Annotated in this window: 43 protein-coding genes (2 of these 43 only partly in view); 28 read left to right on the forward strand and 15 right to left on the reverse strand. The window is 68.3% G+C overall.

Going from position 1 to position 57,671, the window contains the following annotated elements:
- Positions 1-879, reverse strand: partial view of an aconitate hydratase AcnA gene (gene acnA / locus SBI80_RS15525; protein ID WP_318975667.1) — the beginning only. 1,923 nt of this gene lie to the left of the window's left edge; the window shows 879 of its 2,802 coding nt (coding positions 1-879); it begins with the start codon at positions 877-879; its stop codon lies off the left edge, out of view.
- A gap of 162 nt (positions 880-1,041) precedes the next feature.
- On the opposite strand from acnA, the gene SBI80_RS15530 reads away from it, so the two are divergent.
- The 9 genes from SBI80_RS15530 to SBI80_RS15570 all read left to right on the forward strand — a co-directional run bounded on the left by SBI80_RS15530 (position 1,042) and on the right by SBI80_RS15570 (position 9,988).
- The gene (locus tag SBI80_RS15530) at positions 1,042-1,611 is read left to right on the forward strand and encodes an Rv1476 family membrane protein (protein ID WP_318975668.1); all 570 of its coding nucleotides are present in this window, start codon (positions 1,042-1,044) and stop codon (positions 1,609-1,611) included.
- Between the two features lie 218 nt (positions 1,612-1,829).
- Positions 1,830-3,236: an NlpC/P60 family peptidoglycan endopeptidase RipA gene (gene ripA, locus SBI80_RS15535; RefSeq protein ID WP_318975669.1), complete on the forward strand. Its 1,407-nt coding sequence runs from the start codon at positions 1,830-1,832 to the stop codon at positions 3,234-3,236.
- Positions 3,237-3,252: 16 nt separating this feature from the next.
- A complete protein-coding gene (gene ripB, locus SBI80_RS15540; protein ID WP_413232727.1) occupies positions 3,253-3,945 on the forward strand; it encodes an NlpC/P60 family peptidoglycan endopeptidase RipB in 693 nt (230 codons plus the stop codon).
- A gap of 159 nt (positions 3,946-4,104) precedes the next feature.
- Positions 4,105-5,256, forward strand: coding sequence for a chaperone MoxR1 (gene moxR1 / locus SBI80_RS15545; protein WP_318975670.1), 1,152 nt, complete (start codon positions 4,105-4,107; stop codon positions 5,254-5,256).
- Positions 5,257-5,285: 29 nt separating this feature from the next.
- Complete coding sequence (locus tag SBI80_RS15550; protein WP_318975671.1) at positions 5,286-6,209, forward strand: DUF58 domain-containing protein; 924 nt, start codon at positions 5,286-5,288, stop codon at positions 6,207-6,209.
- A 54-nt stretch (positions 6,210-6,263) separates the two neighbouring features.
- A complete protein-coding gene (locus SBI80_RS15555; RefSeq protein WP_318975672.1) occupies positions 6,264-7,271 on the forward strand; it encodes a VWA domain-containing protein in 1,008 nt (335 codons plus the stop codon).
- A gap of 76 nt (positions 7,272-7,347) precedes the next feature.
- A complete protein-coding gene (fabG1, locus tag SBI80_RS15560) occupies positions 7,348-8,064 on the forward strand; it encodes a 3-oxoacyl-ACP reductase FabG1 (protein WP_318975673.1) in 717 nt (238 codons plus the stop codon).
- Between the two features lie 42 nt (positions 8,065-8,106).
- Positions 8,107-8,916 (forward strand): NADH-dependent enoyl-ACP reductase InhA, encoded by an 810-nt coding sequence (inhA, locus tag SBI80_RS15565; protein WP_318975674.1) that lies wholly within the window; start codon positions 8,107-8,109, stop codon positions 8,914-8,916.
- 13 nt (positions 8,917-8,929) lie between these two features.
- Positions 8,930-9,988: a ferrochelatase gene (locus SBI80_RS15570; RefSeq protein ID WP_318975780.1), complete on the forward strand. Its 1,059-nt coding sequence runs from the start codon at positions 8,930-8,932 to the stop codon at positions 9,986-9,988.
- Here SBI80_RS15570 and SBI80_RS15575 read toward each other — a convergent pair.
- Positions 9,954-10,829 (reverse strand): Rv1486c family protein, encoded by an 876-nt coding sequence (locus SBI80_RS15575; protein ID WP_318975675.1) that lies wholly within the window; start codon positions 10,827-10,829, stop codon positions 9,954-9,956. The two genes, SBI80_RS15570 and SBI80_RS15575, sit on opposite strands and share 35 nt — an antisense overlap.
- 59 nt (positions 10,830-10,888) lie before the next feature.
- Here SBI80_RS15575 and SBI80_RS15580 point away from each other — a divergent pair, with 59 nt between their 5' ends.
- Both SBI80_RS15580 and SBI80_RS15585 read left to right on the forward strand, forming a co-directional pair.
- A complete protein-coding gene (locus SBI80_RS15580; RefSeq protein WP_318975676.1) occupies positions 10,889-11,320 on the forward strand; it encodes an NfeD family protein in 432 nt (143 codons plus the stop codon).
- A 17-nt stretch (positions 11,321-11,337) separates the two neighbouring features.
- Positions 11,338-12,540 carry an SPFH domain-containing protein gene (locus SBI80_RS15585; RefSeq protein ID WP_318975677.1) on the forward strand — a complete coding sequence of 401 codons (1,203 nt, stop codon included), beginning with the start codon at positions 11,338-11,340 and terminating at the stop codon, positions 12,538-12,540.
- A gap of 25 nt (positions 12,541-12,565) precedes the next feature.
- Here SBI80_RS15585 and SBI80_RS15590 read toward each other — a convergent pair whose 3' ends face one another.
- Positions 12,566-13,336 (reverse strand): TVP38/TMEM64 family protein, encoded by a 771-nt coding sequence (locus tag SBI80_RS15590; RefSeq protein ID WP_318975678.1) that lies wholly within the window; start codon positions 13,334-13,336, stop codon positions 12,566-12,568.
- A 138-nt stretch (positions 13,337-13,474) separates the two neighbouring features.
- Between SBI80_RS15590 and mutA the strand changes: the two genes are divergently transcribed.
- From mutA to SBI80_RS15630, 8 genes are all read left to right on the forward strand, one after another.
- Complete coding sequence (gene mutA / locus SBI80_RS15595; RefSeq protein ID WP_318975679.1) at positions 13,475-15,343, forward strand: methylmalonyl-CoA mutase small subunit; 1,869 nt, start codon at positions 13,475-13,477, stop codon at positions 15,341-15,343.
- Position 15,344: 1 nt separating this feature from the next.
- Positions 15,345-17,606 carry a methylmalonyl-CoA mutase gene (gene scpA, locus SBI80_RS15600; RefSeq protein ID WP_318975680.1) on the forward strand — a complete coding sequence of 754 codons (2,262 nt, stop codon included), beginning with the start codon at positions 15,345-15,347 and terminating at the stop codon, positions 17,604-17,606.
- A complete protein-coding gene (meaB, locus tag SBI80_RS15605; protein WP_318975681.1) occupies positions 17,607-18,638 on the forward strand; it encodes a methylmalonyl Co-A mutase-associated GTPase MeaB in 1,032 nt (343 codons plus the stop codon).
- Between the two features lie 81 nt (positions 18,639-18,719).
- Positions 18,720-20,015, forward strand: coding sequence for an esterase/beta-lactamase LipL (gene lipL, locus SBI80_RS15610; protein ID WP_318975682.1), 1,296 nt, complete (start codon positions 18,720-18,722; stop codon positions 20,013-20,015).
- An 846-nt stretch (positions 20,016-20,861) separates the two neighbouring features.
- Positions 20,862-27,128 (forward strand): sulfolipid-1 biosynthesis phthioceranic/hydroxyphthioceranic acid synthase, encoded by a 6,267-nt coding sequence (gene pks2 / locus SBI80_RS15615; RefSeq protein WP_413232733.1) that lies wholly within the window; start codon positions 20,862-20,864, stop codon positions 27,126-27,128.
- Positions 27,129-27,187: 59 nt separating this feature from the next.
- Positions 27,188-28,678, forward strand: a complete 1,491-nt coding sequence (locus tag SBI80_RS15620) for a condensation domain-containing protein (RefSeq protein WP_318975684.1) — start codon at positions 27,188-27,190, stop codon at positions 28,676-28,678.
- A gap of 6 nt (positions 28,679-28,684) precedes the next feature.
- On the forward strand, positions 28,685-30,100 hold the full coding sequence (locus tag SBI80_RS15625; RefSeq protein ID WP_318975685.1) for a hypothetical protein: 1,416 nt from the start codon (positions 28,685-28,687) through the stop codon (positions 30,098-30,100).
- Entirely contained in the window at positions 30,097-31,431 is a 1,335-nt protein-coding gene (locus SBI80_RS15630; protein ID WP_318975686.1) for a hypothetical protein, read from the forward strand. Before SBI80_RS15625 ends, SBI80_RS15630 begins: the two co-directional genes overlap by 4 nt.
- On the opposite strand, the gene SBI80_RS15635 is transcribed toward SBI80_RS15630, so the two are convergent.
- Positions 31,424-32,680, reverse strand: coding sequence for a glycosyltransferase (locus tag SBI80_RS15635; RefSeq protein WP_318975687.1), 1,257 nt, complete (start codon positions 32,678-32,680; stop codon positions 31,424-31,426). The two genes, SBI80_RS15630 and SBI80_RS15635, sit on opposite strands and share 8 nt — an antisense overlap.
- A 205-nt stretch (positions 32,681-32,885) precedes the next feature.
- On the opposite strand from SBI80_RS15635, the gene SBI80_RS15640 reads away from it, so the two are divergent.
- Positions 32,886-36,062, forward strand: a complete 3,177-nt coding sequence (locus tag SBI80_RS15640; protein ID WP_318975688.1) for an MMPL/RND family transporter — start codon at positions 32,886-32,888, stop codon at positions 36,060-36,062.
- A 12-nt stretch (positions 36,063-36,074) separates the two neighbouring features.
- Here SBI80_RS15640 and SBI80_RS15645 read toward each other — a convergent pair whose 3' ends face one another.
- The 6 genes from SBI80_RS15645 to SBI80_RS15670 form a co-directional block, all read right to left on the reverse strand.
- A complete protein-coding gene (locus SBI80_RS15645) occupies positions 36,075-36,866 on the reverse strand; it encodes an ABC transporter permease (RefSeq protein ID WP_318975689.1) in 792 nt (263 codons plus the stop codon).
- A complete protein-coding gene (locus SBI80_RS15650) occupies positions 36,863-37,606 on the reverse strand; it encodes an ABC transporter permease (RefSeq protein WP_318975690.1) in 744 nt (247 codons plus the stop codon). Before SBI80_RS15650 ends, SBI80_RS15645 begins: the two co-directional genes overlap by 4 nt.
- On the reverse strand, positions 37,603-38,532 hold the full coding sequence (locus tag SBI80_RS15655) for an efflux ABC transporter ATPase subunit, DrrA-related (RefSeq protein WP_318975691.1): 930 nt from the start codon (positions 38,530-38,532) through the stop codon (positions 37,603-37,605). Before SBI80_RS15655 ends, SBI80_RS15650 begins: the two co-directional genes overlap by 4 nt.
- Before the next feature lie 77 nt (positions 38,533-38,609).
- Complete coding sequence (locus SBI80_RS15660) at positions 38,610-40,340, reverse strand: AMP-binding protein (protein ID WP_318975692.1); 1,731 nt, start codon at positions 40,338-40,340, stop codon at positions 38,610-38,612.
- Between the two features lie 351 nt (positions 40,341-40,691).
- Complete coding sequence (locus tag SBI80_RS15665; RefSeq protein WP_318975693.1) at positions 40,692-41,426, reverse strand: hypothetical protein; 735 nt, start codon at positions 41,424-41,426, stop codon at positions 40,692-40,694.
- A gap of 42 nt (positions 41,427-41,468) precedes the next feature.
- Positions 41,469-41,834, reverse strand: coding sequence for an XRE family transcriptional regulator (locus SBI80_RS15670; protein WP_318975694.1), 366 nt, complete (start codon positions 41,832-41,834; stop codon positions 41,469-41,471).
- A gap of 136 nt (positions 41,835-41,970) precedes the next feature.
- On the opposite strand from SBI80_RS15670, the gene SBI80_RS15675 reads away from it, so the two are divergent.
- Positions 41,971-42,594, forward strand: coding sequence for a hypothetical protein (locus SBI80_RS15675; protein WP_318975695.1), 624 nt, complete (start codon positions 41,971-41,973; stop codon positions 42,592-42,594).
- A 230-nt stretch (positions 42,595-42,824) separates the two neighbouring features.
- Positions 42,825-45,938 (forward strand): isoleucine--tRNA ligase, encoded by a 3,114-nt coding sequence (gene ileS, locus SBI80_RS15680; RefSeq protein WP_318975696.1) that lies wholly within the window; start codon positions 42,825-42,827, stop codon positions 45,936-45,938.
- A gap of 9 nt (positions 45,939-45,947) precedes the next feature.
- Here ileS and SBI80_RS15685 read toward each other — a convergent pair whose 3' ends face one another.
- Genes SBI80_RS15685 through SBI80_RS15700 form a run of 4 tightly spaced genes read right to left on the reverse strand, consistent with a single transcriptional unit; the run spans position 45,948 to position 48,485 of the window.
- The gene (locus tag SBI80_RS15685; RefSeq protein WP_318975697.1) at positions 45,948-46,172 is read right to left on the reverse strand and encodes an RNA-binding S4 domain-containing protein; all 225 of its coding nucleotides are present in this window, start codon (positions 46,170-46,172) and stop codon (positions 45,948-45,950) included.
- A gap of 21 nt (positions 46,173-46,193) precedes the next feature.
- Entirely contained in the window at positions 46,194-47,522 is a 1,329-nt protein-coding gene (locus SBI80_RS15690) for a hypothetical protein (protein WP_318975698.1), read from the reverse strand.
- A 37-nt stretch (positions 47,523-47,559) separates the two neighbouring features.
- A complete protein-coding gene (locus tag SBI80_RS15695; RefSeq protein ID WP_318975781.1) occupies positions 47,560-48,054 on the reverse strand; it encodes a DUF2505 domain-containing protein in 495 nt (164 codons plus the stop codon).
- A gap of 11 nt (positions 48,055-48,065) precedes the next feature.
- Entirely contained in the window at positions 48,066-48,485 is a 420-nt protein-coding gene (locus SBI80_RS15700; RefSeq protein ID WP_318975788.1) for a hypothetical protein, read from the reverse strand.
- Between the two features lie 183 nt (positions 48,486-48,668).
- Here SBI80_RS15700 and SBI80_RS15705 point away from each other — a divergent pair, with 183 nt between their 5' ends.
- Positions 48,669-50,033, forward strand: a complete 1,365-nt coding sequence (locus SBI80_RS15705) for a DNA polymerase IV (RefSeq protein ID WP_318975699.1) — start codon at positions 48,669-48,671, stop codon at positions 50,031-50,033.
- Here SBI80_RS15705 and SBI80_RS15710 read toward each other — a convergent pair.
- Positions 50,015-50,926: an asparaginase gene (locus SBI80_RS15710; RefSeq protein WP_318975700.1), complete on the reverse strand. Its 912-nt coding sequence runs from the start codon at positions 50,924-50,926 to the stop codon at positions 50,015-50,017. The two genes, SBI80_RS15705 and SBI80_RS15710, sit on opposite strands and share 19 nt — an antisense overlap.
- A gap of 73 nt (positions 50,927-50,999) precedes the next feature.
- Here SBI80_RS15710 and lspA point away from each other — a divergent pair, with 73 nt between their 5' ends.
- From lspA to dnaE, 5 genes are all read left to right on the forward strand, one after another.
- Positions 51,000-51,623, forward strand: coding sequence for a signal peptidase II (lspA, locus tag SBI80_RS15715; protein ID WP_318975701.1), 624 nt, complete (start codon positions 51,000-51,002; stop codon positions 51,621-51,623).
- Entirely contained in the window at positions 51,623-52,552 is a 930-nt protein-coding gene (locus SBI80_RS15720) for an RluA family pseudouridine synthase (protein WP_318975702.1), read from the forward strand. The genes lspA and SBI80_RS15720 overlap by 1 nt, the downstream gene beginning before the upstream one ends.
- A gap of 50 nt (positions 52,553-52,602) precedes the next feature.
- Positions 52,603-53,502 (forward strand): EamA family transporter RarD, encoded by a 900-nt coding sequence (rarD, locus tag SBI80_RS15725; RefSeq protein WP_318975782.1) that lies wholly within the window; start codon positions 52,603-52,605, stop codon positions 53,500-53,502.
- A gap of 126 nt (positions 53,503-53,628) precedes the next feature.
- Entirely contained in the window at positions 53,629-54,321 is a 693-nt protein-coding gene (locus tag SBI80_RS15730; protein ID WP_318975703.1) for a TetR/AcrR family transcriptional regulator, read from the forward strand.
- A gap of 12 nt (positions 54,322-54,333) precedes the next feature.
- Positions 54,334-57,671: the 5' portion of a DNA polymerase III subunit alpha gene (dnaE, locus tag SBI80_RS15735; RefSeq protein WP_318975704.1), read on the forward strand. It continues 205 nt past the right edge of the window; 3,338 of the gene's 3,543 nt are visible here — the first part of the coding sequence; the start codon lies at positions 54,334-54,336; the stop codon falls past the right edge of the window.

Consider the following 57,671-nt stretch of genomic DNA (forward strand, 5'->3'; position numbering starts at 1 on the left):
GGCGCGGTTGGCCAACGGCACCTCGGCCACGCCCTTGCCGTAGAACTCGACGAACTTGCCGACCACGCCGTGCTTGCGCAGCATGTCGGTCACGGTGAGCACGACGTCGGTCGCGGTGACGCCCGGCTTGATCTCGCCGGACAGCTTGAATCCGACCACGCGGGGGATGAGCATCGAGACCGGCTGGCCCAGCATGGCCGCCTCGGCCTCGATGCCACCGACGCCCCAGCCGAGCACGCCGAGGCCGTTGACCATCGTGGTGTGGCTGTCGGTGCCCACACAGGTGTCCGGGTAGGCGACCCCGTCGCGCACCATCACGGTGCGGGCGAGGTACTCGATGTTGACCTGGTGCACGATGCCGGTGCCCGGGGGGACGACCTTGAAGTCGTCGAACGCGCCCTGGCCCCAGCGCAGGAACTGGTAGCGCTCGCCATTGCGGCCGTACTCGATCTCGACATTGCGTTCGAAGGCGCCGGCGTTGCCGAAGACGTCGACGATGACGGAGTGGTCGATGACCAGTTCGGCGGGAGCCAGCGGGTTGACCTTCTCGGCGTCACCGCCCAGATCGCCGACGGCCTCGCGCATGGTGGCCAGGTCGACGATGCAGGGCACGCCGGTGAAGTCCTGCATGATCACTCGGGCCGGGGTGAACTGGATCTCGATGCTCGGGTCGGCGGACGGATCCCAGTTCGCGATGGCCTCGATGTGATCCTTGGTGATGTTGGCGCCGTCTTCGGTGCGGAGCAGGTTCTCGGCCAGGACCTTCAAGCTATAGGGCAGCTTCTCGGTCCCGGGTACCGCGTCCAAGCGGTAGATCTCGTACGCCTCGTCGCCGACCTTCAACGTGTCGTGGGCTCCGAACGAATTAACGCTGGTCACATCAACTCCCAGTTCGATCTTCGCTACGACGGGCTGTGTCGCAGCGGTAACGATTCCAACAGTACGCTTGTCCTGTATGCGATCGCGGTGCGGGGCCCATCCTTCCCCTAACCCGGGCGTGCTGCCACCAGATCGACCGTTCGTCGCGGTACCGTCTGCCACGTGACGACTCCGCAGGTGCCGCTGTTCATCCCGTCGCAGGTGTGCGAGGCAGTCGGTCGGGATCCCGGCACGACGCCGCCCGATGCGTGCCTGGACCTCGTCAAGGCGGACCTGCGCCAAGACGGCGTCAGCGCCCCTGCCTCGCCCGCCAACGCCGGGCTGGCCCAGGTCGTCTCCGACGCCAAGCAGCAGGGCATCGATCTCAAGATCGTGGTGCTCGATCAGAACCCGCCCATCGAGACGCCGCTGCGCGACATCGCGACCGACGTGGGTCAGGCCTACCCGGGCTCGACGGTGCTGGTGCTGAGTCCGTCCTTCGCCGGTACCTACAGCCCGTCATTCGATCGGGTGACGCTCGAAGCCGGGCAGGACATTGCAAAAGTCAGCGGTAGTCCCGTCGTGGCGTCACAGAATTTCCTGAAGGAATTGACGACGCCACATTTCCCGTGGACGCCTTTCACGATCGTGCTAGTCGTCGGTGTCGCCCTGGCGGCGGTGGCGACTCGTTTCTTGCAGGTCCGGGCCAAGAACCGCAATGCCGCGGAATTGCCTGCGCGGGTGCACGACTGACGCCGTCGGCGGCGTTTGGGAATTCCAAGATCACCTTTCGATAACTTCGGATCAATTACAAACATGTAATTTTCTGCTGGCGTTTCCTTGGCGTCCGTTGTGACGTACGGTGCAGAAGGCGCCTGCTGTTGCAGTTGTGATTTGTGTGACATTTGTGACTGCAGGGGCCGGACGAACGTGCCATCACGTTCGCGTGGAGCCATAGGAGACGGAGTCCAATGAGACGCACCATTCGCGCCTCGATTGCGGGTTCACTCGCATGCGGTGTCCTCGTGACGTCCGTGTTCACCTACGGCGTGGCAGTCGCGACCGCCGAGCCCACGAGCCCGGGCGCGATCGCCGGGCTGGTGGCAGCCGTCGCGAACGCAGACCAGAAGCTGCAGGAACTCGGCGCGAACATCCAGGCGGAACAGGAGAGCGTCAACAAGTCCATCGTCGACGTCCAGAGCGCGCGGGACGCCGCCGCGGCAGCCCAGCGCGAGGTCGACGCCAGTAAGGCCGCGCTCGAGGACGCCAATGCGGCCATCGACGCCGCACAGCGGCACTTCGACGCCTTCGCGGCGTCGACCTACGTCAACGGACCCTCGGCGTCCTACGTCACCGCCAAGGACCCCGCCGACATCCTCGACACGACCGCGGTCGGCCACACGCTCAGCGTCAGCACCGAACAGGCGATCTCGGATCTTCAGCGCGCCCGCACCGAGCAGGTCAACCGGGAGTCCGCCGCCCGGCTGTCCAAGCAGAAGGCCGACCAGGCCGTCGTGGACGCCCAAGCCAGCCAGGACGCGGCCGTCACCTCCCTGACCCAGGCGCAGCAGACGTTCAAGGACCAACAGGCGGAGTTGGACCGCCTCGTCGCCGAGCGGTCCGACGCCCAGGCCAAGCTCGCCGCGGCCCGCGAGTGGTCGGCACCGATCACCAAGGCGGCCGCCCCCGTCGCGGCCCCCGCGACAGCGGCCGCTCCGTCGACCAACTGGGACCGCGACCCCTCCGCCGCGGCGCCCGGCCAGGCCGCGGCGGACACGGGCTGGGACACCACCCTGCCGGCGATCCCCAGCGCGTTCGTCAGCGGTGACCCCATCGCGATCATCAACACCATCCTCGGCATCGCCACCACCTCGGCGCAGGCCACCCAGGAGATGGGCCGGTCGTTCCTGCAGAAGCTCGGGATCCTGCCCACCCCAGCGGGTTACACCAACGGGGCGATTCCCCGGGTCTACGGCAGGCAAGCCGCCGAATACGTCATCCAGCGGGCGGGTTCGCAGCTAGGCGTGCCGTACTCGTGGGGTGGCGGAAACGCCGTCGGTCCCAGCCGCGGCATCGACTCCGGTGCGGGTACGACCGGCTTCGACTGCTCGGGCCTGATCCTGTACGCATTCGCCGGCGTGGGCATCAAGTTGCCGCACTACTCCGGTGCGCAGTACGAGCTGGGCCGCAAGATCCCCTCGTCGCAGATGCGTCGCGGCGACGTCATCTTCTACGGCCCCGGCGGCAGTCAGCACGTCACCCTGTACCTCGGCAACGGTCAGATGCTGGAGGCGCCGTACACCGGCTCGACCGTGAAGGTGTCACCCGTCCGCACCAGCGGCATGACGCCCTACGTCGTGCGCTACATCGAATACTGATGGTGGTCTCTTGTTCGTGATCAAGCCCATTCGCCTCCTCATCGCCCTGGCCATTGCGTCATGCGCGGTCCTGCTCACCTTCGGGGCGACGGCTCCGGCGTGGGCCGACCCGGACCCGGGGTGGGACCCGACCCTGCCGCAGCGGCCGAGCTCCGGAGCACCCGGTGACCCCGTCGCCATCGCCAATGCGTCGTTCCAGGCCAGCCAGATCGCGCTGCAGACCACCCAGAGCCTGGGCCACCAGTTCCTCGCGAGCCTGGGTCTGGCCAGCAGCCCGACGGCCGCCGTCGGCGGCCGGGTCCGCGGACCCCAGGCCATCGAGTACGTCATCCGCCGGGCCGGCTCGCAGATGGGGGTGCCGTATTCCTGGGGCGGTGGTTCACTGACCGGGCCCAGCGAGGGCGTCGACTACGACACCGGCAAGATCGGCTTCGACTGCTCGGGCCTGACCCGGTACGCATTCGCCGGCGTCGGCGTGCCGATCCCGAAGTACTCCGGTGACCAGTACGACTCCGGCCGGCCGATCCCGCCGTCGCAGGCCAAGCGCGGCGATCTCATCTTCTACGGCCCCGGCGGCAGCCAGCACGTCGCGATCTTCCTCGGCGGCGGCAAGATGCTCGAGGCATCCGGCAGCGCCGAGAAGGTCACCGTCAGCCCGGTGCGCACTGCGGGCATGTCACCGCACCTGGTCCGGTTCATCGAGTCCTGATCAGGACCGCCCCGGGGCGGGGCACGTCGACGGATCCCGAAGTGCCTGGAATAGTTGACCGAGAAGCGTCCGCCGAGTGGCTCTGGCGCCACGCGCAGCAACACGAGACCGGCGGTCCCCGATGATCGCCGGACCAGAAACATGTGGGAGGAAACGCCAATGACGTCACCGAGTGGGCCGCCGCAGGGTGCAGGAGGCTTCCCCGGGCAAGCTCCCACGCAGGGGTTCAGCGCCGGCGGACCCCAGCAGCCCCCGTCCACGAACGGCGGCCTGCAGCAAGAGGTGCACACGCTGGAGCGGGCCATCTTCGAGGTCAAGCGCATCATCGTCGGCCAGGACCAGCTCGTCGAGCGGATGCTCGTCGGTCTGCTCGCCAAGGGCCACGTACTCCTCGAGGGCGTGCCCGGTGTGGCCAAGACCCTCGCGGTGGAGACCTTCGCCAAGGTCGTCGGCGGCACGTTCGCGCGCATCCAGTTCACCCCCGACCTGGTGCCCACCGACATCGTCGGTACCCGCATCTACCGGGTCGGCAAGGAGGAGTTCGACATCGAACTCGGCCCCGTCATGGTCAACTTCCTGCTCGCCGACGAGATCAACCGCGCCCCGGCCAAGGTGCAGTCCGCCCTGCTTGAGGTCATGGCCGAGCGCAAGGTGTCCCTCGGTGGCAAGACCTTCCCGCTTCCGAGCCCCTTCCTGGTGATGGCCACGCAGAACCCGATCGAGCAGGAGGGCGTCTACTCGCTGCCCGAGGCTCAGCGGGACCGCTTCCTGTTCAAGCTCAACGTCGACTACCCGACGCCGGAGGAAGAACGCGAGATCATCTACCGGATGGGTGTCACCCCGCCGCAGCCCAAGCAGATCCTTAACACCGGTGACCTGTTGCGGCTGCAGGACATCGCGTCGGGCATCTTCGTGCACCACGCACTCGTCGACTACGTCGTGCGGATCGTCACCGCCACCCGTGAACCCGAGAAGTTCGGCATGCCCGACGCCAAGTCGTGGATCGCCTACGGCGCCTCGCCGCGTGCCTCGCTCGGGATCATCGCCGCGTCGCGCGCGCTGGCCCTGGTGCGCGGCCGCGACTATGTCATCCCGCAGGACGTCGTCGAGGTCATCCCCGACGTGCTGCGGCATCGCCTCGTGTTGACCTACGACGCGCTTGCCGACGAGGTCTCCGCCGAAACCGTGATCAACCGGATCATGCAGACCGTGGCGCTGCCGCAGGTCAACGCCATTCCGCAACAGGGTCCGGCGGCCGGACACTCGGCGCCGCCCGCGATGCCCACCCCGGCGGCGGCCGGCGGTCGGTGACCCGGTCATCTGGGGGGCCGTCGTCCCGGGTGGATCTGCCGTCGCTGCAACGCGGTCAGATCCGGGACCCGGAACTCTCGGCCGCCCTGCGCAAGCTGGAGCTGACCGTGCGCCGCAAGCTCGACGGCGTCCTGCACGGCGATCACCAGGGACTGGTGCCGGGACCGGGTTCTGAACCGGGGGACTCCCGGGTCTACCAGCCCGGTGACGACGTACGCCGGATGGACTGGTCGGTGACTGCGCGTACCACCACGCCCCATGTGCGCCAGATGATCGCCGACCGCGAGCTGGAGACCTGGCTCGTGGTCGACGTGTCGGCCAGCCTGGACTTCGGCACCGCCGGGTGCGAGAAGCGTGATCTGGCGGTCGCGGCTGCAGCGGCCATCGCGTTCCTCAACAGCGGCGGCGGCAACCGCCTCGGCGCGGTGATCACCAACGGTGAGTCCACCCGGCGGGTGCCCGCGCTGAGCGGGCGGATCCACGAACACGAGCTACTGAGGGCCATCGCCACCATGCCGCGCGCGCCGCTCGGCGTGCGCGGCGATCTGGCCACCGCCATCGACGCCCTGCGCCGGCCCGAGCGGCGGCGGGGGATGGCCGTGATCATCAGCGACTTCCTCGGCCCGATCAACTGGATGCGGCCGCTGCGGGCCATCGCCGGGCGCCACGAGGTGCTCGGGATCGAGGTGATCGATCCGCGGGACGTCGAACTGCCCGACGTCGGCGACGTGGTGCTGCAGGACACCGAGAGTGGCATCACGCGGGAGTTCACCATCGACGCCCAGTTGCGCGCCGACTTCGCCAAGGCGGCGTCCGCACACCGCGACGACGTCGCCCGCACCCTGCGCCGCTGTGACGCGCCCCTGCTGACCCTGCGCACCGACCGCGACTGGATCGCCGACGTCGTCCGGTTCGTTGCCGACCGCCGCCGTGGGGCGCTCGCCTCCCGATGACCGGAGCGATCCGATGAGCGCTTGCCGACCGATCAATGAAATGACAAGTAGCACATGACATTACCGATCCTCGGCCCGATGAGCCTGTCGGGCTTCAAGAACCCGTGGTTCTTCCTGTTCCTCCTCGTCGTGCTCGGGCTGGTGGCCCTGTACGTGATCGTGCAGGTGGCCCGCCAGAAGCGGATGCTGCGCTTCGCCAACATGGAGCTGCTCGAGAGCGTGGCCCCCAAGCGCCCGGCCCGGTGGCGGCATTTGTCCGCGGTGCTGCTGGTGCTCTCGCTGGTGCTGTTCACGATCGCGATGGCAGGCCCCACCAACGACGTGCGGATCCCGCGCAACCGCGCCGTGGTGATGCTGGTGATCGACGTGTCGCAGTCGATGCGCGCCACCGACGTGGCGCCGAGCCGGCTCGCCGCCGCGCAGGAAGCCGCCAAGCAGTTCGCCGACCAGTTGACCCCGGGCATCAACCTCGGGCTGATCGCCTACGCGGGCACCGCGACCGTGCTGGTCTCGCCGACCACCAACCGCGAGGCCAGCAAGGCCGCCATCGACAAGCTCCAGCTGGCCGACCGGACCGCGACGGGCGAGGGCATCTTTACGGCCCTGCAGGCCATCGCGACGGTCGGCGCGGTGATCGGTGGTGGCGACGCTCCGCCGCCCGCGCGCATCGTGCTGATGTCCGACGGCAAGGAGACGGTGCCGTCGAACCCGGACAACCCGAAGGGTGCCTACACCGCGGCCCGCACCGCGCAGGACCAGGGCGTGCCGATCTCCACGGTGTCCTTCGGCACCAAGTACGGCTACGTCGAGATCCAGGACCAGCGGCAACCCGTGCCGGTCGACGACGAGATGCTGCAGAAGATCGCACAGCTGTCGGGCGGCAACGCCTACACCGCGTCGAGCCTGGAACAGCTCAAGGCAGTCTTCACCTCGCTGCAGGAACAGATCGGCTACGAGACCGTCAAGGGTGACGCCAGCGTGGGATGGCTGCGGCTGGGCTCCCTGGTGCTCGCGCTCGCGGCGCTGGCGGCCCTGCTGATCAACCGGCGTCTGCCGGGATGACTCGCACGGCCGATTTTAGCGGGGGCCAGGCGAGACGATAGGTTGGCGTGCATGTTGCGCACGCGAGGAGCAATGCATGGGTGAGTTCGTTTCGCGCTCCGTTCTGGTCACCGGCGGCAATCGCGGCATCGGTCTGGCGATCGCACAGCGGCTCGCCGCGGACGGCCATCGGGTCGCCGTCACCCATCGCGGATCCGGTGCCCCCGAGGGCCTCTTCGGCGTCGAATGCGACGTCACCGACAGCGCCGCGGTCGACCGGGCGTTCACCGAGGTCGAGGAGCATCAGGGTCCGGTCGAGGTCCTGGTGTCCAACGCCGGCATCTCCAAGGACGCGTTCCTAATGCGGATGACCGAAGAGCGGTTCACCGAGGTGATCGACGCCAACCTGACCGGGGCGTTCCGGGTGACGCAGCGGGCGTCGCGCAGCATGCAGCGCAAGCGATTCGGCCGGATCATCTACATCGGGTCGGTATCCGGCATGTGGGGCATCGGCAATCAGGCGAACTACGCGGCGGCCAAGGCCGGGCTGATCGGCATGGCCCGTTCGATCTCCCGCGAGCTGTCGAAGGCCGGCGTCACCGCCAATGTCGTCGCTCCCGGCTACATCGACACCGAGATGACCCGCTCCCTGGACGAGCGAATCCAGGCGGGCGCACTGGATTTCATCCCCGCCAAGCGGGTCGGCACGGCCGAGGAGGTCGCCGGTGCGGTCAGCTTCCTGGCCTCCGAGGACGCCGGCTACATCGCCGGGGCGGTCATCCCCGTCGACGGCGGCATGGGCATGGGTCACTGAGACCGACCGCGACATTCTCTTCAACGGACGCAAAGGACTGACATGGCAGGGTTTCTCGAAGGCAAGCGCATCCTGGTCACGGGCATCATCACGGACTCGTCGATCGCCTTTCACGTCGCGAAGGTGGCCCAGGAGGCCGGCGCCGAGCTGGTGCTGACCGGCTTCGACCGGATGAAGCTCATCCAGCGGATCGCCGACCGGCTGCCGAACCCGGCGCCACTGCTCGAGCTGGACGTGCAGAACGACGATCACCTGGCCAGCCTTGCCGGCCGCGTCACCGAGGTCATCGGGGAGGGCAACAAGCTCGACGGCGTCGTGCACTCGATCGGCTTCATGCCGCAGACCGGCATGGGCATCAACCCGTTCTTCGACGCCCCCTACGCCGACGTCGCCAAGGGCATCCACATCTCGGCTTACTCCTACGCCTCGCTGGCCAAGGCGACGCTGCCGATCATGAATCGCGGCGGTGGCATCGTCGGCATGGACTTCGACCCGACCCGCGCCATGCCCGGCTACAACTGGATGACCGTGGCCAAGAGTGCGCTGGAGTCCGTCAACCGCTTCGTCGCCCGTGAAGCGGGTGCGTACGGCGTGCGCTCGAATCTGGTTGCCGCAGGCCCGATCCGGACGCTGGCGATGAGCGCCATCGTCGGCGGCGCCCTCGGTGCCGAGGCGGGCGACCAGATGAAGCTCCTCGAGGAGGGCTGGGATCAGCGCGCTCCGATCGGCTGGAACATGAAGGATCCGACGCCGGTGGCGAAGACGGTCTGCGCCCTGCTGTCCGACTGGTTGCCCGCCACCACCGGCACGGTCGTCTACGCCGACGGTGGCGCCCACACCCAGCTGCTGTGACGGCTTGACGCCCATGGACTTCGACGCCATCTTGGTGCTGTCCTTCGGTGGACCCGAGGGACCCGAACAGGTCCGGCCGTTCCTGGAGAACGTGACTCGCGGCAGGAACATCCCGCCCGAGCGGCTCGACGGCGTCGCCGAGCACTACTACCACTTCGGTGGGGTGTCACCGATCAACGGCATCAACCGTGCCCTGATCGAGCAGCTGCGGACCGAGTTGGACGCCCGCGGCGAGGTGCTGCCGATCTACTTCGGCAACCGCAACTGGGATCCGTTCGTCGAGGACACCGTCGCCAGGATGCGTGACGACGGGATCCGGCGCGCCGCGGTCTTCGTGACGTCGGCCTGGGGTGGCTACTCCGGGTGCACGCAGTACAACGAGGACGTGGCGCGGGCCCGTGCGGTGGTCGGGGAGGGCGCACCAGAGCTGGTGAAGCTGCGCCACTACTTCGACCATCCGCTGCTCGTCGAGATGTTCGCCGACGGCATCACGGCCGCTCGGGCGTCGCTGCCCGACGAGCTGCGCGACGACGCCAGGACGGTGTTCACCGCTCACTCGGTGCCGATCGCCGCCGACGAGCGTCAGGGCCCACGGCTCTACAGCCGTCAGGTGGCCTACGCGAGCCGGCTCGTCGCCGACGCGGTGGGGTGCACCGACTACGACCAGGTGTGGCAGTCGCGGTCTGGCCCCCCGCAGGTGCCGTGGCTGGAACCCGATGTCGGCGATCACCTCTCGGCGCTCGCCGACGCGGGCACGAAGGCCGTCGTGGTGTGCCCGATCGGCTTCGTCGCCGATCACATCGAAGTGGTCTGGGATCTGGACAACGAGCTGCGCGAGCAGGCAGACGCGGCCGGCATCGCGCTGGCGCGCGCGACGACGCCCAACGCGGACCCGCGCTACGCCAGGCTGATCCTCGACCTGATCGACGAGATGCGCACGGGCCGGACGCCGTCGCGGGTGCCGGGACCCGACGCGGTGGCGGGCTGCGGTTTCAACGTCGACGGCACGCCGTGCCCGTCCTCGCCGCGGTGCGTCGCTACCTTCGCCACGCCGACTGCAGGATCGCGCTGACGGCAGCCAGCCGGGCCGACCGCACCACCCCTGCCAGGGGGCGCAGCGCGTCGTTGGCGATCTGCATCTCCGAGGACGACTGCAAGCCGATCGGCATCAATCCCGAACTGACGGTGATGATCGCGTCGACGTGAGCGGCGTTCTCCAGCACTCGCAGCGCCCGTTCCGGGGCGTGGTCGGGGGCCCGGTGCAGCCGTGCCGACTCCAGCACCTGCTCGACCAGGCCGCGCGGATCGGCGACGTCCAAGGACGTCATCCCGGCCCGCAGCGTGCCGAGCGCATCGGCGGCCGAACGCACCGCGGCACGCAGTTCGTACTCGGCGTGCCCGAGGTCGAAGTGCTCACCGAACGGGACCGTCGGCAGCGAGTAGACCGTCCACGCCAGCGCGACCGGCTCGGCGAAGTGCTCGCTCGACTCGTCATCGGTCTGGTCGTAGTCGGGGTCGCTCTCGTCGTAGGCGAACTCGGGGACCAGTCCCACCGCGCCGCCTCCCGGGTGGCTCACGGTGATGGCCTCACCGGCCGAGATGGCGTCGGCCGTGAACTGCGTGCCCGCCGGCAGCCCGCGCACGTCGCCCGGGATCGGCAACGCCACGGCCAGCACCGGTTCGCCGGCCGGTGAACCTGCCGCGGTCCGCAGCGTCTGCAGCAGCGAGACCACTCCGGCGTCGGTGAGATCCGGCCACGGCAGACCCGTCCGGCCAGCCGCCACCGAATCGTAGGCCGTGACGGAATGTCTTGGCGCCCAAAGGGATAACGCATCGAGAACGTCGTCGGGCGCAGCGGCGCCGGCGAGCCAGGCGTTGGCCCAAACCGAGAGGGAGACACTGGGGCACCACATGATGCACGCAGTGTAGTTGTTGACGGCTTGGCAAGCGGGATTCACAGTAGGCTGGCGCCATGGCAGCACTGATCTGGCTGGTCGCGGCGCTGGCGCTGGCCGGCGCGGAGGCGCTGACCGGTGATTTGTTCCTGTTGATGCTCAGCGGTGGGGCGCTCTCGGCCGCGGGCGCCGCCGCCCTGTTCGGCGGACCGGTCTGGGTCGACGGCGCGGTGTTCGCAGCGGTGTCGATCCTGCTGTTGGTGTTGGTGCGGCCCACCCTGCGCCGCCGGTTCACCGCCGGTACCGGACTTCCCGAGCCGATGCGGGCGCTCGAGGGCAAGAACGCCCTGGTGCTCGACCGGGTCGCCCGACACGAGGGCCAGGTCAAGCTCGAGGGGGAGGTGTGGACCGCGCGGCCCCTGTACGACGACGACGTCTACGAACCGGGGGACCACGTGACCGTCATGCGCATCGATGGCGCTACCGCCGTCGTATTCAAGACCATCTGAGTGAGGGAGGAACTGTCATGGAGGGTGCCGTCTTCGGACTGGTGCTGGCCGCGGTACTGGTGATCTTCGCGATCATCGTGGTCGCCAAGTCGGTCAAGGTGATTCCACAGGCCGAGGCCGCGGTGATCGAGCGACTCGGCCGCTACAGCAAGACCGTCTCGGGGCAGCTGACGCTGCTGCTGCCGTTCATCGACAAGATCAGGGCCAGGGTGGACCTGCGGGAGCGGGTGGTGTCATTCCCGCCGCAACCGGTCATCACCGAGGACAACCTCACGGTGAACATCGACACCGTCGTCTACTTCCAGGTCACCAACCCGCAGGCAGCCGTCTACCAGATCAGCAACTACATCGTCGGTGTAGAGCAGCTCACCACGACGACCCTGCGAAACGTGGTCGGCGGCATGACCCTCGAGCAGGCACTGACCTCGCGCGACCAGATCAACGGCCAGCTGCGCGGCGTGCTCGACGAGGCCACCGGCCGGTGGGGGCTACGGGTGGCCCGTGTCGAACTTCGGTCGATCGACCCGCCGCCCTCCATCCAGGATTCGATGGAGAAGCAGATGCGCGCCGACCGCGAGAAGCGCGCCATGATCCTGACGGCCGAGGGCAATCGCGAGGCGTCGATCAAGCAGGCGGAGGGGCAGAAGCAGGCCCAGATCCTGTCCGCCGAGGGCGCCAAGCAGGCAGCAATCCTGGCGGCCGAAGCCGACCGCCAGTCCCGCATGCTGCGCGCGCAGGGTGAACGCGCCGCGTCCTACCTGCAGGCCCAGGGGCAGGCCAAGGCCATCGAGAAGACGTTCGCGGCCATCAAGGCGGGCCGTCCGACCCCCGAGATGCTCGCCTACCAGTACCTGCAGACGTTGCCCCTGATGGCCAAGGGCGAGGCGAACAAGGTGTGGCTGGTGCCCAGCGACTTCGGCACCGCGCTGCAGGGGTTCACCAAGATGCTCGGCGCGCCTGGCGAGGACGGCGTGTTCCGCTATCAGCCGTCTCCGGTCGAGGAGGATCTGCCCAAGCCCGAGGACGACTCCGCCGAGGTCGCCGAGTGGTTCAACACCAAGACCGATCCCGAGATCGCCCAGGCGGTAGCGCAGGCGGTGGCCGAGGCGCGCACGCCCGTCGCGGGCGCGATCGACCCGTCACCGCAGTACGCCCCGCTGTCGCAGCAGACACAGCCGCCGGTCACGGATTACTCGCAGGCGCCCCGGCACGGTCAGTAGCGGTCGCGGCCGGAGGGTCCCGCGGTCAGGGCGCGACCGCGGGGCTCTCGCTGTCGGCGTCCTCGGTCCGCGACTCAGGCGGTTCGGGACACGGATTGCCGCCGTGGTGACGTCGGTGGCTACGAACCTCGTAGGCCAGTCCGACGATCCCGAGAGCCGCCGTGCTTGCCGACACCAGGAACATCAGCGGGCTGACGTTGCCCGTCAGCGCGTCCCCGAAGATCACGATGGCAGCGGTGCCGGGAAGCAGCCCGACGATGGTGGCCAGCGTGTACGGAAGAAGGCGGATCGCGGACGCTCCCGCGGCGTAGTTCAGCACCGAGAACGGCACCGCCGGGATCATCCGCATCGACAGCACCGTCAGCCAGCCCCGTCGCTCGAGTCGCCCGTTCAGCGCATCCACCCTGGGATGGCGGACCAGCCGGTCGAGCTGCCAACCGGCGGCGCGGACCAGCAGCAGGGCAATCACGGCACTCACCGTGCTGGCGACTAACGCGATGCCGACGCCGAGCAGGGGACCGAACATCAGTCCCGCCGAGAGGGTGAACGCCGTCCTGGGGAAGGGGAGCACCGTCACCACGATGTGGGCGGCAAGGAAGGCCAGCGGGAACCACGGCCCGACCGACGTCGCCCAGTCCCGTAGCTGCAGCGCGCTGGGCAGGGGCACCACCAGCACGAATGCGACCAGGATCACACTGACGGCCAGAAGGGCCACGACGCGTCGCCGCGGCATCTGCCTGGCGGTCGCGACGACCGCCGCGCTGACCCCGCGCAATGTTCTGACGACGGGCTTCACGTCTGTCAAGGGTACGGGGCCGCTGTGACCGATTCGCGATGACGATGCCGGAAGCACTCCTGCCCACGGCGTCGGGGAGTGAGCACCATCATTTAGCCTGATGATCGGGTGGTCCGTCACACGTGCGACGACAGGGAGATGCCGGTGTCCGTACAGGAGTCCAGTGCCAGCGTGGGCACCGTGGAATCCGACCGAGAAGCGTGGCGGGTGGCCGTCGCCGGGGTCCTCGCCAAGAGCAGCCGCAAGGACCCCGCCGACCTCGGCGCCGAACCCGAACGACTGCTCGACTCACCGACCTACGAGGGCTTCCCGGTCCGTCCGCTCTACACCAGCCTCGATGGGTTGCCCGAACCGCCGCTGCCCGGTCGGTGGCCCTACGTCCGCGGCGGTGACGCCCTGCGCGACGTGAAGTCCGGCTGGAAGGTCGCCGAGTCGTTCCCCGCCCCGGGACGAAACGCGGTGTCCGACGGCAACGAGGCGGTGCTGGCCGCCCTGGCCGACGGCGTCAGCGCGCTGGTGCTTCGCGTCGGACCGGACGCCGTGGCGGCGGCCGACCTCGACCGCCTGCTCGAGGGCGTGTTCCTGGATCTGGTGCCGGTGATCGTCGACGCCGGTGCCGACGTCGTCGCGGCCGCCGACGCGCTGCTGACGTTGATCGCGGACTTCGACGACGACGCGCGCGGCCGGTTGTCGATCGACCTGGGCGCCGACCCCCTGATCTCGGCCGTGGTGGGGCGCCCGGCGCCCGCGATCGAAGAGGTCGTGACGACGGCCGCCAAGCTTGCCGAACATCGAGGTGGCGCCCGCACGGTGACCGTCGACGGAGCTCTTCTGCACGACCTGGGCGCCAATGCCTCCTGGGAGCTCGCCGGTGCCGTCGCGGCGGGCGTGGCCTACCTACGCGTGCTCGGTGACGGCGGGATCACCGCGCCCGACGCACTGCGGCAGATCGCGTTCCGCTTCGCCGCGGACGACGACCAGTTCATGACCATCGCGAAACTGCGTGCGGCACGCCAGCTCTGGGCCAGGGTGGCCGAGGTGCTCGGGCATCCCGAGGCCGGCGCCGCGACTGTTCACGTCGTCACGTCGCGGCCCATGATGGCCCAGCGGGACCCCTGGGTGAACATGTTGCGCACCACGCTCGCGGCCTTCGCGGCGGGAGTCGGGGGTGCGGACACCGTGCAGGTGCTCGAGTTCGACAGTTCGATCCCGGGCGGTCTGCCCGGGGTGGCGAGGACGTTCGCGCGCCGGATGGCCCGCAACACCCAACTCCTGCTGCTGGAGGAGTCCCACGTGGGGCGGGTGCTGGACCCCGCAGGCGGGTCGTGGTTCGTCGAGGACCTCACCCGCAGGCTCGCCGAGGAGGCATGGAGCCATTTCCAGCAGATCGAGGCCAGGGGAGGGTTCGAGGCGGCGCGCGATCACGTCGTCACCGAGATCGCCGGAGTTCGGACGCGACGAGCCGACGACATCGCTCACCGTCGGACGGCCATCACGGGGGTCAACGAGTACCCGAATCTCACCGAGGCGCCCCTGCCGCAACTGACTTCGGACTCTGCCGTGCAGCGGTACGCCGCCGCGTTCGAAGACCTTCGGGACAGATCCGATGCCTACCTCGCCGCCAACGGCTCCCGTCCACGAGCGCTCCTACTGCCGGTGGGTCCACTCGCCGAACACAACGTCCGCGCCACGTTCGCCGCGAATCTGCTGGCCTCCGGCGGGGTGGAGACGGTCAACCCAGGTACGGTCGGCGCGGCCGGCGTCGCGCAGGCGGTGACCGATGCCGGGACCCCGGCCGTCGCGGTGATCTGCGGTACCGACGCGCGCTACGCCGAGGAGGTGTCGGAGGTGACCGAAGCCGCCAGGGCAGCGGGTGTCGCGCACGTCTACCTGGCCGGCCCTGCGAAGGCGGTGCAGGACGCCGCGAGCCAGCCCGACGAATTCCTGACGGCGAAGATCGACGCGATCGACGCACTGTCCACCCTGCTCACCCGATTGGGGGCCTGACATGACGACGGTTCAGCCCAAGATCACCAACTTCGCCGAGATTCCGCTGCGCGGTGACGACGGGGGAGAACCCGCCACCGCATCGGCCGTCGACGAGCACGTTGCCGCCGCTGCCGCCGCGCACGGCTACACCGCCGACCAACTCGACTGGGCCACCCCCGAGGGCATCGACGTCAGGCCCGTGTACATCGCCGCCGATCGTGACGCGGCCGTCGCTGCCGGTTACCCGCTCGACGGCTTCCCCGGCTTGCCGCCCTTCATCCGCGGGCCGTACCCGACGATGTACGTCAACCAGCCATGGACCATTCGCCAGTACGCCGGCTTCTCCACGGCCGCGGAATCCAATGCGTTCTACCGCCGCAACCTGGCCGCCGGGCAGAAGGGCCTGTCGGTGGCGTTCGACCTGGCGACTCACCGCGGCTACGACTCCGACCACCCCCGGGTGGCGGGCGACGTCGGGATGGCCGGTGTGGCAATCGATTCCATCCTCGACATGCGTCAGCTCTTCGACGGCATCGACCTGTCGTCGGTGTCGGTGTCGATGACCATGAACGGGGCCGTGCTGCCGATCCTGGCGCTGTATGTCGCCGCGGCCGAGGAGCAGGGCGTGCCGCCGGAGAAGCTGGCGGGGACCATCCAGAACGACATCCTCAAGGAGTTCATGGTCCGCAACACCTACATCTATCCGCCCAAGGCGTCGATGCGCATCATCTCCGACATCTTCGGTTACACCAGTGCGAGGATGCCGAAGTACAACTCCATCTCGATATCGGGATATCACATCCAAGAAGCCGGCGCGACAGCCGATCTGGAGCTGGCCTACACCCTCGCCGATGGCGTCGAGTACATCAAGGCCGGGCTGGACGCCGGACTGTCCATCGACCAGTTCGCTCCTCGGCTGTCCTTCTTCTGGGGCATCGGCATGAACTTCTTCATGGAGGTGGCCAAGCTGCGCGCGGGCCGGCTGCTCTGGAGCGAACTCGTCGCCCAGTTCGATCCGAAGAACGACAAGTCGCTGTCGTTGCGCACGCACTCGCAAACCTCGGGCTGGTCGTTGACGGCCCAGGATCCGTTCAACAACGTGGCGCGCACCTGCATCGAGGCCATGGCCGCCACCCAGGGGCACACCCAGTCGCTGCACACCAACGCCCTCGACGAGGCTCTCGCGCTGCCAACCGACTTCTCCGCCCGGATCGCCCGCAACACCCAGCTGCTGCTGCAGCAGGAGTCGGGCACCACCCGGCCGATCGACCCCTGGGGCGGTTCGTACTACGTGGAGTGGCTGACCCACCAGCTGGCCGTGAAGGCCCGCGCTCACCTCGCCGAGGTCGCCGAGCACGGGGGGATGGCCCAGGCGATCGACGAGGGCATCCCGAAGCTGCGCATCGAGGAGGCGGCGGCCCGCACCCAGGCCCGCATCGACTCCGGCGCGCAGACCGTGATCGGCATCAACAAGTACCAGGTGGATTCCGACCAGGAGGTCGAGGTCCTCAAGGTGGAGAACAGCCGGGTGCGCGCCGAGCAGATCGCCAAGCTCGAGCGGCTGCGCGCCGACCGCGACGAGGCGGCCACCCAGGCCGCCCTCGCCGAATTGACCCGTGCGGCAGGGACTTCCGGCCGTGCCGGCGAGGATGGGTTGGGCAACAACCTGATGGCGCTGGCGATCGCCGCGGCCAGGGCCAAGGCCACCGTCGGGGAGATCTCCGAGGCCATGGAGAAGGTATACGGACGTCACCAGGCCGAGATCCGCACCATCGCAGGGGTTTACCGGGACGAAGTGGGGAAGGGGCGCACCGTCGACAACGTGCGAGCGGCAACCGAGCTGGTCGAGAAGTTCGCCGAGGCCGACGGCCGCCGACCTCGCATCCTGGTCGCCAAGATGGGGCAGGACGGCCACGACCGCGGCCAGAAGGTCATCGCGACGGCCTTCGCCGACATCGGCTTCGACGTCGACGTCGGCTCGCTGTTCTCGACGCCCGACGAGGTCGCTCGCCAGGCGGCCGACAACGACGTGCACGTCGTCGGGGTGTCGTCGCTGGCAGCCGGTCACCTCACCCTGGTGCCCGCCTTGCGGGATGCGCTGGCCGAGGCGGGGCGTCCCGACATCATGATCGTCGTCGGTGGCGTCATTCCCCCGGGAGACTTCGACGAACTCTACGCGGCTGGGGCCACCGCGATCTTCCCGCCGGGCACGGTCATCGCAGACGCCGCCATCGGCCTGCTGCAGAAGCTGGCCGAGCGCCTGGGCTACAGCCTGAGCTAGATGGACTCCACCGACGGCGCCGGCGAGGCGACCCGGGGCGCGACGTCCGAGCTGGCCGAAGCGGTTCGCAACGGTGACCGTGCGGCGCTGGCGCGGGCGATCACCCTCGTCGAGTCGACGCGGCCCGACCACCGGGAGAAGGCGCAGCGGCTACTGCTGGAGCTGATGCCCGACGCCGGCCGCGCGGTGCACGTCGGGATCACCGGGGTGCCGGGGGTCGGCAAGTCGACGGCCATCGAGGCACTCGGTATGTACCTCATCGAGCAGGGGCATCGTGTCGCAGTGCTCGCCGTCGACCCGTCGTCGACGCGGACCGGGGGGTCGATCCTCGGGGACAAGACCAGGATGGCGCGGTTGGCCGTGCAGCCCGCGGCGTACATCAGGCCGTCGCCCACGTCGGGCACCTTGGGCGGCGTCGCCAAGGCGACCAGGGAGACCATCGTGTTGCTCGAGGCCGCGGGATACGACGTGGTACTCGTCGAGACGGTCGGCGTCGGCCAGTCCGAGGTGACGGTGGCCAACATGGTCGACACCTTCGTGTTCCTGACCCTCGCGCGCACCGGTGACCAGCTCCAAGGCATCAAGAAGGGCGTGCTGGAGCTCGCCGACGTGGTGGTGGTGAACAAGGCCGACGGCAAACACGCCACCGAAGCCAAGGCCGCGGCGCGGGAGCTCACCGGAGCGCTGCGGTTGCTGTATCCGCGCGACACCCTCTGGCGCCCGCCGGTGCTCACCACGAGCGCGCTCGAGGGCACCGGCCTGGCCGAGTTGTGGACGGCGGTGCTCGAGCATCGCCGGGTGCTGACCGAGGCGGGTGAGTTCGAGTCCCGGCGCCGCACCCAGCAGGTCGAGTGGATGTGGTCGATGGTGCGTGACGCCGTGCTCGGCCGGGTTACGTCCAATGCCCAGGTCAAGGCGCTTCGGCCAGAGATCGAGCAACGCGTGCGCACCGGAGACCTCACGGCCGCGTTGGCTGCGCAGCAGATCCTCGACCTCGTCCACCTGCCGGGCGCCGCCGCCGATCCGGGTTAGGTGAAGCCGCGGTACGCGCTTGCCTAACGGATCGATAACCACCGGTGAAGTTGGCTGGCCCTGGCGGTAAATTCTGCAGGGGTGACCCAGGCAGCACGGGGGGAGCGCAGCGCGGCGCTCCTCGCAGGTGGCGACGACGAGTCGGCTCTACCGCGCAACGTCCGCGGTGCCGCGGACCCGAACTTTGCCTGCGTCGTTCGCAGCTTCTCGATGATGTTCCCGCACCCTAGATTTGGTGGCGGTGCGCTGGCCGTCTACCTGGACGGCGAGCCCGTCGTCGACGTCTGGACCGGTTGGGCGGACCGCCGGGGCACCCGGCGGTGGGAGGCAGACACCGGTGCCATGGTGTTCTCGGCCACCAAGGGCATGGCGTCAACGGTCGTCCATCGCCTCGCCGATCGCGGGCTGATCGACTACGACGCTCCGGTCGCCGAATACTGGCCCGCCTTCGCCGCCAACGGCAAGGCGGCCGTCACCGTCCGCGACCTGATGCGCCATCGTGCCGGACTATCGCAACTCAACGGGGTGAGTCAGACCGACCTGATGGATCACCTGGGCATGGAGCAGCGCCTGGCTGCCGCGCCGATGGGCTGGTTGAAGGGCCGGCCGTCCTACCACGCCCTGACCTACGGCTGGCTGATGTCGGGGCTGACCAGGGCCGTCACCGGCCGCGGGATGCGCGAGCTGTTCCGCGACGAGCTGGCCGCGCCGCTGAATACGGACGGCATCCATCTCGGCAGGCCGCCCGCCGGCGCGCCCACCCAGCCGGCACGAATCATTGGCCCGCAGAGCAGGTTTCAGAATCCACTCGTCAATCTCGTTGCGCCGCGCATCGCTGCGTTGCCATTCTCCGGCGGATTCGGGTCGATCTACTTCCCCGGCATGAAGTCGACTGTGCAGGGCGATATCTCGCTGCTCGACTCCGAGTTGCCGGCAGCCAACGGGGTCGCCACGGCGCGGGGGCTGGCCCGCATGTACGGCGCGATCGCCAACGGGGGCCGCATCGACGGCACCCGGTTCCTGTCCTCGGAACTGGTCGCCACCCTGACTGGACGTCCGAGCCTGCACCTCGACGGTGGCTTGGTGCTCCCGATGTCCTTTCATCTCGGCTATCACGGTCTGCCGTTCCCGGGCGTACTTCCGGGTTTCGGTCACGTCGGGCTGGGTGGCTCCCTGGGGTGGGCCGACCCGGCCACCGGTCTGGCCTTTGGCTTCGTCCACAATCGCCTGCTCACTCCGCTGGTGGTGAGTGACCAGGCCGGGTTCGTCGCCACGGCGGCTCTCATTCGGCGGGGCGCGGCACGGGCGCGTCGGCACGGCTTCGGCAGCGTGCCCAGGTTCGGGGCGCCGTATCTCGGACTCTCCACCGCGGTTTGACGCAAGGAAAGCGAAAAAAAAGTTCACTAAATTTTCGCCGAAGCTGGGAGGACGCCTCCTGGCCGGACAACGGTCGTTGTCCGTCCAAAAACGTTGTCTCGCAGACAGTTTGGCGAAAACGCGGTGCCAAGACGGGCAATTTGGCGCGATTCTTACGGCTTCTCGGCGACAACGTTGCCAGAGTGGCCCATGTTGCTGGCGTCGTTAAAGGGCTGACGATTGCCAGAGTGAGGTGATGACCCGCCCGCGAGCGGGCGTCGAGGATGCCCCGGTTGCCCTCGCGGAGCTCTCGCGCCGACGGATCGACGACGGATGCCGAGGCTTCTGGCTGCGAAAATGCCGAAATCGATCCTTGGTCCAACGCGCTCGGGAGGCCATCGGCACATTATGACAATGCAAATGGTCATTCCGGTCCACGAATACCGAACTATTTGCTGAAATCGCATGCAGCGAAATCCGACAATAGCGGGGCGAACGTCGCTAGAAGTTGGCATGAGCGTCAATTTTCGCCGTTTCCGCAGCGTATGCGCCTAAAGGGCGTTGTTAGGACGAATTGGTAGCTGTCGGTGTAGTGTCCCGACCGAAGAATCTCGAAGTTGAAAGGGCGGTAACGGATTTGCCGAAAATTTCATACCAATGGTTCGTTTCATAGGTGTGGATTCTCGGTATTTGGGGCGTATACCAATTAAATCCTGACGACGCAACTGGAAGGGCGCGCAACTGAGCGTCGACGTCGCAGGCTCGAGATTTTCCTGCAGCACAACTGAGTCGGGGGACTGGGTTCGTTCGCGGAAGAGGGTGAAGTAAGTGGCAGAGGCACGGGTCTCCGCAGTCGCTGTAGTTGGCATGGGTTGCCGTCTTCCAGGGGGAATCGACTCGCCAGCGGCGCTTTGGGACGCCCTCATGCGCGGCGACAACGCGGTCACCACCGTCCCGCTGGACCGCTGGGATGCCGAGGAGTACTACGACCCGGAGCCCGGCGTGCCCGGCCGGTCGGTGTCGAAGTGGGGTGCCTTCCTCGACGACGTCGCCGGGTTCGACTCGGACTTCTTCAACATCAGCGAGCGCGAAGCGACGTCGATCGACCCCCAGCATCGGTTGCTTCTGGAGACGTCCTGGGAGGCCGTCGAACACGCCGGCATGGATCCAGCCGTCCTGTCGAACTCCCTGACGGGTGTGTTCATCGGAATGACGCACGCCGACTACCAGCTCCTCGCCGCCGATGCCAACGCCGTCGAGGGCCCGTACGGGTTCACCGGAAGCAACTTCAGCCTCGCGTCCGGCCGCATCGCCTACCACCTCGGCGTGCACGGTCCGGCCTACACGGTCGACTCGGCCTGCTCCTCGAGCCTGCTGGCCGTTCACATGGCCTGCCGCAGCCTGGACGCCGGAGAGAGCGACCTCGCCCTCGCCGGCGGCGTCTCGATCATGCTCGAGCCCCGAAAGATGTCCTCGGGATCGGCTCAGGGGATGCTCTCGCCCACCGGTACCTGCCATGCCTTCGACGTGAACGCCGACGGCTTCGTCTCCGGTGAGGCCTCCGCGGTGCTGCTGCTCAAGCGCCTCGACGACGCCATCGCCGACGGTGACCGAGTGTTGGCCGTCATCCGCGGTACCGCCGCCAACCAGGACGGTCACACGATCAACATCGCGACCCCGTCGCGCGACGCCCAGGAGACGGTCTACCGGTCGGCGCTGGCCGCCGGCGGTGTCGATCCCGACACGGTCGGCATGGTCGAGGCGCACGGTACGGGTACGCCCGTCGGCGATCCGATCGAGTTCGCCAGCCTGGCCGCGGTCTACGGCACCAACGGGCCCGTCGCCCTCGGTTCGGTGAAGACCAACTTCGGCCACGGCCAGTCCGCCTCGGGGGCCGTCGGCCTGATGAAGGCCGTCCTGTCGCTGCAGCATGCGACCGTGCCGAAGAACCTGCACTTCACGGCGATGCCGGACGAGATCGCCAGCATTGAGAGCAATCTGTTCGTGCCGCAGGAGGCCACCCCGTGGCCGACGAATGGTGAGCACCCACGTCGCGCTGCGGTGTCCTCCTACGGGCTGTCTGGCACCAACGTGCACGCCGTGCTGGAGCAGGCCCCCGAAGGTCAGTCGACCCGCATCGTCGACGGTGACGCCCCGGCGTCGGCGGTTTCCGGTGCTCTGCTGTTCCCGCTGTCCGCCACCACCGCGGAGGAGCTTCGCCGCTCCGCCGGCCGGCTGGCGGACTGGGTCGCGGCCGGCTCGGACGCCGAGGACGACGAGCGCGACCTGGCCGACCTCGCCTACACGCTGGCCCGGCGTCGTGCCCACCGCCCGGTGCGCACGGTCGTGCTCGCCCGCGACCGCGACGAACTCGTCACCGCCCTGCGCGAGGTCGCCGATGGCGACACCCCCTACGAGGCGGCCGTCGGCAAGGGCGACCGCGGCCCGGTCTGGGTGTTCTCCGGTCAAGGCTCGCAGTGGGCCGCGATGGGGGCCGACCTGCTGGCCACCGAACCGGTCTTCGCCGAGACCGTTGCCCGAATCGAACCGCTGATCGCCGCCGAATCCGGTTTCTCGGTCACCGCCGCGATGTCCGCGCCGGAGGTCGTCACCGGCATCGACCAGGTGCAGCCGACGGTGTTCGCCGTGCAGGTAGCGCTGGCCGCGACGATGAAGTCCTACGGCGTCGTACCCGGAGCGGTCATCGGCCACTCGATGGGTGAGGTCGCTGCCGCCGTCGTCTCCGAGGCGCTGTCGCTCGAGGACGGCGTCAAGGTGATCTGCCGGCGCTCGAAGCTGATGGCCACGGTCGCGGGTTCTGGTGCGATGGCCTCGGTCGAGCTGCCCGCGCAGCAGGTGCTCTCCGAGCTGGCCGCACGCGGAATCAACGACGTGGTGCTGTCGGTGGTCGCCTCGCCGCAGTCCGCGGTCGTCGGCGGCGCGAAGGAATCGATCCGCCAGCTGGCGGCCGAGTGGGAGGCGCGCGGCGTGATGGCGCGCGAGGTGGCGGTTGACGTCGCATCCCATACACCCCAGGTCGACCCCATCCTCGACGAGCTGACGGAGTCCCTCGAGGACATCTCGCCGATGGAGCCGACGGTCCCGTACTACTCGGCAACGCTCTACGACCCCCGCGACCCCGCCGAATTCGACGGGTACTACTGGGCCGACAACCTGCGGCACGCGGTGCGCTTCGCCGCTGCCGTGCAAGCCGCTCTCGAGGACGGCTACCGCGTGTTCGGCGAGCTGTCCCCGCACCCGCTGCTGACCTACGCGGTCGACCAGAACGCGCGCAGTCTCGACGTCCGCCTGGCCGCCCTGGCCGGCATGCGGCGCGACCAGAAGCTGCCCCATGGCCTCCGTCCCTTCCTGGGGGCGCTGCACGATGCCGGGGCAGCGATCGACTACGCCGCGATCTGGCCCACCGGCGAGCTCGTCGACGCGCCGCTGCCGACGTGGAACCACCCCCGCCTGATCCTCACCAGGGACGGGCAGGAGCAGGGTGCCTCCACCCTGGCCGTGCACCCGCTGCTCGGTGCGCACGTTCGCCTTCCCGAGGAACCCGAACGTCACGTGTGGCAGTCCGACGTCGGCACGGACGCTCAGCCATGGCTCGGCGACCATCAGGTGCACGGCGTGGCCGCGTTGCCCGGCGCCGCCTACTGCGAGATGGCGATCGCCGCGGCGCGCACCGTGCTCGGCGAGGCGTCCGAGGCTCGCGACATCGTCTTCGAGGAGCTGCTGCTGATCGAGGAGTCGACGCCGGTCTCGGCGGTCGCGGCGGTGACCTCCCAGGGGAACACCGACTTCCAGGTGACGACCCGTCAGGAGGGTCAGGAAGTCCGACGGGCCACCGCCGTCCTGCACGCCGCCGACGATGCCGACGCACCGTCTCCCTACGACGTGGCCGAGCTGTTGGCCGCCCACCCCGTGGAGCTGGCCGGCGGCGAACTGCGCGACTGGTACGCCGCCCGCGGCATCCAGTACGGCCCGGCGTTCACCGGTCTGACCACGGCCCACGCGACCGAGGGTCCCGGCGGTTCGGTCATCGCCGAGGTCGCGCTGCCGGGTTCGATCCGGTCGCAACAAGGTGCCTACGGCATCCACCCCGCGCTGCTCGACGTCTGCTTCCAGGCCGTCGGCGCCCACCCCGATCTGCATGCCGACACCACCGGCACGTTGATGCTGCCGCTGGGCGTGCGCCGGTTGCGGACCCACGGCTCGACGCGCAACGCGCACTACTGCTATGTCCGGCTGGTCAGCGCCAGCTCCGGCGCCGTCGAGGTCGACATCGAGGTGCTCGACGACCTCGGTGCCGTGCTGCTGACGGTCGGTGGCCTTCGCCTCGGTACCGGAATCTCCGAGCAGGGCCAGCGCGACAAGCGGCTGAACGAGCGCCTGTTGACCATCGACTGGCGGCGCCTGGAGCCGCCGGCCACCGACGTCGTCGGCAGCGGAAACTGGTTGCTGATCGACACCTCGGACGAGTCGGACATGTTCGCTCACGAACTGGCCGACGTGCTGAAGGCCGGCGAGGCCGACGTCACCGCCATGACGTGGCGCGCCAGCGACGACCATGCCGCCCGTGGCGAGCTGCTCCGGCAGACCCTTGCGACCCGCCCCAGCGTGGGCGTCGTCGTGGTGCAGGACCCGCAGGCATCCGTGGCCGACCCCGTCGGCTCGGGATCCGACCACGTGCGTCACCTGGTTCGCATCACCAAGGTGCTGCCCGACGTGCCCGGCGAACCGCCGCGACTGTACGTGCTGACCCGCGGCGCGCAGAGCGTGCTCGCCGGTGAGGTTCCGAACCTCGCGCAGGGCGGGATCCGCGGGCTCGTCCGGGCGATCGGGATGGAGCAGCCCCGCATGCGGCCCACCCAGATCGACGTGGACGACGCCACCGACACCAGGCTCGTCGGTGCCGAGCTGCTCTCGAACTCCGACGAGGACGAGACCGCCTGGCGCGACGGTCAGCACTACGCCGCCCGGCTCAACGTGACCCCGCTGCAGCCCGAGGAGCGCCACACCACGGTGGTTCACCCGGAACGCGACGGCATGCGCCTGCAGATCCGCACGCCAGGAGACCTGCAGTCCGCCGAGCTCGTGGCCTACGAGCGGACCGCTCCGGGACCCGGACAGATCGAGGTCGCCGTCTCGGCGTCGAACCTCAACTTCGCCGACGTCCTGGTCGCCTACGGTCGCTACCCGAGCTTCGAGGGCCGGATGCCCCAGCTTGGTGCCGACTTCGCGGGCGTGGTCACGGCCGTCGGCGCCGGTGTGACCAACCACCGCATCGGCGACCGCGTGGCCGGCATCTCGGCGACGGGTGCCTGGTGCACGTTCGTCACCTGTGACGCCAACCTCGCGGTCAGCATCCCGGAAGACCTGCCCGATGCCGCCGCGGCGGCGGTTCCCAGCGCCCACGCCACCGCGTGGTACTCGCTGCACGACCTGGCCAGGATCGGTACCGGCGACAAGGTTCTGATCCACTCGGCCACCGGCGGCGTCGGACTGGCCGCGGTGGCCATCGCCAAGGCTGCAGGTGCCGACATCTATGCGACCGCGGGCACTCCCGCCAAGCGGCAGATGCTGCACGACATGGGCATCGCGCACGTCTACGACTCGCGCACCATCGACTTCGCCGAGCAGATCCGGCGCGACACCGACGGCTATGGCGTCGACGTCGTGCTCAACTCCCTGCCCGGTGCCGCTCAGCGGGCGGGTCTGGAACTGCTGACCTTCGGTGGGCGATTCGTCGAGATCGGCAAGCGCGACATCTACGGTGACACCAAGATGGGCCTGTTCCCCTTCCGGCGGAACCTGTCCTTCTACGCCGTCGACCTCGCCCTGCTGACCTTGGTCACGCCGGACACCCTGCGCAACCTGCTGGAGGTCATCTACCAGCAGATCGCCGACGGGGTCCTGCCGCCGCCGCAGACCACGCACTACCCGCTGGCCGACGGCGCGATCGCGATCCGTGCGATGGGGGCGGCCGAGCACACCGGCAAGCTGGTTCTCGAGGTGCCGCGGAGCGGTCAGTTCGCGGCCGTGGTTCCCGCCGACAAGGCGCCCGCGTTCCGCACCGACGGCGCCTACGTCGTCACCGGTGGCCTCGGCGGACTGGGCCTGTTCCTGGCCGAGAAGATGGCCGCCGCCGGGTGCGGGCGGATCATCCTCAACGGCCGGTCCGCGCCGAAGCCCGAGACTTTGCGCGTCGTGGAGAAGCTGCGTCGTTCGGGTGTCGAGGTCGAGGTGGAGCTCGGCGACGTCGCCGACGCGGGCACCGCCGGGCGCCTGGTCGCCGCCGCGACCGCGACGGGGATTCCGCTGCGCGGCGTGCTGCACGCCGCGGCGGTCGTCGAGGACGCCACGCTCGGCAACATCACCGACGACCTCATCGATCGGGACTGGGCACCGAAGGCCATGGGCGCCTGGCGGCTGCACGAGGCCACGGCGACCGCACCGCTGGACTGGTTCTGCTCGTTCTCCTCGGCGGCCGCGATGGTCGGTTCGCCAGGACAGGGTGCCTACGCGGCCGCCAACAGCTGGGTGGACTCGTTCACCCGCTGGCGCCGCGCCCAGGACCTGCCCGCGCAGGTGATCGCCTGGGGCGCCTGGGCGCAGATCGGCGCCGGGCAGGCGATGGCGGACAACGCTGGCATGGCGATCGACCCGGAAGATGGCGCGTACGCCTTCGACACGCTGATGCGACACACCCGCGTCTATAGTGGATACGCGCCGGTCGCGGGGGCAGCGTGGCTCACGGCGTTCGCACAGACCAGCCCGTTCGCCGAGGCGTTCGCTTCGATGGGGCAGGACCGTGCGGGGTCCAGCGAGTTCCTCGACGAGCTCCGTCTGCTGCCTCGCGAGGAGTGGGCGGCGCGGGTCCGTCGGCTGATCTCCGAGGAGATGAGCCTGATCCTGCGGCGATCGGTCGATGCCGACCGGCCGTTGTCGGAGTATGGCCTGGACTCGCTGGGCACTCTGGAGCTGCGCACCCGACTGGAGTCCGAGACCGGCGTGCGGATCGGTTCGACGGACGTCACGACCGTGCGGGCACTCGCCGAACGTCTCAGCGAGATGATCGCCGCGGATCTGAACGTCGAGGCCTCCACGACGGCGGCTGACTCGTGATCGACCCACTAGCGCCGAAGACGTCGCTCACCGAAGCACGACGAGCGGGGGAGAGATAGATGGTTGCGATCAAGGCGATCCACGACTGGATCGGAGCGTCCGGCAGCGTGGTGTCCTGGCATCCCTCACCGGCGAGTCGCGCCAAGCTGGAGAAGGCACCGGTCAGTGACGTGCCGGCGAGCTACCAGCAGGCGCAACACATTCGGGGCTATCTGAGCCACCTGGCGGGCGGCACCGACATGGCGCGGCTGAACATCCCCGCGTGGGACATGCCGGGTCAGTGCGATCTGCGCGCGATGACCCACGTCATCAACGCCTACCTGCGCCGGCACGACACGTATCACAGCTGGTTCGAGCTGACCGATTCCGACGAGATCGTTTGCCACACCGCCACCAACCCGCGGGACGTCAACTTCGTGCCAACCAAGCACGGTGAGATGACGGCGACCGAATGGCGTGAGCACGTGCTCGCGACGCCCAATCCCCTTCAGTGGGATTGCTTCTCGTTCGGCATCATCCAGCGTGCCGACCACTTCACGTTCTACATCAGCATCGACCACCTGCACACCGACGCGATGTTCATGGGTCTGGTGCTGGTGGAGATCCACATGATGTACGCGGCGCTGGCCGGGGGAGCCGCGCCCATCCCGCTGCCGCCGGCGGGTAGCTACGCCGACTACTGCGTCCGCCAGCACGACATGTTGTCGGCTCTGACGCTGGAGACGCCGGAAGTCCGGGAGTGGATCTCGTTCGCCGAGCGCAACGACGGCACCATGCCCCACTTCCCGTTCCCGCTCGGTGATCCGCCGTGGTCGGTGACCGGTGACCTGGTCACCGTCCGGCTGATGGACAAGCAGCAGTCCGACCGCTTCGAGGCCGCGTGCACCGCGGCCGGCGCCCGCTTCATCGGCGGCGTGTTCGCGTGCGCCGCACTGGCTCAGCAGGCACTGACGGGCTCGACCGACTACCACGTCATCACCCCGACGACGACGCGGCAGACCCCTGCGGAGTTCCAGACCACCGGGTGGTTCACCGGCGTCGTTCCAGTCTCCGTGGCGGTCGATCCGGCGTCGTTCGCCGAGACCGCGCGAGCGGCCCAGGCTTCGTTCGATTCGCGGTTGTCGTTGGGCCCCATCCCCTTCGATCGCGTCCTCGAGCTCGCCGACGGGGCGCTCGGTTTGCGCACGCCCGATCCGGGGGTGCCGATGGTGTCCTTCCTCGACGCCGGGCTGCCGCCGCTGTCGGCGAGCATCATCGCCGAGTGGGAGCGGATGAACGGCAAGGTCTACAGCGATGCGCGGTCGGCCTACCAGATCGGCATCTGGGTCAACCGCGGCGAACGGGAGACGTCGGTGACGGTGGCGTTCCCCAACAACCCGATTGCCCGTGAGTCCATCGACCGCTACCTGACCGCCATGACGGGGATCTATCAGAGCGTCGCCGACGCAGCCTCCCTGGCGCCGGTCCGCTCCCACGTGCGGCACGGGGAGGCAGTGCGCCGCAGCGCCGTTCGCGACCGCGAACACCTGTTGCCGATGGCCAAGGGCTGACCCAGGGTGTCGACGCAGGCCGGGCCGCGGACCGAGCAACGGTCCACTCGCCGCTTCCGGGGGGCGAACGGTGCCCAGCCAGCTTCGGATCACCTGCTCGACTACGTCGACCAGGCGCTCTACCTCGGGTTGCGCGCCACCGGGCAGTCCGCGGCCATGCAGATCGTCTGGGTGTACGAGCACCCCATCGACTGGGAGCGGCTGCGGCGATTTCATCGGGACTTCGGATTTGGCCTGGTCGGTAGGCTAATCGAGCCGTCGCCGTTGCCGTTTGGCAGGCACCGCTGGGTCGCTTGTCAGGGACCGGCGGCGCCGCTGGACATAGCCCCCTCGCCCCGCCCGCGCGACGAACTCAGCGACTGGGCCGACGAGCGGGCGCAACTGCCGATCGACCCCGAGTTCGGGCCGGGATGGCACATGAGCGTGCTGCCGATGACCGACGGTTCGACCGCCGTGAGCCTGGTCGGCTCGCACTGCATCGGTGACGGTGGCGCAGCCCTGCTGTCGATCTACGAGGCCGTTCTGGGAACAAGGCGCGATCTGGGCTATCCCGCGCCGCGGTCGCGCAGTCTCCCCCGAGCCGTCGTCGCCGACATCCGCCAGGTCGGCCGCGATCTGCCCGAGCTGGGTCGCACGCTCTTCGCGGCGGTGAAGTTCCTCCGCCGCAGGCGTCACGAGCAGATCGGCACAGCGCCGAAGGCACCCGTGATCGTCGGCCCCGACGCCGACGACGCCATCGTGGTTCCTGCCGTCTCGGTGCTGGTCCCGATCGAGCGGTGGGACGTGCGGGCCGCGGAACTCGGTGGCAACAGCCACTCGCTGCTCGCCGGCTTCGCCACGCGGATGGCCGTGCAGCAGGGCCGCGAACCGACGTCGGACGGGACGGTCGGTCTCATCGTGCCCATCAACGACCGCTCCCTGGAGGACACCAGGGCCAACGCCGTCACCCTGGCCTACGTCCGCGCCGACCCATCCCGCGTCACCTCGGACCTGTCCGTCACTCGCACCGCGATCAAGGAAGCGCTCCGGGTGATGCGCGAGGAGCCCGACGAAGCCCTGCGGATGCTTACCCTCACCCCCTTCGTCCCCAAGCGGGCGGTGCGCCGCGGGGCCGATCTCGCGTTCGCATTCGCTGCGCAACCGGTGTCGTGCTCCAACGTCGGCGACCTGCCGGTCGAGGTGGCGAGCGTCGACGGAACACCCGCCGAACAGGTGCTGCTGCGAGGTGTCGATCGGCACGTCACCCGGCGCGTACTCGAGGAGCGCCACGGTCTGCTGACGGTGGTGGCGGGCCGGTTGGACGGAAGGGTTTCGCTGACCGTCGTCGGCTACCAACCGGGCAAGGAGAACACCAAGGCGGCGTTGCGTGAGCGGGTGGCCGCCGTCTTGGAGGAGTTCGAGCTCACCGGCGTGATCGTATGAGCGAGCGGCTGGCCTACATCGACCAGGCGACATACCTGTCCTGGCATGCCACCGGCCGAGCGCAGCTCGTTCAGTACGTCTGGGTGTACACCCACGCCGTCGACATGGAGGGTTTGCGGGCACTGCACCGCAATCTCGGCTATGGGTTTGCCGGCCGGTTGATCGAACGGTCGGCGTTGCCGTTCGGACGGCACCGGTGGGTGGGTTCGGGCGGGCCCGCCGCGCCGCTCGACGTGGCCGAGGTGAGGCCGCCCGGCCAGCTCGGTGCCTGGATCGAGGAGCGCTCGCAGCTGCGCGTCGATCCAGTGGACGGACCAGGCTGGCACCTCGGCGCGCTTCCGATGACCGACGGCACCACCGCCGTCACGCTGGTCGCCTCGCACTGCCTGTTGGACCACGGGGCGTCGGTGCGCACGGTCATCGATGCCATCGACGGCACGCGGCGCGACTTCGGACTTCCGCCGCCGCGATCGCGTACGCGCCGGCAGGCGCTTGGCGACGATGCGCGGCAGCTACTGCACGATTTGCCCGACCTCGGCCGCACGATCACGACCGGGGTGAAGTTCGCGGTGCGGAGCCGTCGGGACCCTTCGTCGGCCGGTGCGGGCCGGCGGCCCGTGCCACCCGTGCGTGGCCTCGACGGCCCGGTGGTGCTGCCCGCGGTGTCGGCCATCGTCGACGTCCGCGACTGGGACGCCCGTGCCACCGAACTCGGCGGAACCGGGCCCTCGCTGCTCGCCGGGTTCGGCGCGCTGCTGGGGGAGCGTCTCGGCCGGGCTCACCCCTCCGACGGCAAGGTCACCCTGCTGATCGCGATGAGTGATCGTGGCGGGGATGACGACCGCCGCGGCAACGCGATGAAGATCGCCTCCGCGACCGTGGACCCGTCACCAGTCACGACGGATCTGACCGCGGCCCGGTCAGCGGTCCGCGAGGTGCTCACCAAACTGCGCACCGGGCCCGACGACAAGCACGCCCTGCTGCCGATCACCCCCTTCGTGCCCGCGCGCGCCGTGCGACGCGCCGCCGACCTGATCTTCGGTGACCTTCCGGTGTCGTGCTCCAACCTCGGCGACGTGCCGGCCGAGATGGCCTACGCCGACGGCACGCCGGCCGAATTCATCCTGTTCCGGCCCATCGACCAGGGGGTGACCCGGCACGCACTCGAGCGGGCCGGGGGGCAGCTCGTGGTGGCCGCCGGTCGTGTCGCGGGCAACATGTCGATCGGCGTCGTCGGCTACGAGGTCGGCGCGGAGAACACCCGAGAATGGCTCGCGGACAAGCTGGTTCGCACGCTCACCGACTTCGGCCTCAAGGGCACCATCATCTAGGTGCCGGTGGGCGTCCTCGAGTGGCCGCCGCCTCGAGCAAGTCGGCCGCCGTTGCGACGCTCTGCACGACGGGGGTGGTCTGGCTAGCAGCCAGCCGGGCGCGCTCCTGGCACTCCGGTGACAGCGCGGTCCGCAGCACCTTGGTCAGCGAGCGCGCCGTCGTTCGCGAGAAACGTTGAGCACCGCCCACTTTCATCCGGTTGATCCGAGACGCCCAGACCGGTTGGTCGGCGGAGACCCACAGCACCACGGTGGGCACACCGGACCGCACGCTGGCGGCCACCGTTCCGGCACCGCCGTGGTGCACCACCGCCCGGCAGGCCGGAAAGACCTTGGCGTGGTTGACCGCACCGACGAGTTTGACCCCGTCGTCACGAGGAATCGCCTCGACGTCCCACACGCCGGTACTGATCACGGCGCGCTCACCGAGTTCGGCGCACACCGAGGTGATCATCGCGATGGCGCTCGCCGGCGACTCGACGGGCATGCTGCCGAACCCGAAGTAGATGGGCGGCGGGCCGGCCGCGATCCACTGGTCGAGGTCCTCGTCGTCGGCCGTCGGCAACTGCAGCGACAACGATCCGATCAATGGCCGGGTGCCGTGCCACTCCCGGCTCAGCCCGGGAAAGAACACCTCGTCGTAGGCCTGGATCTCCAGGGCCCCGCCCTCGACGATGCGGCGGATCGCCCGGGTGCGCGCCGGCGCCAACCCCAGCGCGCGCCGCTGGGCGTCCTCGGCGGCCTTGAGCACCCTCCAGTGGCCCCACTCGGCAGCCGACCAACCGGCGCGCAGAACCGGCCCCGGCAGCCGTACCGGAAGCACCTCGGTGTTCATCCGGCAGGGAAAGTAGTGCAGCGCCGCGAGGGGGAGATCGCGCGCCTCGGCAACGTTCGCGGCGACCTCCTGATAGGTGGTACCGGTCAGGATGAGATCGGCATCGGCGGCCAGATCGTCGACGGTCTGGCTCATCTCGGCCCAGCCCTCGGTGACGTACTCCCTGGCGCGACGCACCACCGTCATCGGATTCTGCAGCTTCCACCAGTCGCGGAACAGGTCGGCCTCGAGCTGCTTTTGCGAGTCGACGCCATAGGGTTGCACACCCTTCAGACCAGCGGATTCGGCGAATCCAACCAGATTGGGCGGCACCGCAATTCGCACCTCGTGACCGCGGCCGACGAGCTCTCGCGCGACGGCTGCACACGGCTCGACGTCACCCCGGGTGCCGTGCACGGCCACTGCGAACCTCATCGGCGCCGATTCCTTCGATCGGTACGAAACATCGTCCTGTTCATACGGTTATCCGGATTTGGTCCACGCACACACGATTAGAGCATGACGAGGCCGTGAACGTTGCCACGAGTATCCTGGCGTAGCTAACCGACTGACCACTGGTGATAGCTGGCCGGTGTAACCTCACATGATGTTCAGCCGCGCCGACATTCGTGGCGTCTCTGTGCATGAGGCGTTCGAAGCACTGGGTCGATTCGTCGTCCGGCGCCCGGTCGCGATCATCGTCTTCTGGCTAGCGCTGTGCGGCATCCTCTTCGCGTTGATCAGCCCGCTGTTCGTGGTGGCGCAGAAGAATCCGCCGGACTTGCTGCCGAAGGACTCCCCGGTTCTGGCGACTGCCGAGCACATGAAGAACGCGTTCAAGGAAGCCGATGGCGGCAACCTCGCGATCGTCGTGCTGTCGACCGACAAGGACAAGTTGTCCGCGGCCGACGAGGACACCTACCGCAAGTTGGTGGGGGTTCTCAAGGCTGACACCAAGAACGTCAAGTCGACCCAGGACTTCATCGCCATCCCCGAGCTCCGCGACGCGATGACGAGCAAGGACCAGAAGGCCTGGACCCTGCCGATCAGTCTCGAGGGGGGCATGGGGTCCGGCCCCGGCCAGGAGGCCTACCGAAACACCCTCGAAGAGGTCAAGAAGGCGACCGAGGGCTCGGGTCTGAACGTCAACGTGGTCGGTGCGTCAGCCACGTTCGACGACCTCAACAAGATCGGTGAGCACGACCAGTTCATCATCGAGGTCTCCACCGTCGTCACCATCTTCACCATCCTCGTGCTGGTCTACCGCAACCTGGTGGCGATGCTGATGCCGCTGATCACCATCGGCGTCTCGATGGGCGTCGCCCAGCAGGTGGTGGCCGGCCTCGGCGAACTCGGATTGCCGATCGGCCCCCAGACCATGGTGCTCATGACCGGCATGCTGATGGGCGCCGGCACCGACTATGCGGTGTTCCTGTTCAGCAGGTATCAGGAGTGTCTGCGAAAGGGGATGGACTCCGACGAAGCGGTGATCTACTCCCTGGCGACGATCGGCGAGGTGATCGCCGGTTCCGCGGCGACGGTCGCCCTCACGTTCATGGGTCTGTCGTTTGCCTCGCTGGCGGTGTTCCTGACGGTCGGGCCCTCGCTGTCGGTCACCATCCTCATCGCCGTCCTCGCCGCCATGACGATGCTGCCGGCCCTCATCGTGCTGGCCGGACGCCGGGGCTGGGTCAAACCCCGAAAGGACCTCACCGGCCGGTTCTGGCGGCTTACGGCGGTGCGCATCGTCAAGCGGCCCAGGATGTACCTCGCCACGAGCTTGGCGATCCTGCTGGCGCTGGCGGGGTGCGCGACCCTGATCAAGTACAACTACGACGACCGCAAGAACCTCCCGGCCGATGCCGAGAGCAATCTCGGATACGACGCGCTCACCCGGCACTTCCCGGTGAGCACGACGATGCAGCAGTTCATCATGGTCTACGCGCCGGACGTCGACCTGCGGGCGCCGAAGTCACTGGCCGACCTCGAGCAGATGGCCGAACGCATCAGCCAGGTGCCCGGCATCGACATGGTGCGCGGCATCACCCGGCCCAACGGCGAGATGCTCAAGGAGGCGAAGTCGACCTACCAGGCCGGCGAGGTCGGCTCCAAGCTCGCCGACGCCTCGGGCTTGATCGCCACCAACGACCAGAACCTCAACCTGCTCGCCAACGGCGCCCACCAGCTGGCCGACGTCAACAACCAGATCCGCACCCAGGTGATCAACTCGATGGGGTCGATTCGCGAGGTATTCAGCGGCCTGATCCAGATCAAGGAAGCCATGGGTGACGACGTCACCTTCGACGACCTCGAGAAGCAGGCTGCCATCCTGGCCAACATGCGCTCGGTCGGCGACTCCCTTGGCAACAGCCTGGACACCGTGACCAACGCCTACTATTCGTCGAAGTCCATGCTCACCGTGCTCAACGGCAGTGTGGCCTGCAACATCGACCCCGCCTGCACCGCCTCGCGCGCCGAGCTGCAGCGCCGCGTCGACGGCTACAACGAGGCTGACATCCAGTACCTGCAGGCGCTGAGCAGGGGCTTGAAGGAGACCAAGGGCACCGACCGCGTCGACGACGTGGCGCGCAAGGTGGGAGCCAACCTCGAGAAGGCCATCGGCGGCCTGAAGGACCTCGGCATCGAGAACGAGGACGACCTCGACCAGAAGCTCGGCGAACTGCGCCAGAACGCCAACAAGCTCGCCGACTCAAGCAAGCAGCTCGCCGACGGCGTTCAGCTGCTGGTCGACCAGACGCGCAACATCGGCGGCGGTTTGGACCAGGCCTCGGGATTCCTACTGGCGATGAAGCGCGATGCCGCCGACCCCGCGATGTCCGGGTTCTACATCCCGCCGGCGGTGCTCACCCAGAAGGAGTTCAAGAAGGCGGCGCAGCTGTTCGTCTCCGACGACGGGCACACCGTGCGCTACCTGGTGCAGACCGCGCTGAACCCGTTCGGCGCCGAGGCCATGGACCAGGTGGACCAGATCGTCAAGGCGGCCGAGAGCTCGCGGCCAAACACCAGCCTGGCCAACGCGCAGATCTCGATGGTTGGCTTCTCGTCGTTCAACAACGACATCCGCAACCACTACGACCACGATCTGACCTACATCATCGCGATGACGTTGATCGTGGTGTTCCTCATCCTGGTTGCCCTGCTGCGCGCCCTGGTCGCTCCGATCTACCTGGTGTTGTCGGTGGTGCTGTCCTTCGTGTCCGCCATGGGCATCGGCGTGGTCTTCTTCCAGTTCATCCTGGGTCAGGACATGTACTGGAGCGTGTCGGGCATGGCCTTCCTGGTGCTGGTCGCGGTCGGCGCCGACTACAACCTGCTGTTGATATCCCGAATACGCGACGAGGCCAAGTACGGGGTCCGCTCCGCGGTGATCAAGACGGTGGGCGCCACCGGCGGCGTCATCACCTCCGCCGGGCTGATCTTCGCAGCGTCGATGCTGGCTCTGACGGTCAGCAGTCTGTCGACCGTGGTGCAGCTGGGCTTCGTGATCGGCGTCGGGCTGTTGCTCGACACGTTCATCGTGCGAACGATCACCGTTCCCGCCGTCGCCGTGCTGATGGGTGACAAGAACTGGTGGCCGTCGAAGACGCCACGGCAGGCCATCGAGGACGCCAGGAAGCGTGCCAGGGCCGACGAACGCGAGCAGGAGGTCGAGTGGTACGACGACGACCCCACCGGCCCCATCCGACGTCACTCACCGCCCGACCTGGACGATGGTGACGATGATCTGGACGACGACGGCTACGCGCGCGCCGTCCAGACCGCCAGCCGGGTCACCGCGGCCTGGCGCGACGAGTAGTCGAGCCGGGCATCAGGTGCCGGACGTGGCGGCAGCCCGGTAGCTGCCCATGGCCAGGGCACCCATCGGCACGCCGATGGCGATGATCCAGGCCGCCGTCCACAGCAGCGGGCCGAGTGCGAACCCGTCGCGCGCCAGCGCCTTCATCGACTCGATCGTCGGTGACATGGGCTGTTTGCTCACGAACCACGTCGCCCAGCCGGGCAGCAGATCCGGCGGGATCACCGCGGAGCTGCCGAACACGGCGCCGAGTGAGAAGGTGTTGATCCACGTCAGCACGACCCGGCTCTGGCAGCGCAGCGCCACCACGATGACCATGGTGGCGTAGACCGACACCCAGAGCACCGGAATGAGCACGAAGAGCACGGCCGCACCGGGACCGCCATGGAACCGCAGCCCCAACAAGATGCCGACGGCGACGATGACCACGGTGGCGGCCAGAGTGCGCGCGGCCTCGGCGAGCAGGGTTCCCGCCAGGGCGCTGGCCCGGTGCACCGGCATCATCCAGAAGCGGCTCAGCAGTCCGTCGTCGCGTTCGTCCGGAATGGAGAGGGCCGCGGCCAGTGCTCCCGACATGCCGCCGGCCACGGCGCACATCGAGACCACCACGTCGAGGCCGTCACCCCCGGTGAGGCGCATCATGGATTTGCTGACGAGCATGTAGTAGACGATCAGCAAGATCGTCGGAAATAGCAGGGACTGCAGCGGCACCAGCGGTGCGCGCCGCCAGTGGGTCAGCAGCCGACCGGCGAACACCATGCTCTCGGCGGCGAGTGCACGGCGCTGGGACCCGAGGGTGGTCATTGCGTTCCCTGGCGTCGATGTAGCGCCAGCCAGCCAAGGCCCACCAGCAGAGCACCACACCACGTGATGGTCGTCAGCAGATTCGTCACCTCGACCGAGCCGCTGGCGAAGCCGCGCAGCGTCTCGGTGATCTGGGAGATCGGCTGATACTCGACGAAGGGTTGAACCCAGCGTGGAAAGGACTCCACCGGCGCCATTCCGGTGGAGAGCAGCACCAGCAGGAACTGGGGGATGAGCAGTAATTGGCTCGAGGTGTCCGAGCGCTTCGCTCGGGCACCAGCCGCCTCGGCACCGAACGACAACGCCAGCGTCAGCACCAGTGAGACCACGACGAACGCGATGCCCATGTCAAGACCGCCCTGCATCCGGAACCCGAAGGGATAGGCGATCGCAAAGGCGGCGATCAGGGCGAGCGCGCCGCGCAGCAGGCAATAGAGCATTCGGGCCACCATGGGCGCGTGAGCCGAGATGGGCAGCGTCCGCAGCCGCGTGCCGAGCTCGGAGGAGCGCTCCCTGGCAGCCAGGTCGGCGGTGTTGAGCGCCCCGAACAACATCGCCTGCACCACGACCGCGGGCAGTACATACTGCGGGTAGCCGATGCCCCCGGTGTCGATGATGCTGCGCAGCGCGGCGTTGAACCCCACGAACGTCAGCACGGGCGCCAGTACCGCGAATGCCAAATCCAGATTGCGCCAGGAGGCACGGACCTGCCGTTCGGTGAGGGCGACGACGGCGGTCATACTGGCAGCGTGGGGCCCGTGAGGTGCAGGAACACCTCGTCGAGGGTGGGTTTGCGCAGCGAGACGTCGAGCAATTCGACGTCGAGTTCCTCGAGCCGGCGAAAGACGTCGCCAAGCGTCCGCACTCCGTGCGGAGCGGGTACCGCAACGGTGTTGGCGGCGACGTCCACCTCGGTGCCTTCGTAGCCGCCCAGGGCAGCCGTGACCCGCGCCAGATCCTCGGGATGCAGGGGCGTGACCTGGCAGTAGCCGTATCCCATCCGGCGCTTGAGCTCCTCGGCCGTGCCCTGGGCGATGACGCGACCCGCGTCGAGGATGACGATCGAGTCACTCAGGACGTCGGCTTCCTCCAGGTATTGGGTGGTCAGCAGCACGGTGACGTCCTGCGCCGCGAGCGCGGTCACCAGTGCCCAGACGTCGCGTCGACTGCGGGGATCCAGACCGGTCGTCGGTTCGTCGAGGAAGAGCACCTTGGGCGGCGTCACCAGCGAGACGGCGATGTCGATGCGTCGGCGCATTCCTCCGGAGTAGGTCGCCACCCGGCGGTCGGCGGCGTCGACGAGGTCGAATCGCTCGATGAGTTCGTCGGCCCGCACCCGCGCCTGTCGTCTTCCCATCCCGCGCAACCGGGCGAACAGCACCAGGTTCTCCCGACCGGTGAGCGCCAGGTCCAGCGCGGCGTCCTGACCGGTCACCCCGATGGCTTCCCGCACCCGGGCGGCGTCGGAGACCACGTCGTAGCCCGCGACGGTCGCCCGACCCGAGGTCGGTTCCAGCAGGGTCGACAGGATCTTGACGGCGGTGGTCTTGCCGGCGCCGTTGTGACCGAGAAGACCGCAGATCGAACCGGTCGGAACGGTGAAGCTGACGTCGCGCAGGGCCGGAAGCGGTCCGAACGACTTGCCGAGCCCGTTCACCTCGATCACGACGCGAACACCGCCAAGGGCCGGGCGTCACGGTGAGTGTGGTTGACACCCTTCATCTTTGGCCTAGCCTGAGCTCGTCACGCATCGAGCCGGACGAAACCGCCCCGACGATACTGCTCTACGCACGCCTGCCTGCGAATCTTGCCACTGGTCGTGATCGGAATGGATCCGCGCGAGACCAGTACCAGATCGGCGGCGCTGATGCCGTGTGCCTGCGAAATGGCCGACGTCACATCGCTCTTGACACCGGCGAGCTTGGTGGCCGTCTCCTCTGGCGTCGCCCGTTCCTTCACCTCGATGATCGCCACCAATTGTTCGGTGGCGTCCTCCTCGACGGAGATGGCGGCGACGCGGCCACCGGAGACGGCGCTGACCGTTGCCTCGATGTCGTCGGGATAGTGGTTGCGACCGCGGACGATCAAGAGATCCTTGATGCGTCCGACGATGAACAGCTCGTCGTCGGAGAAGAAGCCCAAATCACCTGTCCGCAGCCAACTCTGGTCGGGAATGCCCTCGGTGGGATTGGCGAGGACACCGGCGAAGGTGCTCTCCGTCTCCTCGGGCTTGTTCCAGTAGCCCGCGCAGACGTTGTCGCCGTGCACCCAGATCTCGCCGACGGTGCCGGCCGGCGCCTCCAGGCTGGTGTCGGGGTCGACGATGCGCACCAGGGGCGACTCGGGCATGCCGTAGCTGATCAACGGAGTGCCGGTGGTACTGCGTTTGGCCATTCCGGCGGTGAGCTTCTCGGTGTCGAAGACGACGACCGACGGCGGCTCGCCCGGCTCACGGGTGGCCACGAACAGGGTGGCCTCGGCCAGGCCGAAGGAGGGCCGGATGACCTTTCCGGGGAAGTTGAACTTGGCCAGCCGCTGGGTGAACCGCTTGACCGAGACGGGTTGTACGCGCTCGGCACCGCAGATGATGGCAAGCACGTCGCCAAGGTCGAGCCCGGCGAGGTCGTCATCGTTGGTACGGGCTGCGGCCAGGTCCAGAGCGAAGTTCGGCGTCGCGGTGAGTGCCTTGGACCGGATCGCGAGCTGCTGCAGCCAGCGGGCCGGACGCTGCAGGAATGCGATGGGGCTCATCAGCACCGAGTGCCACCCGCCCAGGATGGGCGCGCAGATGCCCAGGATGAGACCCATGTCGTGGTAGAAGGGCAGCCAGGACACCACGGTCGTGCCAGGGGGCGCGACCTTGCCCCAATCGCTGAGCAGAGCCGCCACCTGCTGCTCGAAGTTGGCGAACAGGTTGCGCTGCGACACCATCACGCCCGCGGGCGTGCGGGTGGATCCCGAGGTGTACTGCAGATAGGCCGTCTCGGGCGGGGTCTCGCGACGCGACGTCGACCTGCGGCGCACGCTGAGATCCAGCTGGTCGACCTCGAGCACGGCTGGCGCGGGCGCATCGCCCTGGGCCGTCGCATACGGCGCGACCGAGTCGGCGTGGGCGTGGGTGGTCAGGATCACGGTGGGAAGGGCGTCGCGCATCACCGCCGCGACTCGCTCGTCGTGTGCGCCCATGGCAGGCGTCGACAGCGGCACGGCCACCACGTTGGCCTCGAACGACGCCAGGAAGGCCAATACGTAGGCCATGCTCTGCGGCGCCAGGATGACGACGCGATCGCCGATCTGGGCATGCGTGCGGATTTCGGCGGCCAGGGCGATCACCCGCTGCTGCAGCTGCGCCCACGTCAACGTCTCCTCGACACCCTCCCACTCGACGTCGTAGTCGATGAAGGTGAACGCGGGATCGTTCGGCTGCAGGCTCGCTCGCTCGCGCAGGATCGCGGGAATGGACGAATCCAGCATGGGCGGTCCTTTCTGCAGCGCAAGTCGATGTTTGGGTCGAGCTTAGGGAACCCGACCACGCATTGCGCAATGTAGTGAGAATGACTATGGCACAGTATGTTCGCTGGCTCGACTACGGGCAGCTCACACGGCCTTCGATTCGCGTTTGCTGCAAATCCGTTGCCCTTCCCCATTTCTCGTACCAATGGACCGAAACCGGCGGCGTTGACGTCCGGCAACCCGCTGATCAGGGTTTTCCCGCGCCTGCCATGGAGGGGCCCCCGCTACTTCACGATCGCGCCGATAGCCAGCGTCGGCCATGGTGCATGCGGTCGCGGCCAGCCCCCGACTAGCTGGGGTTGCCGGCACGGGTCAGTGCGTCGCCTTGCTGAACCACCTGGTCCTGACCCGCCAGGAGTAGGCCGACGTCAGGGCGAACCCGGCGCCGCAGGCGCAGGCGAACACCCAGACCAGCGTGCCGTTCTCGATTGGCTGCAGCCCCGGTGTCCAGGCGGTCAGAATCCGGACCACGCACGCGATGATCCCGCTCATCGAGGCGGCGAGGTAGACGTTGGCGATCTTGCGCGAGCGGGGATCCTTGCGCAGCACCAGCAGTGCGCGCGCGCCGAACCCCAGCAGGTAGATCAGCGTGCCGCAGAGCAGCGTCCAGTAGACCGCGAGCCAGAAGTCGGTGTGCAATTCGAAGAAGTCGGCACTGTAGATCGCTGCACCGTTTCCGAGGGAGAACGTTGCCAGTAACAGCGGGATGCACAGGGTCGCGGGCCGTTCCACGTACTGCTTGAACGTGCTTTGCAGGGCATGGTCGTCCTGCAGGCGCCCCAGGGCGTTGTAGACGACGGCCGAGGCAGCCACCACGTACATGTCGTGGCCGATGTAGTCCTCGAGGTTCCACATGCCGGTCAGCGAATGCAGCCAGTGACCGAGCGTCTCGGACGCCAAGGGAGTCATCAGCAGAACGGTCGCGCCCTGGAGGGCGATGTTCAAGGTCGCGGCAACTTCCCACCGACAGGACCAGGTGACACGGCGGATCCACAGACTCCAAGCGATACACGCCAGAGTGAAGACGATGAGGATGGCCAAACCCATGAGATTCTGCTTTCGAGCCAGGTTCTGTCAGCTAATGGTCGGTTATAACGGTGGAGCGTCGCGCCGCGGAGCCAGATCGCGCAACCTCGGGCGGCGAACGGTCCGCCGATCGACGACGGGTTCGGCGAGCGTGGCGACCGACAGCGGGGCGGACTCGACGTAGCTCCACACCTCTTCCCGGCTCATCAGACCAAAGCGAACCTGCAGGTCGGGATAGCTGAGGTCGAAGCGGTCGGCGACCAGTCGCAACTCCTCGGCGTTCGGATAGTCGGCCTCCTTGATGCGGCGGTAGTAGGTGCTGCTGGAGGTACCAAGGGCATCGAAGATCGCCTTGGCGTCGACGTCACCGTCGAGCAGGTAGTCCAGCAGCGTCTTTAGCTGCCTGCCATTCTCATCAGTACGTGGCACGCGCCATAGCTTAGCTGCTCTCATCAGAAATGGGCAGCCCCAGCCGCAAACGGAGCAGCTGGGCCCTTATTGACACAGCCGTCACAGTTCTGGCAGATGTGTCCCATATTTGGGACAGTCGTGTAGCGTGCTGACCATGACGCGCGCAAACTTGCAGCTGACCGATTACGACGCCGACGGTCGGCCTTTCATCGAGGACCTCGACAAGGTGGCGTCACCATTGCCCGAACTCCTCACCCTCGAGCTGTTCGGCGCCGCCGACGCGCTGGGGCTAACGAGCGGAGAGATCCTGCTGGCGGCTCTCGGCCGCACCATCGCGCGCGTCATCGGAAGCGGCGCCGTCCTGGTCGACGTTCCTGGCTACGGCGCTAGCGTTCACCCGATGGTGCTGCCCTGCACGGCGGCGCAGTATCTGGACGCCGACGACATGCTCGAGGGCGTGCACCATGCCCTCGATTCACTGGCCGTTCGCCACGTCGTGCACGGCGTGCCCAACGACCCGCGTTCGCAGTCGGTGTCGGAGGTCTTGTTCGTCAACGCCGACGAGGCGGTCGTCCGGCCCCACCTTGGCCACGTACTCGAGCTGCACGCCTACCGAAACGGCGACACCGTCGCGCTGGACTGGTGGTACGACACCCGTAGCTTCGAGCCGTACACGATCGCGGAATTCGCCGAGCAGTTCCCGCTGGCGCTGATCGAGCTGACGTCGGAGGCCACGCCTCCAGTCCATGCCACGCACGAATTGGCCCTCGCGCACTAGTACACTCCTCGTCACGGCGTCGATCCGGCCATCACCGGGGAGCCTTCGGAAGAACGGCGACCGGGCACCAGCTCCGGCTGCTCACTAGACCCGAACGGTCGGGCCCGTCATCGCCCACATTCGAGCGGCGTGTCATCGGCACGCAAGCGGGGTGGTACCGCGGTGTCCGCGCGCATGCGCGTTCGTCGTCCCCGTGCCTGATCGACCATGGGCACAGGAGACGAGAAGACGTGACGGCCTACCCGAAACCGGCGAGCGGAGCACCCAGCTTTCCCGACCTCGAAGTCGAGGTCCTCGAGTACTGGGATCGCGACGGCACCTTCCGGGCCAGCATCGACCAGCGGCACGGCGCGGAGGAATACGTCTTCTACGACGGACCCCCCTTCGCCAACGGCCTTCCGCACTACGGCCACCTTTTGACCGGTTACGTCAAGGACATCGTCCCGCGCTACCAGACCATGCGGGGACTGAAGGTCGAGCGGCGATTCGGCTGGGACACCCACGGTCTGCCCGCCGAGCTCGAGGCCCAGCGTCAGCTCGGCATCACCGAGAAGGCGCAGATCGAGGAACTGGGCATCGACCGGTTCAACGAGGCGTGTCGGGCCTCGGTGCTCAAGTACACCGAGGAATGGCGCGCCTACGTCACGCGCCAGGCCCGCTGGGTCGACTTCGACAACGACTACAAGACCCTGGACCTCACCTTCATGGAGTCGGTGTTGTGGGCGTTCAAGCAGCTGTGGGACAAGGGTCTGGCCTACGAGGGCAATCGCGTCCTGCCGTACTGCTGGAACGACGAGACGCCGCTGTCCAGCCACGAGCTGCGGATGGACGACGACGTCTACCAGAACCGCCAGGACCCCGCTCTGACGGTGGGATTCCGGATATCCGGGGACGGAGCGCTCGCCGGGGCTCACCTGCTGATCTGGACGACAACCCCGTGGACGCTGCCGTCGAACCAGGCCGTCGCGGTCAACCCAGAGGTGACCTACGTGCAGGTCGAGGGGCCGGACGGCCGTCGCTACGTGCTCGCCGAACCGCGGGTGGCGGCCTACGCGCGGGAACTCGGCGAGGAGCCGAGCGTGCTGGGCTCCTACCGCGGCAGTGAGCTGCTCGGCCTTCGGTATGTGCCGCCGTTCCCTTACTTCATGGACTCGCCCAACGCATTTCGCGTGCTGCCCGGTGACTTCGTCACCACCGAGGACGGCACCGGCATCGTGCACATGGCACCGGCCTACGGCGAGGACGACAAGGCCACCGCCGACGCGGCGAACATCGTGGCGGTCACCCCGGTGGACTCGAAGGGCCGGTTCGACGTGACCGTGCCCGACTACTCCGGCCAGCACGTCTTCGACGCCAACTCGCAGATCATCCGCGACCTGAAGAATCAGTCGGGACCGGCTGCCGCGAACGGGGCCGTACTCCTTCGGCACGAGACCTACGACCACTCGTACCCACACTGCTGGCGGTGCCGCAATCCGCTGATCTACCGGGCGGTGTCGTCGTGGTTCATCAAGGTCACCGAGTTCCGTGACCGGATGGTCGAGCTCAATCAACAGATCACCTGGTACCCCGAACACGTCAAGGACGGCCAGTTCGGTAAATGGCTGTCGAACGCCCGTGACTGGTCGATCTCGCGAAATCGCTACTGGGGCAGCCCCATTCCGGTGTGGAAGTCCGATGATCCGGCCTATCCGCGGATCGACGTCTACGGCAGCCTCGACGAGCTCGAGCGAGACTTCGGCGTGCGGCCCACCGACCTACACCGCCCCTACGTCGACGAGCTCACCCGGCCCAATCCGGATGATCCGACGGGCCGCTCGACGATGCGCCGCATCGAGGACGTGTTCGACGTCTGGTTCGACTCCGGCTCCATGCCGTACGCCCAGGTGCACTATCCATTCGAGAACGTGGAGTGGTTCGCCCACCACAACCCCGCGGACTTCATCGTCGAATACATCGGCCAGACCCGCGGCTGGTTCTACCTGCTGCACGTGCTGTCCACCGCACTGTTCGACCGCCCGGCGTTCCGCACCTGCGTATCCCACGGGATCGTGCTGGGCAGCGACGGGCAGAAGATGAGCAAGTCGCTGCGCAACTATCCCGACGTCACCGAGGTGTTCGACCGCGACGGTTCCGATGCGATGCGTTGGTTCCTGATGGCCTCGCCGATCCTGCGGGGTGGCAACCTGGTGGTGACCGAGCAGGGCATCCGCGAGGGCGTGCGCCAGGTGTTGCTGCCGTTCTGGAACGCGTACTCGTTCCTGGCGCTGTACGCGCCTAGGAAGGGCACCTGGCGCACCAATTCGACGCACGTACTGGACCGTTACATCCTGGCCAAGCTCGCGGTGCTCCGCGACGAGCTGACCGCGTCGCTGGACGTGTGCGACATCTCGATGGCCTGCGAGCAGCTGCGCCAGTTCACCGAGGCGCTGACCAATTGGTATGTGCGACGGTCGCGTTCGCGCTTCTGGGACGAGGACCCCGACGCCATCGATACCCTGCACACGGTGCTCGAGGTGACCGGCCGGCTCGCCGCACCCCTGCTCCCGCTGATCTCCGAGGTGATCTGGCGCGGCATCACCGGTGAACGTTCGGTGCACCTGACGAACTGGCCCAAAGCGCGCGAACTGCCCGCCGATCCGGGGTTGGTGGCCGCCATGGACCAGGTGCGCGACGTGTGCTCGGCGGCGTCGTCGGTACGCAAGGCCAAGAAGCTTCGCGTCCGGCTGCCGTTGCCGAAACTGACCGTCGCCGTGGCGAACCCGGATGCCCTTCGCCCGTTCGCCGGCCTGATCGCCGACGAGCTCAACGTCAAGGCCGTCGAGCTGACCGACGACATCGACGCCTATGGCCGCTTCGAGATGACGGTCAACGCCAAGGTGGCCGGCCCACGACTCGGCAAGGACGTGCAGGCCGCGATCAAGGCCGTCAAGGCAGGGCAGGGCGTGGTCAACGACGACGGCACGCTGACCGCCGGCCCCGCTACGCTGCGGCCCGACGAGTACAGCTCCAAACTCGTTGCTGCCGAACCGGAATGGACCGCCGAGCTGCCCGATGGCGCCGGCCTGGTGGTGCTCGACGGCACCCTGACCGCGGAGCTGGAGGCCGAGGGCTGGGCCAAGGACCGCATCCGCGAGCTGCAGGACCTGCGCAAGTCCACCGGGCTGGACGTGTCCGACCGCATCACGGTGCGCATGTCGGTGCCCGCCGAGCGTCGAGCGTGGGCCGACGCGCACGCGACGATGATCGCCGGGGAGATCCTGGCGACCGGATTCGAGCTGGGCGAGGCCCCCGACGGCGTGGAGATCGGGGACGGCGTGCGGGTGGCGCTGGCCAAGGCCTGAGCGCCGGGCTCAGCCCTCGGCGACCCGGGCGACCTGGTCGCCGAGGGCGACGGTGTCCCCGCGGCGCAGCTGCCGTCCGCGTCGGGTCTCGACCTCGTCGTTGACCCGAACCAGACCGTCGACGACGGCGCCCTTGGCGTCGGCGCCGCTGTCGATCATCCCGGCGTACTTGAGGAACTGACCCAGCCGGATGGAGCCCGACGAGATGGGTACGTCCCGGATGCGCGGCGCCATGCAGTCAGGCTAGTGCCCCGGTCACTCGACGGCGCCGCGCAGGCCCATCTCGGCCAGCGCCTGGCGGCACGAATCACGCAGCGCATCGCGGGTATTGGTGCCGCCAACCACCCAACCGGCGACGGTGACGAAGACCTGGCCGTGTACGCGGCCGCCGCCGAGGAAGAGCAGTCCGCCCATGCGGTCGAGGACACCGGCGGTGGTGGGCTCGAGCATCCGGACGGCGAGCCTGGAGGCCTCACCGCCGTCCGGACGGTTGAGCTCGGGTCCCAGCTCGCCGAGGTTCGAACAGCCGATGGGGTTGCCAACCTGTTGCACCAGCCCCTCGAGCCGGCGGACCAGGAAGGCGGGCGTCAGTGGGACCAGCGCAAGCGGACCGAGGAGTTCGTTGGGGGAGTCCGCGAGCGCCGTCAGCGCCTTCTTGAGATCGGCGCGCACCCGGGCGAGGTCGGTATCGACCTCGGCCGGATCCACCGTCACGGTGGCCGCGGTCAAGGCATTGGCCCTGGTGTCCCCGGGCACCCGTTCGCTGACCGGCAGCGACACCCGCACCCGACCCTCGTCGTCGACCCGGCCCAGGATTCGGCCGAGCCGCGCACCGAGCCCGACGAACAGGGAATTGCTAGTTCCCGCAAGGCTCTTCGCGCGTTCGTCCCAGTGGTCGAGATCGAAGAAGATCGTCGCATTGGGCACCACGATGCGGCCGGGGGCGGCCCCACGACTGCGCTGCTTGCGTCCCGACTTGGCGGACGTGGACAGGCCGTCGCTCTCGGCCCGGGCCACCCGGACGGCGGAGGCGACCGCCCGGCCCATCTCGGGGATGTCGCGCAGCGCCTGGAGCCAGTCCTGGCGCAGCGCCTCCCGGCGGGTGCGGTAACCCGGCGGGGGATAACCCAGGTCGCGCCGGTCACCCCGGACCGCGTCGGTGATGGCGTCGATGATGGCCTTGGCGTCGCCAACCGAGTGGGACACCACCAGGCTGACGGCCGCACCGCCGCCGGTCAGCGGCTGCACGCCGAGGTGCCATTGTGGTCCGTACTGGGGATCGAGCGGAGCGCCGAGGCGCTCGTCAGCCCAGATCCAGACGTCCTCGCGGCGACGGTCGGTGGCCGCGATCTGAAGGTCGGGCGGTTCCGCGGCCCTGATCCAGCGGTCCCGGCCGAAGGGCAGGGCTGATCGCTCGATGCGTCGGCCCAGCAACGTGGCACCGAGGTTGGCCTGGAAGCTGCGCAACCCCTCGAGGTTCACCGCGCGGTCGTAGACCCAGGTGAACTGGATGAGCGGGCCGCGCCCGAGCGCCCGCAACGCGAGGAAGGATCCCTGGTCGATGTAGGCGAGCGTGTTGTCCACGCGCTCATGCTATGTGGTGCGCCATCGCGATAGCCGCTCAAGGGTTTTCGGCGAGCCACGCATCCGTCACGCGGACGATGTCGAGAATGCCTTGGGTGAGCAGGCCCTGGACGAAGGTCCTGATCGGCCCACCGATGATCGGCACGTTGACCTCGACGCTCGCCGAGCCGTCGAGCCGGCTGCCGCCGCCCTGCGGCGCCACGCTCACCGTGCCCGTCCCCGAGATCGGCGTCCGGCGTGCATCGACGGTGATATCGCCACGCATCTCGTCCTCGCCGATGGCGAACCACCGCTCGCGCTGCACGACCTCCAGAGAGGGAAGTCGCAACCGTTGCATCACTGGCGGCAATTGCTCGCGACCGAAGCGCATCGTCATCGATACCGAGGTGCCGCCGTCGACGTCGGTGGTCAGGTAGTCGAGCGTCGGGCCTCCGACGTCGAACGCCCCCAGTCGGGCCCGCCAGTATGCCTCGTCCTCGAATGCCTCCCGGATCCTGTGCACGGGATGCGGTGAGGTGGCGGCGAGGTCGATGGTCCTGGACGTTAGGGCAGGTTCAGCGGGTTGAAGTACGGGAGCTGCGGCTGCAGGTTGACCGCGAGGTTGGGGACCAACCCCAAGCCGACGCTGGGCAGGACGATGTCGGGCAGGTTCACGGTACCGAGCGAGGGAATTCCGCCGGGCAAGGTGCTGAGTCCGCCCGGCAGTCCGCCTCCGCCGCCACCGAAGCCGGCCAGCGAAGGTGGCGGCGGTAGCGCGGCGAGTTGCTTGGCGATGCCGGACGTCAGGTCCACGCACTGCTTGTTCTCGTCATCGACGATGGTGCCGTCTGGGCAGTTCATGCCCTTGGCCTGGTCTGCATGGCTGATCGCCGGGACCACGACAGTGCCGTATAGCAACGGCGCGACGGCGAGCGCCGATCCCGACGCGAGCGTCAGGAGTACTCGCTTGATTTGGGTGGTCATGGAAATCCTTGGGAAATAGATGCGATGAACGAATCAATCCGAGTGTAGACAAATGTTGCGGCAGTGCATACCACAGCGGCATTTCCGGCAAACGGAATCGTTTCGCGTTCGGTCGACCGGCTCTTCGCCCGGATGGCTGCGCGGTGGCTTGATTCGTCGGTCCGAGCACCTAGCATCGCGGTCATGGAGGGACGCTGGGTCCTGCACTTCGACATGGACGCGTTCTTCGCCTCCGTCGAGCAGCTGACGCGTCCGACCCTGCGGGGGCGGCCGGTCCTGGTCGGCGGCCTCGGCGGCCGAGGCGTCGTTGCCGGCGCCAGCTACGAGTCGCGGGTGTTCGGCGCCCGTTCGGCGATGCCGATGCACCAGGCGCGGCGGCTGGTCGGGCCGTCGGCGGTGGTGCTGCCGCCACGGGGTGTGGTCTACGGGGTGGCCAGCGGCAAGGTCCTCGATACCGTCCGCAAGGTCGTCCCCGTCCTCGAGCAGCTGTCCTTCGACGAGGCATTCGGCGAGCCCGCCGAACTGACCGGGGCCAGCGCCGAGGACGTCGTCGAGTTCTGTCAGGACCTGCGGCACCGGGTGCGTGGCGAGACGGGTCTCATTGCCTCCGTCGGCGCAGGTTCGGGCAAGCAACTGGCCAAGATCGCCTCGGGCCTGGCCAAGCCCGACGGCGTTCGCGTCGTCCGGCGCGACGAGGAGCGGACGCTGCTGGCCGGGCTACCGGTGCGGCGGCTGTGGGGGATCGGGCCCGTCGCCGAGGACAAGCTGCACCGGTTGGGCATCGACACCGTCGGCCAGCTGGCGGCGTTGAGCGGTTCGGAGGTGGCCGACATCCTCGGCGGCACACTGGGGCCTGCCCTGCATCTGCTGGCCCGTGGCATCGACGACAGACCGGTGGCCGAACGGTCGGAGTCCAAGCAGATCAGCGCCGAGTCGACCTTCGCCCAGGATCTGACGACGCTCGACCAGCTGCGCGATGTCACCGGTCCGATCGGCGAGCACGCCCATCAGCGTCTGGAACGCGACGGCCGGGGCGCCCGCACGGTGACCGTCAAACTCAAGAAATCCGACATGAGCACCCTCACTCGCTCGGCCACCCTGCCGTACGCCACCGCCGACGCTTCAACGCTGATCGGCACGGCGCGCCGCCTACTGCTCGACCCCATCGACATCGGACCGGTCCGGCTCGTCGGCGTGGGTTTCTCGGGGTTGTCCGACGTGCTCCAGGAGTCGCTGTTCCCCGACCTGGACCAGACGCTGGAGGCCTCCGACAGCCATCACGCCGAGCCTGTTGCCGCGCCCGTCGAGCCCGCTGCCGCCTGGCGGATCGGGGACGACGTTTCCCACGTTCGGTTCGGGCACGGCTGGGTGCAGGGGGCCGGGCACGGCGTGATGACGGTGCGCTTCGAGACACGCGCCAGCGGACCGGGGCAGGCGCACACGCTGCCGCACGACAGTCCGGAGGTGACCCGCGCGAATCCCGTCGACAGCCTGGACTGGCCCGAGTTCGTCGACGCCCTGGCCGCTGCCTACGAGCCCGCGCCGTAGGTGGCGAAGGCCTCGGTCACCGAGGCGCCCGCGGCCAGGGCGGCCATCAGCAGGACGCGCGACTGCGGCGGGGCCAGTTGACGCGCCACCACCGCGCCGGCGTCGACCAGCAGCCGGCCCGGCCCGTAGCCGACCGTCACGCGCGCTCCCGGCACACGGGTGGAGAGCACCACCTCGACGCCCGCGGCGCAGGCCCGCCGCACGCCGTCGATGACGGCGATGCCGGCGTTTCCGGAGCCCAGCGCTTCGAGGACGATTCCCTTCGCCCCAGCCGCCACGCATGCGTCGAGGGCAACCGCATCGGCACCGGCGTAGGTGGCGACGACGTCGACCCGGGGCGCGCCGGCCGCGGACGGCACACCGACGCGGGGACGGCGCCGCGACGCCGGGACCACCTCGACGCCGACGAAGCCGGTCGCCGTCTTCGTCAGGCCTAGCGGCTGCCAGATCCGGCCGGCCAGCGTCACCGTCACCCCGAACCCCCTGGCGTCGGGACGCGCGGCCAGTGCGATCGCGTCGCGAAGATTGCCTGGTCCGTCGGCGTCCTCGGCGTCCGCGCTACGCATGGCCCCGGTCAGCACCACCGGCACCTCACCGGTGTGCGTCAGGTCGAGCCACAGAGCGGTCTCCTCCATGGTGTCGGTGCCATGGGTGACGACGACCCCGTCGGCGCCGGCACCGATCGCGGCGGCCACCGCCGCGGTCATCCGGTCCCAGTCGGCCGGCACGAGCTGCGAGCTGTCGACGGCCATCAGATCGACGACGTCGACGTCGGCACCGGTGGGAACGCCTGCCACCAGGTCGTTGCCGGTTCTGGTCGGCCGCGCCACGCCGTCGGCCCCGGTGCTGGTCGCGATCGTGCCGCCGGTGGTTATCACGACGACGCGGCTCATCTTCCGATGACTCGCACGCAGGCTTGGCTCATGCGGCGATTGTTCACCATCGGCACTTTGGGATGATGGTCGAGTGACTGACGAATCAACGGGGTCGGCCGAGCCCGTCACTGCGGGCGACGAGACCGATGCGCCGCCGCGGCGCCGACTACGCCTGTTGCTCTCGGTCGCCGCAGTGGTGCTGTTCCTCGACGTGGTGACCAAGGTGCTGGCGGTCAAGCTACTGACGCCGCAGCAGCCGGTGTCCATCATCGGTGACACGGTGACCTGGACCCTGGTGCGCAACTCGGGGGCCGCGTTCTCGATGGGCACCAGCTACACCTGGGTGCTGACGCTCGTCGCGACCGGCGTCGTCATCGGCATCATCTGGATGGGACGACGCCTGGTGTCGCCGTGGTGGGCGCTCGGCCTTGGAATGATCCTCGGTGGCGCGCTCGGCAACCTGGTCGACCGGTTCTTCCGGTCGCCGGGACCGCTTCGCGGCCACGTGGTCGACTTCCTGTCCATCGGCTGGTGGCCGGTGTTCAACGTCGCCGATCCCGCGGTGGTCGGGGGAGCGATCCTGCTGGTCGCCCTGTCGCTGTTCGGCTACGACTTCGACGCCGAGGGCAGGCGCCGGCCGGACGGCGCAGCCAAGCCCGATGGCGCTGGCAGCCCCGCCGCGGAGTCGGCCGAAGCCGACCTCGAGCGCGACTGATGACCACTCGGTCGATGCCGGTCCCCGAGGGCCTTGCGGGGTTGCGGGTGGATGCCGGGTTGGCGCGGCTGCTCGGGCTGTCCAGGACCGCGGCCGCCGCCATCGCCGAGGAGGGCGGCGTCGATCTCGACGGCACCGCGGTCGGCAAGTCCGACAGGTTGATCGCCGGGGCGTGGCTCGAGGTGCGCATCCCAGAACCGCCTGCGCCCCTTGACAATCCGCCCGTAGACATCGAGGGCATGTCGATCCTCTACGCCGATGACGACATCGTCGCCGTCGACAAACCTGCTGGCGTGGCGGCCCATGCGTCGGTCGGCTGGACCGGGCCGACGGTGCTGGGCGGATTGGCCGCCGCGGGCTTCCGGATCACCACGTCCGGGGTGCCCGAGCGCAAGGGCATCGTGCAGCGCCTCGACGTCGGGACCTCGGGCGTCATGGTGGTGGCCATCTCCGAACACGCCTACACCGTGCTCAAGCGCGCGTTCAAGCAGCGCACGGTCGACAAGCGCTACCACGCGTTGGTGCAGGGACATCCCGATCCGTCCAGCGGGACCATCGACGCACCGATCGGCCGGCACCGCAGCAACGACTGGAAGTTCGCGGTCAGCGAGGGTGGCAGGCACAGCATCACCCACTACGACACGGTCGAGGCCTTCGCCGCGGCCAGCCTGCTCGACGTACACCTCGAGACGGGGCGCACCCACCAGATCCGGGTGCACTTCTCGGCACTGCACCATCCCTGCTGCGGTGACCTCACCTACGGCGCCGACCCGACCCTGGCCAAGCGGCTGGGGTTGGAACGTCAGTGGCTGCACGCTCGCTACCTGGCCTTCGCCCATCCCGCCGACGGCCGCCGCATCGAGATCGTCAGCCCGTACCCGGCCGACCTCCAACACGCGCTGGACGTGCTGCGCCACCACGAATCGTGACCGGGGACTCCGAACTGGCCTCGACCGAACCCCGGCAACGCCGCGCCGGCATCCTGGCTGGCATCGGTGCCTACGTCTGGTGGGGCCTGTGCCCCGGCTTCTTTCCGCTGCTGCTGCCCGCCGGCTCGCTCGAGGTGTTGGCCCACCGCATCGTCTGGAGCGCGGTCAGCCTGTTCCTGGTGCTCGTCGTGGCCCGCCGGCTCGGGGACCTGCGCCGGCTCAGCGGACGGACCTGGCTGCTGTTGCTCGGGGCTTCCATCCTGATCTCCGTCAACTGGGGTATCTACATCTGGGCCGCGACCCACGGTCACGTCGTCGACGCCGCGCTCGGCTACTTCGTCAACCCCCTGGTCACGGTGGCACTCGGCGTCCTCGTCCTGCGCGAGCGCATCGGCCGCTGGCAGCTGATCGCGCTGCTGCTCGCGGTGATGGCCGTGGTGATCCTCACCGCGGAGGTGGGTGCGCCGCCGTACGTCGCCGTCGGCCTTGCCGTGTCGTTCGCCGTGTACGGGTTGGTGAAGAAGGTGGTCGTGGCCGATCCGCGGGTCAGCGTGGCCGTCGAGACCTTCTTGGCGCTGCCCCTGGCCGCCGGTTATCTGATCACACTGCAGGTGTTGGGGACCGCCCACTTCATCGGCTACGGGTCCTGGCACACGGTCCTGCTGATGCTGGCCGGCCCCGTGACGGCCATTCCGCTGCTGCTGTTCGCCGCGGGTGCGCAACGGCTTCCGCTGATCACGATGGGCCTGCTGTTCTACCTGAACCCGGCGCTGCAGATGGCCTGGGGCGTGTTGGTGGGACACGAGCCGATGCCCATCGGGCGCTGGGTCGGCTTCGCGCTGATCTGGGTCGCACTGGCCGTGATGACGGCAGGGTCGCTCCGGCGGAAGTCGGCACCGCAGAATCGCCGGGAGTTCGAAACGCCCGCTCCAGAATCGTCACCCCGCTAACGAGCCCGATTCCTAGCAGGGTGGGGTGCGGCACCGACAGCCCCCGAGCCCCCAGGACCCGTCGGACGATCGAGTAGCGACACCAATGTTTGACCAGCTTCCAGCAATGGAATACGGTTTGCTCGCATGGCGCAGATTCATGATCGGCCAGTCGCGGTCGCCCGCCGCCGGGGGCGCCCCGTCAATTCGGACTCGATCGAGACTCGCAATCGGATACTTCGCGCATCTAGGCAGGTCATAAACGAGCGCGGATACCACGCCGCAACCTTCCAGGCGATCGCCGCCGTGGCCGGACTCAGCCGGCCGACCTTGCATTACTACTTCTCTTCACGGGAGGAGATCTACTCACAACTCGTTGCCCAGGCAAGTGCCGCAGTCGCCGATTCCATCACCTTTGCGCGTGGGCACGACACGTTGGCCGCTCAATTCTTGGCGCTGGTGACTGCACTGCACGACACCGACGTCCTGGACCGCTCACACCTTGCGTTCCTGGTCAGCGCGACGCTGGAATCGACCAGGAATTCCGGGCTGCAAACCCCCGCGGACAACGCACTGGCGGACTTCCTGGCGACGCTCGTCGAGGATGCCAAGGCCCGCGGCGAGCTCGCCGAGGACACCGTCACCGCTCCCGTCGTCGAGACGCTGCACGCAATGCTTCTCGGCATCGGCTTCTACGCTGGCTTCGTCGACGATGCGGCCTCGATCATCGGCAAGTTGGACACCGTTCTGACCCGCGGGGTGCTGGCCGGTCACCGGGCTGACGCGAACGGTCGCGACACGGTTGGCGACACGCCGAGCGCCGTCGGAGGGCAGCAATAGACTGGCGGCCCTATGAGCAAGTCGTTCGTGCACCTGCACAATCACACCGAATACTCGATGCTCGACGGTGCCGCGAAGGTCAAGCACATGTTCGCCGAGGCGCAGCGTCTCGAGATGCCCGCGATCGGCATGACCGACCACGGAAACATGTTCGGTGCCAGCGAGTTCTACAACGCGGCAATCGATGTCGGGATCAAGCCGATCATCGGCGTGGAGGCCTACATCGCTCCCGCCTCCCGGTTCGACACCAAGCGCGTGCTGTGGGGTGACCCCAGCCAGAAGTCCGACGACGTGTCCGGCAGCGGCGCGTACACCCACATGACGATGGTCGCCGAGAACGCCACGGGTCTGCGCAACCTGTTCAAACTGTCGTCGCTGGCGTCGTTCGAGGGGCAGCTCGGCAAGTGGTCGCGAATGGACGCCGAGATCATCGCGGAGAACGCCGAGGGCATCATCGCGACGACGGGTTGCCCGTCCGGCGAGGTGCAGACACGACTGCGGCTCGGCCACGTCGACGAGGCGCTGGCGGCCGCGGCCAAGTGGCGCGACATCTTCGGTCCGGAGAACTACTTCCTCGAGTTGATGGACCACGGCATCGAGATCGAGCGACGGGTCCGCGAGGGCCTGCTCGAGGTGGGCCGCAAGCTGGGAATCCCGCCGCTGGCCACCAACGACTGCCACTACGTGACGCGCGAGGCCGCCCACAACCACGAGGCGCTGCTCTGCGTGCAGACGGCCAAGACCCTGACCGATCCCACCCGCTTCAAGTTCGACGGCGACGGCTACTACCTGAAGTCGGCCGCCGACATGCGCAAGATGTGGGATGCCGAGGTGCCCGGTGCCTGCGACTCCACGCTGCTGATCGCCGAGCGGGTGCAGCCCTACGCCGACGTCTGGACGCCGCATGACCGGATGCCGGTGTTCCCGGTGCCCCAGGGGCACGACCAGGCGTCCTGGCTGGCGCACGAGGTCGCGGCCGGGTTGGCGCGGCGCTTCCCCGACGGCGTCCCGCAGGACTACGTCGATCGCGCCGAGTACGAGAGCAAGGTCATCTGCGACAAGGGCTATCCGTCCTACTTCCTCATCGTCGCCGACCTGATCAACTACGCCCGCTCGGTCGACATCCGGGTCGGTCCGGGCCGCGGGTCGGCGGCGGGATCGCTGGTGGCGTGGGCGCTGGGCATCACCAACATCGACCCCATCAAGTACGGACTGCTGTTCGAGCGGTTCCTCAACCCCGAACGCGCCTCGATGCCCGACATCGACATCGACTTCGACGACCGTCGGCGTGGCGAGATGGTCCGCTACGCCGCCGACAAGTGGGGCAGCGACCGGGTGGCCCAGGTCATCACGTTCGGCACCATCAAGACCAAGGCCGCGCTGAAGGACTCCGCGCGCGTGCACTACGGCCAGCCCGGCTTCGCGATCGCCGACCGCATCGCCAAGGCCTTGCCGCCGCCGATCATGGCGAAGGACATTCCACTGTCGGGCATCACCGATCCGACGCACGAGCGGTACAAGGAAGCCGCCGAGGTGCGCAGCCTGATCGAGACCGATCGGGACGTCCAGACCATCTACGAGACCGCGCGCGGCCTGGAGGGGTTGGTCCGCAACGCGGGTGTGCACGCGTGCGCGGTGATCATGAGCAGTGAGCCGCTCGTCAATGCGATCCCGCTGTGGAAGCGGCCGCAGGACGGCGCGGTCATCACCGGGTGGGACTACCCCTCGTGCGAGGCCATCGGCCTGTTGAAGATGGACTTCCTTGGTCTGCGCAACCTGACGATCATCGGCGACGCGCTGAAGAACATCAGCGCCAACCGCGGCATCGAACTCGACCTGGACCAGGTACCGCTGGACGACCAGGCCACCTTCGAGCTACTCGGTCGCGGTGACACGCTGGGCGTGTTCCAGCTCGACGGCGGCCCGATGCGAGATCTGCTGCGCAGGATGCAGCCCACCGTCTTCGAAGACGTCGTCGCAGTCATCGCGCTGTACCGGCCCGGGCCCATGGGCGTGAACGCCCACAACGATTACGCCGACCGCAAGAACGGCCGCCAGGCCATCAAGCCGATCCATCCAGAGCTCGAGGAACCGCTGCGGGAAATCCTCTCGGAGACATACGGTTTGATCGTCTACCAAGAGCAGATCATGCGCATCGCGCAGAAGGTGGCCGGCTACTCGCTCGCCCGAGCCGACATCCTCCGCAAGGCCATGGGCAAGAAGAAGCGCGAGGTGCTCGACAAGGAGTACGAGGGCTTCGCCGATGGGATGAAGTCGAACGGGTTCTCGGCCGCGGCAGTCAAGGCGCTGTGGGACACGGTGCTCCCGTTCGCGGACTACGCATTCAACAAGTCCCACGCCGCCGGCTACGGGCTGGTCTCGTACTGGACGGCCTACCTCAAGGCCAACTTCCCAGCCGAGTACATGGCGGGGTTGCTGACCTCGGTCGGCGACGACAAGGACAAGGCGGCGGTGTACCTGGCCGATTGCCGCCGTCTTGGTATCACGGTGTTGCCGCCCGACGTCAACGAATCCGAGCTGAACTTCGCCTCGGTGGGCGTCGACATCCGGTTCGGTCTGGGCGCGGTGCGCAACGTCGGCTCCAACGTCGTCAGCTCGCTGATCAATACGCGTGACACCAAGGGCAAGTACACCGACTTCTCGGACTACCTCAACAAGATCGACGTCATCGCGTGCAACAAGAAGGTGACGGAGTCGCTGATCAAGGCGGGCGCGTTCGACTCGCTCGACCACTCCCGCAAGGGCTTGTTCCTGATCCACACCGACGCGGTCGACTCGGTGCTCGGGACGAAGAAGGCCGAGGCGATGGGGCAGTTCGACCTCTTCGGCGGTGGCGACGGCTCCGGCGCCGATTCCGGGGACTCCGTGTTCGCGATCAAGGTGCCCGACGACGAGTGGGAGGACAAGCACAAGCTCGCGCTCGAGCGCGAGATGCTGGGCCTCTACGTGTCGGGACATCCGCTCAACGGGGTGGCCCACCTGCTGGCCACTCAGGTCGACACCGCGATCCCCGCGATCCTCGACGGCGACGTGCCCAACGAGGCGCAAGTGCGCGTCGGCGGCATCCTCGCGTCGGTCAACCGCCGGGTCAACAAGAACGGAATGCCCTGGGCCTCAGCCCAATTGGAAGACCTCACCGGCGGCATCGAGGTGATGTTCTTCCCGCAGACCTACTCGACGTTCGGCGCCGACATCGCCGACGACGCCGTCGTGATCGTCAGCGCGAAGGTCAACTCACGCGACGATCGGCTATCGCTGATCGCCAACGATCTGGTGGTGCCCGACTTCTCGAACGCCCAGGCCGACCGGCCGGTCGCCGTCAGCCTGCC

Source organism: Mycolicibacterium sichuanense (assembly GCF_033741125.1).
Taxonomy (GTDB): domain Bacteria; phylum Actinomycetota; class Actinomycetes; order Mycobacteriales; family Mycobacteriaceae; genus Mycobacterium.

Excerpts from the sequence above, each read along its gene's own strand:
- ripA (WP_318975669.1), top strand. The coding sequence starts at position 1,830 with ATGAGACGCACCATTCGCGCCTCGATTGCGGGTTCACTCGCATGCGGT.
- moxR1 (WP_318975670.1), top strand. The coding sequence starts at position 4,105 with ATGACGTCACCGAGTGGGCCGCCGCAGGGTGCAGGAGGCTTCCCCGGG.
- SBI80_RS15555 (WP_318975672.1), top strand. The coding sequence starts at position 6,264 with ATGACATTACCGATCCTCGGCCCGATGAGCCTGTCGGGCTTCAAGAAC.
- fabG1 (WP_318975673.1), top strand. The coding sequence starts at position 7,348 with ATGGGTGAGTTCGTTTCGCGCTCCGTTCTGGTCACCGGCGGCAATCGC.
- inhA (WP_318975674.1), top strand. The coding sequence starts at position 8,107 with ATGGCAGGGTTTCTCGAAGGCAAGCGCATCCTGGTCACGGGCATCATC.
- SBI80_RS15570 (WP_318975780.1), top strand. The coding sequence starts at position 8,930 with ATGGACTTCGACGCCATCTTGGTGCTGTCCTTCGGTGGACCCGAGGGA.
- SBI80_RS15575 (WP_318975675.1), bottom strand. The coding sequence starts at position 10,829 with ATGTGGTGCCCCAGTGTCTCCCTCTCGGTTTGGGCCAACGCCTGGCTC.
- SBI80_RS15580 (WP_318975676.1), top strand. The coding sequence starts at position 10,889 with ATGGCAGCACTGATCTGGCTGGTCGCGGCGCTGGCGCTGGCCGGCGCG.
- SBI80_RS15585 (WP_318975677.1), top strand. The coding sequence starts at position 11,338 with ATGGAGGGTGCCGTCTTCGGACTGGTGCTGGCCGCGGTACTGGTGATC.
- mutA (WP_318975679.1), top strand. The coding sequence starts at position 13,475 with ATGCCGGTGTCCGTACAGGAGTCCAGTGCCAGCGTGGGCACCGTGGAA.
- scpA (WP_318975680.1), top strand. The coding sequence starts at position 15,345 with ATGACGACGGTTCAGCCCAAGATCACCAACTTCGCCGAGATTCCGCTG.
- meaB (WP_318975681.1), top strand. The coding sequence starts at position 17,607 with ATGGACTCCACCGACGGCGCCGGCGAGGCGACCCGGGGCGCGACGTCC.
- pks2 (WP_413232733.1), top strand. The coding sequence starts at position 20,862 with ATGGGTTGCCGTCTTCCAGGGGGAATCGACTCGCCAGCGGCGCTTTGG.
- SBI80_RS15620 (WP_318975684.1), top strand. The coding sequence starts at position 27,188 with ATGGTTGCGATCAAGGCGATCCACGACTGGATCGGAGCGTCCGGCAGC.
- SBI80_RS15630 (WP_318975686.1), top strand. The coding sequence starts at position 30,097 with ATGAGCGAGCGGCTGGCCTACATCGACCAGGCGACATACCTGTCCTGG.
- SBI80_RS15635 (WP_318975687.1), bottom strand. The coding sequence starts at position 32,680 with ATGAGGTTCGCAGTGGCCGTGCACGGCACCCGGGGTGACGTCGAGCCG.
- SBI80_RS15645 (WP_318975689.1), bottom strand. The coding sequence starts at position 36,866 with ATGACCACCCTCGGGTCCCAGCGCCGTGCACTCGCCGCCGAGAGCATG.
- SBI80_RS15650 (WP_318975690.1), bottom strand. The coding sequence starts at position 37,606 with ATGACCGCCGTCGTCGCCCTCACCGAACGGCAGGTCCGTGCCTCCTGG.
- SBI80_RS15660 (WP_318975692.1), bottom strand. The coding sequence starts at position 40,340 with ATGCTGGATTCGTCCATTCCCGCGATCCTGCGCGAGCGAGCGAGCCTG.
- SBI80_RS15665 (WP_318975693.1), bottom strand. The coding sequence starts at position 41,426 with ATGGGTTTGGCCATCCTCATCGTCTTCACTCTGGCGTGTATCGCTTGG.
- SBI80_RS15675 (WP_318975695.1), top strand. The coding sequence starts at position 41,971 with ATGACGCGCGCAAACTTGCAGCTGACCGATTACGACGCCGACGGTCGG.
- SBI80_RS15685 (WP_318975697.1), bottom strand. The coding sequence starts at position 46,172 with ATGGCGCCGCGCATCCGGGACGTACCCATCTCGTCGGGCTCCATCCGG.
- SBI80_RS15700 (WP_318975788.1), bottom strand. The coding sequence starts at position 48,485 with ATGACCACCCAAATCAAGCGAGTACTCCTGACGCTCGCGTCGGGATCG.
- SBI80_RS15705 (WP_318975699.1), top strand. The coding sequence starts at position 48,669 with ATGGAGGGACGCTGGGTCCTGCACTTCGACATGGACGCGTTCTTCGCC.
- SBI80_RS15710 (WP_318975700.1), bottom strand. The coding sequence starts at position 50,926 with ATGAGCCGCGTCGTCGTGATAACCACCGGCGGCACGATCGCGACCAGC.
- SBI80_RS15720 (WP_318975702.1), top strand. The coding sequence starts at position 51,623 with ATGACCACTCGGTCGATGCCGGTCCCCGAGGGCCTTGCGGGGTTGCGG.
- SBI80_RS15730 (WP_318975703.1), top strand. The coding sequence starts at position 53,629 with ATGGCGCAGATTCATGATCGGCCAGTCGCGGTCGCCCGCCGCCGGGGG.